The organism is Variovorax sp. GW531-E2, assembly GCF_059423125.1.
The window spans coordinates 1-43,899 of the sequence record NZ_JBWKXQ010000060.1; the positions used below are offsets into that span (position 1 = coordinate 1).

The window sequence follows — 43,899 nt, forward strand, 5'->3', positions numbered from 1 at the left end:
CCCCCGGTGGTAGTCTCCCTCCCCGATGAACCTCCGCACCAAGATCGTCGCGCTGGCCGTTGCGCCCCTGCTGGTCGCGCTGGTGCTCGTGGCCCTGGCCGTGCGTCACCAGGAGCACGACCTGGCCCAGCGCGAGCGGGCGCTCATCGAGCGCAGCTACATGGCCCAGCGCCGCAGCGAGCTGCGCAGCTACGTCGACCTGGCCGTGAGCAACCTGCTGCCGCTGTACGAGTCGGGCCTGGACGACGAGGCCACGCGCACCGAAGCCCTGCGCCGCCTGGCCACGCTCAACTACGGCGACGACGGCTACTTCTTCGTCTACGACATGGACGGCAACTCGCTCATGCACTCGCGCCAGCCCGAGCTGGTCGGCCAGAACCTGTGGAACCTGCGCGATTCGCATGGCCGCTTCACCATCCAGGAGCTGATCCAGGGCGCGCGCGACAAGGGCGGCGCCTACGTCGAGTACGAATGGCGCAAGCCCTCCAGCGCGCAGATGGCGCCCAAGCTCGGCTACGTCACCGCGCTGCCGCGCTGGAACTGGATGGTCGGCACCGGCCTGTACCTGGACGACATCCAGTCGACCATGGACACGCTCGACCGGCAGATGAACGCCAACGTCACCGCCACGCTGCTGTGGATCGCCGGCATCGCCGCGCTGTGCCTGGGCGTGGTGAGCGCGGCCGGGCTGCTGCTCAACCTCAGCGAGCACCGCACGGCCGAAGCCAAGCTGCGCCTGCTCGCGCGCCGCGTGGTGCAGTCACAGGAAGAAGAGCGCGGCCACCTCGCGCGCGAACTGCACGACGGCACCAGCCAGACGTTGGTGTCGGCCAAGCTGCTCATCGAATCGGCGGTGGAGCAGCTCGACCGCGCGCACCAGTCGCCGCCGCCCGCGCTCGGCAAGGCGCTGCAGCGACTGAACGATTCGCTCACCGAGGTGCGCCGCATCTCGCACCGGCTGCGTCCCGCGCTGCTCGATACCCTGGGCCTGCCCGCCGCGCTGGAGCGCCTGGGCGCCGAGTTCGGTGAAGAAGGCGGCGTCGACGCATCCATCATGGTCGAGGGCGAACCCTTCGAGCTGTCGCAAGAAGCCAAGACCGCGCTCTTTCGCGTCACGCAGGAAGCGTTGACCAATGTGCGCAAACACGCGCGTGCGCAACAGGTGCACATTGCGCTGGGTTTCGACGAAGAGGCCGTGCGCCTGGAGATCAGCGACGACGGCGTCGGCTTCAACGTCGAGGCCATGCAGCTCGACCCGCAGCGCGGCATCGGCCTGCGCAACATGCGCGAGCGCATGGAGTCCATCGAAGGCCGGCTGCGCATGCGCTCGGGCCGCGGCCACACGTCCATCGTGGCCGAAGTGCCCGTGCGGCGCGCAAAGCCAGAATAGCGGCCATGAAAGAAGACCCCGCCGCTGCTGCCGCTCCCGTTGTCGTGCGACTGTTCCTGGTCGACGACCACCCGCTGGTGCGCGACGGCCTGCGCGCGCGCCTGGGCGCCATGCCCGGCCTGGAGATCGTGGGCGAGGCTGGCAGTGGGGCCGAGGCGCTGGCACTCATCGGCCCTGCGCAGCCGCACCTCGTGCTCATGGACGTGGGCATGAAGGACATGAACGGCATCGAGCTGGCGGCGCTGCTGCTGCAACAACAGCCGCAGCACCAGCAGCCCGCGCCGCACATCGTGATGCTCAGCATGTACGACAACCCCGAGTACGTGCAGAAGGCCCTGCAGGTCGGCGCGCGCGGCTACGTGCTGAAAGACGCGCCGGCCGCGGAGATCGTGGCGGCCATCGAGGCCGTGTCGGCGGGCGGCACCTTCTTGAGCCCGGCCGTGTCGAAGAAACTCTTTCGCAACCAGACCCCGCGCCCGCTGCTCACGCCGCGCGAGAGCGAAATCTTGAGCGCGCTCGGCCGCGGTGAATCGAGCAAGCAGATCGCACGCGACCTCGGCCTGAGCGTGCGCACCGTGGAGGCGCACCGCCAGAGCATCAAGCGGCGCCTGGGCATCGAAGGGCAGGCGGAGCTCATCAAGTACGCGGTGGAACACGCGCGGGAGTTCGGCGGGCAGGGTTGAGGCGCTGCTGTCGATGCGGGGCTTGGGCCCTGCTTTCAGGGCCTGACTGTCAGGGCTTTGTGAATCGCCGCTGCCGCAGCGCGATTACTTGCGCGAACCGCGCATTCCTCGGCGAAATTTCTCTCTGTGCCGGGCAGGACTTCTCTACAGTGAATGCCCCTGTGATGAAACGACCCGCCATGTGGGCGAGGAGGGCAGCACACACCGCACCACGGACCACTGACTGATTGAGTGAATGAATGAACCGCTTCGCCTCACGGCGGGCCATCGATGCAGATCGATCGATGCAAACGTGAGGCACAAAAGGCGACGGCCACGGTGCGCGAACACCATGACCGTCTAACCAAGTGACGTGCATACACCTTGGAAGGAGCACAACAAATGGCTAAACGAATTATGGCCCGCGCTACCGCGCCGGCCTCTCCCCACGCGACCACCCCCAACGCAGCAGACCTGTTGGAATGCAAGCTGGAACAACTGAACTCACTGCTGTGGTGCTGCCACGGCGCCGGCGATGGGTGGTTCGAAGAGGCGGGGGCAGGGCATCGGGACAACCTGCTGTGGATCGCGTCGGATTTGGCGCGGGATGCGGCGGCGTTGTTTCAGGAGAGTGGGGGAGGGTGAGAGTTTGGCGCCGGTATTGGATATCGGGGTGGCTGCTTCAGACTGATTGCTGCCGCTCGGGGCGATATGCATCGAGGGCGGCTTTGCGACCCGGCACGGACTTCCGCCTCGCAAATCTGCCCGGGCCGTCTGACTGAAGTAGACACGAACCAGCCGGTGCGCTCGTGTCAATAAACGGAGGTTCCAAACGCTCTGTGGCTTGGGCGACTGCTCGCATGCGTTGTGTCTTCAGTCTCGCCAACGCGACGCAACAAGGCACATACGGTCGGTTGCCCAGGAGGCTCTACAGCATGGTTGTCGATGTCAGTTCGCAGCGTCTCGTCGAGCGTTGGCGTGTCGCCCCTGGCCAGTCGAACTTCGATCGACCACACAATGGCGTCACGAAGGATTTTCGGCATGCTGCGCCCACTGAGGTAAGTCCGAAGCAGCGACTCGGCGGTGAACTGGGAAGGTGTCATGGGCCCCTCCGTTGAAGAAGTTGAAGCCGCCACACTACCGCGCAGGAGATTTTTCGACCGTGCGCTGGCGCACAGACCGAAAACAAAAGGCGCGCCATGATCTGGTTGACGGCCATCCGGCGCTGGTAGAGGAAGCTTAAGCACCCGCCCATCAAGAGCGGCGCCTCGATGCCGGCGGGCCGTCACCTCGCTGGATTTCATGGCAAAGGCCAAGCACTTGGGCCTGCGGAGCGATCAACTCCCGTTGTCTTACGGCCGCGAAGCGCCAAGCGTGTGATAGTGCACAGCCGCCCCCAAGAAAGATTCTCGCAATGTCCGATGCTCCCTACTTTCATGATGCCTCTGGCTCCGTCCGCTTCTGGGTGGACCTGGAGGGCAACCGGTTCGTGAGTGCCAGCGTCGGGAGCCAAGCGCTGCGCTATCACTTTCACACACCCGAGAGCGCCGATCCGCTTGAAACCTTCGGCCACCATGTCGAAGAGATAGAAGCCGCGGTGCGGCGGCGTCTCTCACAGGGAGCCATGGAGCCGGTGATGCTGCGGGAGAACGACCTTCATGCTCCTGCCGTGTGAATGGCAGGAAGGCCGCCCGTCATGAGATCAACCGCGCGTAGTTGCGCTGGTTGGCCCGATAGCAATCGCACGCCGCATTTTCCAGTCCTTGGCGATCCGTGATCGTGATGGCGCCGCGGCGGTATTCGATCAGCCGACGCTCGTGCAGTGCCGTCGCTGCATTGGTGATGCCGACCCTGCGCACCCCCAGCATGCGACCCAGTACTTCATGAGTCAGTGCCAGGTGTGCGGAGTGCGCGCAATCCTGCGTGGTCAGTAGCCAGCGCGCCAGGCGCTCCTCGATCAGATGGAAGCGGTTGCACAGGCCCGAGCGACCCAGTTCCATCAGCAGCACACAGACGTAGCGGTTGAGAACACGCCTGAGCATCGTGTTGTGCTCCAGCTCCTGAGCAAAGGACTGCGCTGTCAGGCGCCAGGCCAGACCGCCGCCTTGAACGAACGCTCGCAACGGTGCGCTCTGAACACCCAGCGACAGTTCGTAGCCCAAGGCGCCCTCGTTGCCCACCAAGCCTGTTTGCAGGCCGTCGTGGCCGTCCGCCGTGGAAACCAGCGAAACAAAGGCGCTCGTGGGGAAGTGGATGTGGTGGATGGCATCGCCCGGCTCATAGAGCGTCTGGGCCGCGGCCAGTGGCACGCTCTCGCATTTTTCGAGCAGACGCGCCCTGACCATCGGCGGCAGCACTTCGAGCAGACGGTTGTGAATGGGGCGGGTCGGATGGGATGTCACAGAGCCCCTGTTGAGAGGAGCCAGCGCGAAAATGCGTGACCCGCCGCATTGTTGCCGATGCGATGGCTCACGTCTGTGCGGCGGCGCACCGAGCGTGACCATCGGCACGGCGAATCAGCTTGCCACTTGGCGAGGCAGCAGCCGATCCGTTTCGCGCTTCACGACCTCATAGCATTCACACACCTGCTGTTCCAGGCCCGGGCGGTCGAGCACCGTGATGTGACCTCGGGCGTACTTGATCAGGTTCAGACGCTGCAATTTGCCTGCCGCCTCCGTCACGCCTTCGCGTCGCACGCCGAGCATGTTGGCGATCAGCTCTTGCGTCATGACCAGTTCATTGCCGGGCAATCTGTCCAGGCTCAACAACAGCCAGCGGCACAGCTGCTGCTCGAGCGAATGATGCCGGTTGCACACCGCCGTTTGCGACATCTGGGTGATGAGCGACTGGGTGTAGCGCAGCAAGAGGTGAAGCAACGGGCCCCCCTTGTCCGTCAGCTCCTGAACGTGGGTGGCACTCAGCCTGAAGGCGTTGCCAGCACTTTGCACCACGGCACGATTGGGGGTGCTACCTCCGCCCATCAGGAGCGACACGCCCACCATGCCTTCGAAGCCGACGACCGCGATCTCCGCCGACTGCCCGTTCTCCAGCACGTACAGCAGGGAGACGATGCAATCGACGGGGAAGAAAACGTGTCGCTGCACCACCCCCGACTCGTAGAGCACCTCCCCGAGACGCAGCGGCACCAATTCGAGGAACGGCTCCATTCGGGCCATCACCTCGAGAGGGATGGCATCCAGCAGTTCGTTGTGTGCATCGGCCCGACGCAACGAAGAAGAACGAGGAGGCAATGCCATGGGCGAGATCTGCTTCCAAATTTTCATGATTCTGCGACTGAAATCCGGCGTCTGTGCGCTGGCGTACCAATCGCCGGGACATTTTTTTTGGGGGGGCTTGGTGCGCCAGCGAACAGTCAGGGACTCACTTTCTGGCTAGCGTGGGCCCCCAGAACCTCGCCTTGGAGAGCAACCCCATGTACGCGATGAGCCCCGCGGAAATCGACACCGAGAACCTGGCGCGCACTTGCTTGTACGGCCGTCAATTGCCGCTGCCGCCCAACACAGACCCAGGAAATCCAATGCGCATACATCTGCTCCGCCGCCTTTGCCGCGCGCGACCGCCTGTGCCGACCGATGATCTGGAGGAGACTCGAATGCGCGGAGTGCTGCGCAGCGCGGGGTTGAACGAGGCCGAACCTCCGTCCCCCGCTGTACCCACGTGGGCGAGTCGTCTGTTCAGGCCGGGCCACCGTGATGCGCGTGACGCCCAAAAGGCATGCTGCATCGGAACAAGCGCATTGAGCCCGTAGCATGGCCAAGCTTCTCGTGCACACAGCGACGGTGACTCTCAGCTTGCCCTTCGACATTGACGCGGACGCCGAAGTCGCAGCCCTTCGCGGCGCAGGAATCCCCGTTGATGCGCTCGGCAACGCAGAGTCTGGCTACCTGTTCGTGAGGCTCGCCAACAACCGCTGCGACAACATCTTCCGGTGGTTTCCCAACAAGAAGTTCTCAAAACCCTGAGAGGCTGCATTGATCTCTACGTCGGCGGCGAATGGCAGCAGGGATTTTCGGGGGTAGATTTTTCTGACGCGGGAGGCTACCCCTTGCTTACGGCCGGCGATCTTGATTGGGGGGCCACATGGGCTCATGCGAGTGCGATGCGCCATTGAACTCAAAGCAGACGTCCGTCGCTTCGCGGTCGATTTCTACAATCGCTGCGAAGCGGACTTTCTCGACTGCTGGTTGTAGGACGGCATAGGGCCCACTGCGGTCTTCCGACATTGTCCAAAGCTGCCGGTCGTCGCGCCACTAAGAGACATCTCCTTCCACGCATTGTCTAGCCAGGCACGCTGAATAAAACCCAACCATGTCCGCCGCTGTAGTCCCTCGCCCCCAGTGCACCGCTTGCCTGCGCCCGCTCAGCGCCTGCATTTGCCGCTGGGTCGCGCCCACTGCCCACACGGTGGAGGTACTAGTGCTGCAGCACCCGTTGGAGGTACACCAGGCCAAAGGCAGTGCCCGCCTGCTGCACCTCAGCTTGGCGCACTGCCGCTTGGTGGTGGGTGAGGCATTTGCCGTACCCGTCTGGCCGGAGGACGGCAAGCACACGCTGCTGCTGTACCCGGACAGTCTGCAAGATACCGCCCCGGACCTGCGAGTCCCACCCCCGCTACCGCCCGAGTGGCCGCAAGCCCCGTCGCGCCTGCGCCTGGTCGTGCTGGACGGCACCTGGCGCAAAAGCCGAAAGATGCTCTATCAAAGCCCGCCACTGCAACAGTTGCCCCGCTTGGCCCTGCACAACCTGCCGCCTTCGCACTACCGTATCCGCAAAGCCCATGGGCCCGACCAACTGTCCACGCTGGAGGCGACCTGCTCCGCCTTGTGCCAACTGGAAGGCGGTGCGGCGCGGTTCCAGCCCTTGTTGAATGCCTTCGACGGGTTTGTCGAGTACTTGGAGCAGGCTGGCGGGCAGCGAAACGCGCAAACCGACAAGTCCTGCCCTCGATCAAGGGATACAGGGTTCGTTTAAGCGACCAGGTGAATGGCCGGTTTTGGCCGATAGTACCTATTCGTCTCGCAGGCGCCAACGACGGCAACCGCTGCATTGCCGACATTGCGGAACTACGAAACGGATCTGAGCGATCTTGCTTTGATACCCTGTAAGTTGTACCTGCCCGAAGCTTCTCGTGATGCCCGACCTCCCTTTCAGCCCCGCCGCCGACCGCAACAAACAACCCATCCTCGATGCCCTGACCCGCATCCTCGGTGAGCGCGGCACCGCCTTGGAAATCGCCTCCGGCACAGGCCAACACGCCGCCTGGTTCGCCGCTGCCATGCCCTCATGGACCTGGCAGCCCACCGACGCAGACGCCCGCTCGCTCCCCGCGATCGCCAGTCGCGTCGAGCAAACCGCGCTGCCCAATCTGCGTCCACCGCTGCTGCTCGACGTGATGGCGCCGCAGTGGCCGGCGCAAGGCCCCGCGTTCGCTCAAGAAGGCAAAGAAGAAGAAAAGTTCGACGCCATCTACTGCGCCAACATGCTGCACATCGCGCCCTGGCCCACCTGCGCCGCGCTCATGGCCGGTGCCGCGCGGCATCTGCGTGCCGGCACCGGCGTGCTGATCACCTACGGGCCTTACTTCGAAGACGAAGCACAGCACGGCCCCACGGCGCCGAGCAATCTGGCGTTCGACGAAGACCTGCGCGCGCGCAATCCCGCGTGGGGCATTCGTCGTCTCGACGACGTGGTGGCAGAGGCGCGTCGCGTCGGCCTTGCATTGCGCGAGCGGCACGCGATGCCTGCGAACAACCTGCTGCTGGTCTTCGGCTTCAGCTGATGACGAGGAAGGGCGAGGGCGTTGTCGCCCGCCAAGGGGCTCTGCATTGCGATCCGGCCCACTCGCGCTAGAGTCGGGCCACGTCCACAAGACCGGCCTGCGCCCATGCTCGACACACCATTGCCGACGCCTCCTCATTCCCCCGCATCGCTGTCGCTGCTGCAGCAGCGACTCCTGTTCCGACTGATCCCCGCCGTCACCGCCTGCCTCCTGGCCGTCGGCTGCGCGAGCCCGCCGTCGACGCGTGCGCCCAGTGGTTCGGTTCCGAGCAGCAACATCCCGCCGTTGACGTCGGAGCAGTCGAATAGCATCACGATCCATGCGCTGGGACTGGTCGGCACGCCGTACCGCTATGGCGGCAATTCGCCCGAGGGCGGGTTCGATTGCAGCGGGCTCATCGGCTACGTGTACCGCCACAGCGTGGGGCAGGTGCCGCCGCGCACGGTGTCGCGCATGGCGGGCTTCGGCCGGCCGGTGCCGATGTCGGAGCTTCGCTCGGGCGACCTGGTGTTGTTCGGCTCGGCGTCGCCCACGCATGCGGGCATCTATGTGGGCGACGGGCGCTTCGTGCACGCGCCGTCCACGGGCGGCGAGGTGCGGCTCGACCGGCTCGACGGCGTGTACTGGTCGCGCCAGCCGACGCAGGCGCGACGGCCGGGCTGATCCGGCGAAACCGGCTCGCGCGTTACGCGCGCGGCGATTGCACGTGCTCGGCTCGCACGCCGATGCCCACGGCGCGCGCCGGCAGGGTGCGCAGCCACGGCCAGCGCCCCAGCAGGCGCAGGGCCCAGGGCATGGGGCGAGGCGCGGTCGATGCAGCCGCCTTGCGGCTGAGCACGGGCATCAGCACGCGGTCCTGCACGAGGCGCTGCGCGGCCTGGGTGACGCGCACGGGCCATTCGCGGCGGCGCTGCAGCTGGGGCAGCAGGTTGTCGATTTCCTTGTCGGTGGCGCTGCCGGCCAGCGAGGCGGCCAGCAGGTTGGCGGCGGCCACGGCGTCCTGCACGGCGAGGTTGATGCCGACGCCGCCCACGGGCGACATGGCGTGTGCGGCGTCGCCGATGCACAGCAGGCCGGGGCAGGACCACGATTCGAGCCGGTCGACGGTCACTTCGAGCAGCTTCACGGCCTCCCAGTCGGGCAGGGCCTCGGGCAGGCGGGTGGCGAAGAAGGGCGCGATGCGCGCGATCTCGGCATGGAAGGCGGCAATGCCGCGCGACTGCAGTTCGGCGCTGCCGCCCTTGCGGATGACGAAGGCGCACTGCCAGTAGTCGCCGCGGTTGAGCGTCACCAGGAGGTGGCCCGCCGCGATGTGGCCGCCGGTGGCTTCGGGGTCGCCGGCCAGCTTGGGAATGCGCATCCACAGCACGTCGATGGGCGCGCCGTAGCTGATGTGCGGCAGCGCCGCCGCGTCGCGCAGGGTGGAGTGGCGGCCGTCGGCGGCCACGATGAGGGAGGCGTGCAGCTCGATGTCCTTCGGGCCGCCGCTGTCGGGGCTGCGGGCGCCGACGCGCACTTTCACGCCGTTGACGCGGCCCTTGTCCTGCAGCAGGCCGACGGCCTCGGCGTCGGTCCACAGCTCGAAGCCGGGGTAGCGCCGCGCCTCGTCGCACATGAAATCCAGAAACTCCCACTGCGGCATGAGCACCAGGAAGCGGGCGTGCGTGGGCAGCCGCCTGAAGTCGGCAATGGTCACGCCGCGGCCCTCGTAGGTGCCGCGCAGTTCTTCGATGCGGTTGTGCGGGCGCTGCAAGAAGGCGTCGAGCAGGCCGAGTTCGTGCAGCACTTCGAGGGTCGAGGGGTGCACGGTGTCGCCCCGGAAGTCGCGCAAAAAGTCGAGATGTTTCTCGAGCACGACGACGGGCACGCCCGCGCGCGCAAGCAACAGGCCCAGCACCATGCCGGCCGGGCCGCCGCCGGCGATGCAGCAGCGGGGCGACGTGGTGGGAGCGGGCGCAGAGGTGGTGTGGGTGTCCATGGCTCCGATCGATCCGGTCGCGCCATGGGTGGCGTGGCCTGTGGGGTGCGCGGTGCGCGCACCCTCGGTGCACGCACTGCGCGGCCGGACCGCCGGGGCCCGGACCTCAGGGCTGCGTGAAGCTCACGCGCTGGGCGATGAGCACGCCGTCGACCACGCGGTCGCCGACGACGGTCACGCGCTTGCCGTTGCCCAGGTCTGCGGCGGTGCCGTTTTCGAAGATGGTACCGGAGCCGCTGGCATCCACACGCTGGCCGCGCACGATGAAGTCGGCGGCCGACATGTAGTTGGCGATGGGGCCGATCACGGTGAACGACACGGGCCCGCCGGTGCCGGGCACGTGGCGGATGCGCAGTTTCTTGACCACGAGCACCTGGCCCGAGAGGAAACCGTCGACCTCGACCTTCACGCCGTTGCCGATGGAGCCGCTGGGCCCGCCGGTGATCTGGGCGTTGCGCGCGTCGATCTTGTTGCCCAGCACGCGGAAGTCGCCCAGCGCGGCGAAGTCGGTGACCACGCCGGCCAGCTGCAGCGCGATGCCGTCGGCCGAGGGAATGGCGTACCAGCCCTGCACCTGGGTGGCGGTGAAGCGGCCGGCGGCCGGCGCCGCCGTGCCGCGCACGCGGACGATGGCGCCGTTGGCCAGGCTTGCGGCATCGATGCCGGGGCCGAAGGCCGCGCTGGCGAAGTCGATGGTCAGCAGGCCGAGGGTGAACTGCTGGCCGCCGCGGTCGAGGTTCTGCACGGTGCCGGTCACCAGCGGGGCAGTGGTGGCGGGCGCCACCAGCACGCGCGTGGCGCGCAGGATGCCCGGGGCGGCGGGCAGGCCCCACACCTGCACCACGGCGGTGTCCACGAGGTCGGCGGCGCCCTTGGCGTCGCCCCAGACGGTGGCGTTGTCGGTGGTCACGCGGGTGCCCATGACGGTGAAGCTGCCGTCCTTCAGGTCGATGGCCGACACGGCGCCGCGCAGCTCGGCGGCCGAGACGACGGTGGCGGCGATGCCGCTGGTGAAGTTGGCGTCGACCTTGCCGGCGATGCGCGCGCTCATGCCGATCTGCAGCTCGGTGGTGTCCTCGAGGCTGAAGGTGGCGCTGTCGGTGTTGTAGCGCAGGCCGTTGAGGATCACGCTGCCCAGGCCGTCGGCCGCGCCGATGCCGGCGGCGTCCGCGGTCACGCCGGTGCCGCCGGAGCCCACGCCCGAGCCGTCGCCGTTGGTGTTGCCGGCGGTGCTGTCGCCGCCGCCGGTGCTTCCGGTGCTGCCATTGCCCGTGCCGCTGCCGGAGCCGGCGTCACCCGAGCCACCGTCGCCGCCCCCACCGCCGTTGCCGGTGACCGTGGTGCCGGCGGTGCCGAAGCCCGGCGTGCCGCCGCCTCCACCGCCACCGCCTCCCCCGCAGGACAGAAGCAGGGCCATGGCGCCGGCCATCAGCAGGCCGCGCACGAGTCGCAAGGAGAGGGGAGGCGTGTTCATCGGGGGGACTCGTTGTGCTGGGGCGCGCCGGGGGCGGGCGCGCCTTCTTCGTCTTCGTAATACGTGTAGATGCCGACGCGGATGCGCGCCTTCGCGGTGGCCTTGGCCTCGGGGGGCACGCGGTCGACGGCTTCGGTCATCTCGCGGGCCAGCTCGTGGTGCAGGCCGGCCCAGCGTTCGCGCACGAGGCGTTCGATGGCCGTGCAGTCGGCCAGCGTGAGCCCGCGCGCGTACACGGCGCGCTCGAGCATGCGGGGCGTCTCGCCCAGGGTGTTGGAGACGGCGGCCAGCAGGTGGTCGCGGCCGTTGTCGCCCAGGAAGGCGAGCATCGACTGCAGGTCTTCCACCGGCACGAAGCCGTCGGCCGTGAGTTCGGCGCTGCCGTCGCTCTCGGCCACCATCTGCAGGCGCACCAGCTCGTCGAGGATGGTGCGGTGGTGCACGTTGCCCCGGCTGGCCAGGCGGGCCACGCGCTCGAACGACGGCCCGTCACCCTCGGTGACGACGGGCAGGCGGCGCAGGGAGTCGTCGTCGGTGGTCATCTGTAACCACAACGTAAAAGTCTTGGCAGCCGCTGACAGCTCGGTGTGGGGCAGCGGATCGACGGTGGCGCGGACCTTGGCGGTGACGACCTTGCGGTTCAGCCCGGTGGTGACCGAAATCTGGCTGAGGTTGGGTTTGGTCACGCCCTGGGCGCGCCAGGTGCGCTGGGCTTCCTCGATGAGCAGGTCGCGCAGCAGGGCTTCGAGGTGCGGGTGCTTGACGCCCATGCCCAGCGCCAGCCGGACCACGGGCCTGAGGATGCGAGCGCAGGCGGCAAGGGCCCAGTCCAGCCGGTGTTCCATGAATGCGGGAGCGTTGTTCCTGGTGAAGGTCGTCAAGGCAAGAGAGGCGGGACCGGCGCCCGGGCTTGCCACAGGGCCCTATTGTCGTTCGTCCGGCGGACCCCCTCGGCCGGCCGGGGTCAGGTCGCGGCGCAGGTGCCGCCGCTGGACCGGGTGACGGTGGTGCGTCCCGTGGCGCTGATGCTCACGGCGCGCGACTGGTCGGCGCTCGGGGTGGCGCGGCAGATGGTGATGCTGCTCCGGCCGGCGCCCAGGCCGGTGGCCTGGAACACGATGGCGCTGGCGCCATCGGCCTCGCGCAGCCGGTAGCCGCTGGCGGCCGCGGGCTCGACGCGCAGCACCTGCGTGTCGCTGCGCACGATCCAGCCGGCTTCCCACTGCCCGTTGGTGCTGCAGCTGGTGCCGTTGGCCGAGGCGCACAGGGTGACGGGGGCGTTGCGCTTGATGGCCTCGCTGCGCGCCAGCTGGCTGCCGGCGACCAGCGCGGTGCTGTAGCTGCTCAGCCGGGTGGACAGCCGGATGCCGTCGAACGAGGGCACGGCAATGGCGATCAGCACCACCAGCACGGCCAGCGTGACCATCAGCTCGATGAGCGTGAAGCCGCGCGGCCGGTTGCGGGCCTGCCTGGGGTGGTGGTTGCGCATGCGCGGGTGCACGGCTTTACTTCTGGATGAACCAGTAGACCCGGCCCTTGGGCTGCTTGAAGGCGGCCTTAGGGGCGGTGCCCTTGGGGCTGAGGAAGGAATTGGGACTGGCGCCGATCACGACGTCGCGGATGCTGCCGTTGTCGAGTTCGACCCGGCCCACGACTGGCGTGGGCGCGAGGCCGCCGCCCACCACGTTCTGGAAGCGTCCGAGGGGGCTCTGGGCCGCGGCGTTGACGTACGAGACGTTGTAGACCCGTGCGGTGCCCAGGTCGGCCTTGCACGTCAGCGTGTTGGGGACGGTGGGCGTGTGGGTGTTGAAGGTGGTGACGCCGTAGGCGGTCACCGAGCCGGTCACGACCTGCTCGCCGGCAGCGAGGGCGAGGTACCAACCCTTCTTGGTCGCAAGGTCCGCGGACGTCGGGTCGTCGGTCGTGGTGATGGCCTGCAGCGAGGCATGGCACAGCAGCTCGTTGCTGGTGCCGGTGCCGCAGCGGGTGAGGACGGCCTCGCTGCTCAGCCAGTTGTCGTCGGTGGGCTTGTCCACCAGCATGTAGAAGCGATTGGCCACGCTGAGGGCCGAGGTGTAGCGGCGCAGCGGCTTCTCGCGGTCGCCCGAACCCAGCAGCACGACGTAGGAGCCGGTGTCCTCCAGCACGTCGGGGCCGAACATGAACTTGCGGTTGGGCGTGCAGGTGGTCACGGTGTCGCAGCCGAGCGAGGCGATCTTCTTTAATTCCCAGGCGGACGGTGCTGCGGTGCCGATCTTGATGCGGTAGACGTTGCCGCCCAGGTCGGCGGCGTAGGCGATCTTGGCGACGCCGAGCGCGTCGGTGACCACCGTCACTTCGCCGACCACCGGGCGTTCCGTGGTGAACACCTTGCGTTGCGCGCCGGTATCGGCGTCGAGCACATAGATCCGGTTGCCCTTCACGCCGCTGCCGCAGGCCTGGGTGGCGCTGTTGGTGTCGGCGTCCTCACACTTGTCGTAGCCGCCGCCGAAGATCAGCAGTGGCGAGTTGCCCGACGCGTAGCCGCTGGCCTTCAGCACCTTCGGTGCCGACCAGGTCTGGCCGATGCCTTCGAAGTCGCTGTCGCAGTCGGTGTCATTGGACTGGTTGGGGCAGCCGCGGCGCCATTTCAGGGAGGGCGCAGCCGGGTCGGACACGTTGAAAGCGTACATCTGCCGGCCACCGCGGCGCATGCTGGCAAACAGCCAGGCCGTGTTGCCCTGGCGGTAGGCGGACACCGCGCCGTCCATGCCGTAGGCCTTTGGGGCCACAGTGGTGCCGGTGGGCACGGGCATGCCGGGGAAATCGATGCGGACGTTGTTGTCGTACAGCCGCTTCAAGCTGCCATAGAACTCGGGCGGAACAAAAGACCACAGCTCGGCGCCCGCGGCAGCCGTGCCGATGGCTCTGCTGCGGTTGCCGTTGATGGCTCGCAGCGCGCCGTCGTTGCCGCCGTAGAACACCACCACCTGGGGCGCCGTGGCGGTTCCGTAGTCGATGGCGACCGGCCGTGAATGAACCACGTCGCCATGCACGGAGGGACGCATGCCGCCGGTGGTGACCAGCGTGCCATCGGCCCGGGCCCTGTCATCGCCCTTGTTGTCGAGGCCGCGCACCCAGTCGATCAGCTTGTCGCGGTCGGCATCCACGGCGACGCCCAGGTCGCCCTTGGTGATGGCGCTGTTGCCGGTGGAGAAGTTCGTGAGTGTGCTGCAGCCGGTTGCGGCGCAGGTCTTCATGTTGCGGCTGGCCACGGTCAGGCTGCGCAGCATGTAGCCCTGCGCACCTTTTTCCACCACATCGCCGTCGGGGCTGTCGGACAGCTTGTTCTGACCCAAGCAGCCGCCCGAGGGACGGTCCGCGGGCAGGAGGAAATCCCAGTAACTGCCCCCGCTCCCCTTCGCGGGTGTCCAGAAGCTCTGGGCGCAGGGGTCCACGAAACCGGTGTTGTTGTTGATCGCGTTGCCGTCGACGGCATCCTGCAGGAGAAGTTGGCCGCCGCTGTCCAGTCCCAGCTTGTATTGCTTGAGGTTGCCGTACCAGCGCGGGCGCGCGCTGCGATCGGGGCGGAACATGCCGACGAACACCTGGTTCAGGTAGGTGCCCTGCGTGTTCACGCTCACGGGCAGGCTCACCGAGGAAAAGACGCTGTTGACCGCCTGGATCTTGCTGAAGATCTTGGCGAGCGCATCGATGAGCGCAGTATTGAGATTGGTGCTGCCGGACAGGTCGAAGTACTCACCGTCGGACCTGTCGGCCATGCTCCGGAGCAACGCCGTCCAGCCCGGGCCTTGGCCGCCGGTCGCACGGACGGCCTCGATGGTGTAGACCTTCACGCGCATGCTGTCCCTCAGGAAGCGTGCCCATTCGTCGGCGGGGTTGTCTTGCGAGCCGCTGACGCCCAGCACGATGGGGGTCGTGTCGCCGCCCGCTTGGCGCAGGGCCTCGGTCGAGATCTGGATGTCGTTGGTGTTGTCCTGCGCCGCGCCGTTGCTGATGTAGATGATGAAGGTGCCGGTGCAGTTCTCGGTGCTCGGCGGGATGTAGCGGGCGCCGTTGAACGAACTGAGCGCGTTGCCCGCCAGCGCATAGATCTGGTTGGACGCGGCGGTCCCGCGTGTATTGCCCAGATAGTCGGTCTTGAGCTTGTTGTTCCCGGCGATCGGCGCGCCGCCGGACAGGTAGCGGTAGACCTCCGCCATCGTCTTGCCGGCCTTGCCGCCGTTGGACTTGTCGGCGGTCTTGTCCAGGCTGGCGAGCATGCTGGTGTACGTGATCTTGGTGTCGCCGTCCAGCGTGCGCACGGCGGCGCGCACGTAGCCGCCGTCCGAGTTGGAGTTGCCGCCACCGGTCTCCGTGAACATCATCAGGCCGATCTTGAACTGGTTGGGGTCAAGGCTCCTGAAGGCCGTCTTGAGCGCGTCGAGTTCGGCTTCGAAAGGCTGGTTCCAGTTGGCCGTGTTGTCCAGCACGAACAGCACGTTGGGCATCTGCCCGGCCGCCTGGTTGTATTCCACGAAGAGATCGATGTCCTCCGCCTGCGCAGCCTGCATCGGCAACGCAAGCAGCACGGCGGCCCACAGCGTGGTGAGTAGTTTCCTTGTCATGGCGGGGACCCGTTCATCGTCGTGGTTCAAGAGGCGGCCGGCGCGGGTTCGGCTGGCGCGACCGGCGGCGGCGCGCACAGCGCTTCGAACTGCGCCTTGTTGAGCAGCGCCCGCACGCCCTGGCGCACGGAGGTGGTGGTGCCAGTGGCGCCGGGGGTGGCGTCGGTCACGGTGGTGCTGATGTCCCACACGGCGTTGTACTGGTCGGGCAGGGCCGCGAGCCCCGAGCCGCTGCTGGACGCGCCGCCCGTGATGCCGCCCGGGCCCGTGCTGCCGCCGCCGCCGCTGTCGACGGCCTTGGTGGCGCGCACGCACACGGGCGGGGCGACGGTGACCGTGTAGTCGTTCACGCCGTCGTTGTTGATGTCGACCATGCTCACGGTGCCCTGCGGCGGCGCGAGCGACGGGGTGCCGTCGCTGCCGGGCACCAGCAGGCTGGCCGCGACCTCCTCGATCGCGCGGTTGGCGGCGGCCACGGCTTCGTTGCGGGTCTGCAGGTTGCCCACGGCCTTGAGGTTGGCGCCGCTGAGGTTGAAGGCGGCGGTGACCACGAGCGTGATCAGCAGCAGCATGATCATCCCGATGATCAGCGCGGCGCCGCGCTGGGTCTGGGTGGAGCGGCCGGCGTGCACGCGTGGCTTCATGGCGTTTCCCTCCGGCCGGTGACGTTGGTCAGGCGCACGGTGGTCGCGAACGCGTGCCGCTTGTAGTGGTCGTTGAACGGCGCGAGCGTCGCGGCGCCCATCTGGTACCTGCGCGTGTCAGTGTGGCCCGGCGAGATGGTGGTGGCGCGCGCGAGCACATACAGCTTCACGGCCACCGCGTTGACCAGCTGGTCGGCGGTGCAGGTCGCGCCGCAGTGCACGAAGGCGCCGTCGGGGCTGCCGTCGCCGCGGTTGGACGGGGTGGACTTGTTCGCCGGATCGGCCCAGGCGATGGCCTGGGTGTAGTTGACGGCGGCGCCGGTCTTGCTCAGCGTGTCCAGGCCGAGCTCGACGCGAAAGCCCTCGACGCCTTCGATCAGCGCCGTGGGCGGTTGCTGCGCGAGCGTGCCGCCCACCAGGTCGAAGCGCGAGCGTGCCAGCGTGGGAATGCCGTCGCCCACGGCCTCGGCGTAGTCGCGCACGTAGTAGATGTCGGCCACCAGCTTGCGCTTGGGCGAGGCGCTGGTGCAGTCCTTGAGGAACATCTGGTCGAAGGCGCCGGTCGAGAGGTCGAACGACGAGGGCTTTTGCGTACCGCAGAGCGACGACTGGAAGTACATCGCGCCGGCCACGTCGGCGTCGCAATGGGGCGTGCCGGGCAGGCAGGTTTCGGCATGGCGCACCACTAGGATGTCGGTGCCGGTCTTGTGGTGCGTCAGCAGGTCGGTGCAGGTGGCCGGCACGCTGCTGTAGACCTGCACGGGCAGGTCGAGCAGCTGGCGCTTGTAGTCCTCGGTCCAGTTCGCCGCCGAGTAGGCCAGGCACGGGTCGGGCACGTTGCCGGTGGGCACGTGCGTGGGCGCGGCGCTGACCGTGAGGTCGTCGAACTCGGGCATGTAGTTTTCCCAGAAGCCCGCGTGCGAGATCTCGTTCTCGAGCACGAAGATGCTCAGGCGCCCGGTTTCGATCTGGCGGTTGACGCGTTCCATCTCGCGCTGGGAGCCGCTCACGTTGAGGAACAGCGTGAGCAGCGCGGCCATCACGATGAGCATGATGGTGATGGCCACCATCAGCTCGATCAGCGTCAGCCCGCGCTGGGCGCGGCGTGCGGTGGGGCGCGGGTTCATGAGAGCGATCCGATGCGCACGAGCGTGGTCACGGTGCGGCGGCACAGGTCGTTGATGCACTTGGAGCCGGTGCCGCCGTCGTAGAGGTCCTTGCCGCAGGCCACGCCGGCCGGCGGCGCCGAGATCGGCCCCAGGCCCTGCCAGGCGACCGTCACGAGGTACTCGTTGTTGCCCATGTCTTCCACGCAGCCGCGCCCGCCGATCACGGTGCCCAGCTTGTCGTTGCCCGAGAACTCGGCGGCGCCCTGCAGCGCGTTGCACCACTCCTTGGCGTCGATCTGCTGGCGCGTGCCGGTGCCGGTGGGGCAGGCATCGGTGCCACCCAGCGGTGCGCTGGTGGCGTAGCTGGCCGCCACGCGGCGGTTGATGGCGATGCGGTTGGCCATGTCGTTGAGCAGGATCAGCGCCTGCGAGCGCTGGTACGACTCCATCTCGGAGGCCTGCAGCCGGGCCTGCAGCCCCACGAGGCCGAACAGGCCGAAGGCCAGCACGAGCAGGGTGACAAGCACCTCGATCAGCGTGGCGCCGCGCTGGCGCCGCAGGGCGGGGCTCACCATTTGTTGGACGGCGTCTTCACGCCTTCGCTGGTGAGCCCGAGGTTGCCGTCGCCCACTTGGCTGCCGATTGCGGTGAAGGTGATCGCGAAGGTGGGCGGGCCGGATTCCTGCAGCGCGACGTCGTAGCTGTAGTTGCTGCTGACTTCGGCGGGCAGGCTGTAGCCGCTGGCAGTCAGTGCCGTCTTGTCGGCGTAGCCGCGGTTGGCAATGAGGAACTGCTGCTGCCGGTTGGCGATGTCCATCATCTGCGCCTGGGCCGCCGAGCGCTTCGATCGCACGATGTACTGCTGGTAGCTGGGCAGCGCGATCGACGCCAGGATGGCCACGATGGCCACCGTGATCATGACCTCGATCAATGTGAAGCCGCCGCTTGTGCGTGCCTGCGAATGCTGGGTCATCGTGGACTCGTCAGAGATGTTTCACATTGTTAGTGAATGTGAATTTATCACATCTAATGTGAGCGCAACGGATTTGCGGTGCTTCCGGCGGCCGTCCGGCGGAGGCGATCCGGGCGCGGATAGGGGTTATCCATTAGGCAATTCCACCCGCCCGGCCCGCGCAGTCCGACGGATGCGGCCCGGCGGCGGGCGGGGAACACTCGCCCGGTTCATATCGAGGAGACATCCGCATGCCCAACATTCGCCGCCATCTGGTGTGGCTGGCCGTGGCCGTGCTCGGCGCTTTTGCGCTGGGCACCGTGGCCCTGAGCCGGGGAGAGAGCATCAACGCCCTGTGGGTCGTGACCGCCGCGCTCTGCACCTACCTGATCGCCTACCGCTACTACAGCCTGTTCATCGCCGACAAGGTGCTGGGGCTGGACGCCAACCGCAAGACGCCCGCGCACCGCCACAACGACGGCCTGGACTACGTGCCGACCGACAAGAACGTGCTGTTCGGCCACCACTTCGCGGCCATCGCGGGCGCCGGCCCGCTGGTGGGCCCGGTGCTCGCCGCGCAGATGGGCTACCTGCCAGGTTTGCTGTGGGTGCTGGCGGGCGTGGTGTTCGCGGGGGCGGTGCAGGACTTCATCATCCTGTTCATCTCCACGCGCCGCGACGGCCGTTCGCTGGGCGACCTGGTCAAGCAGGAGATGGGCGTGGTGCCCGGCATGATCGCGCTGTTCGGCACCTTCATGATCATGATCATCATCCTGGCGGTGCTGGCCCTCATCGTGGTGAAGGCGCTGGCCGAATCGCCGTGGGGCAGCTTCACGGTGGCCGCGACGATTCCGGTGGCGCTGTTCATGGGCGTGTACCTGCGCTACATCCGCCCGGGCCGCATCGGCGAGGTGTCGGTGATCGGCTTCGTGCTGCTCATGGCGGCCATCTTCGGCGGCCAGTGGGTCAGCCAGCACCCGGTGTGGGGCCCGGCCTTCACCTTCGATGGCAAGGCGCTCACCTGGATGCTCGTGGGCTACGGCTTCGTGGCCGCCAGCCTGCCGGTGTGGCTGCTGCTGGCGCCGCGCGACTACCTGTCGACCTTCCTGAAGATCGGCACGATCATCGCGCTGGCCATCGGCATCGTGGTCGTGATGCCCACGCTGCAGATGCCCGCCATCACGCAGTTTGCACAAGGCAACGGCCCGGTGTGGTCGGGCAGCCTGTTCCCGTTCCTGTTCATCACCATCGCCTGCGGCGCCGTCTCGGGCTTCCACGCGCTCATTTCTTCGGGCACCACGCCCAAGATGCTGGACAACGAACGCCACGCGCGCTTCATCGGCTACGGCGGCATGCTGGCCGAATCGTTCGTCGCCGTGATGGCGCTGGTGGCGGCCTCGTGCATCGAGCCGGGCATCTACTTCGCGATGAACAGCCCGGGCGCGCTGGTCGGCACCACGGTGCAACAGGCCGCGGCAACGATCTCCGGCTGGGGCTTCGTGGTCACGCCCGAGATGCTGCTGCAGACGGCCAAGGACGTGGGCGAGACCACCATCCTCGGGCGCACCGGCGGCGCGCCGACGCTGGCCGTGGGCATGGCCCACATCCTTCACCAGGTGATCGGCGGGCAGGCCATGATGGCCTTCTGGTACCACTTCGCGATCCTGTTCGAGGCGCTGTTCATCCTCACGGCAGTGGACGCCGGCACGCGCGCCGGCCGCTTCATGCTGCAGGACCTGCTGGGCAGCTTCGTGCCCGCGCTCAAGCGCACCGACTCGCTGCCGGCCAACCTGATCGCCACCGCGCTGTGCGTGGCGGCCTGGGGCTACTTCCTGTACCAGGGCGTGGTCGATCCGCTGGGCGGCATCAACACGCTGTGGCCGCTGTTCGGCATCTCCAACCAGATGCTGGCCGCGGTGGCGTTGATGCTGGGCGTGGTCGTGCTGTTCCGCATGAAGCGCGAGCGCTACGCCTGGGTGGCGGCGGCGCCGGCCGTGTGGCTGCTGGCCTGCACGCTGACGGCGGGCTGGCAGAAGATCTTCTCGAGCGATCCGAAGATCGGCTTCCTGTCGCACGCGGCCAAGTACGCCGACGGCCTGGCCAACGGCGTGCTGATCGCGCCGGCCAAGACGCCCGAAGCCATGTCGCGCATCGTCTTCAACGATCGGCTCGACGCGGCGCTGTGCGCGCTGTTCATCTTCGTGGTGCTGAGCGTGCTGGTCTACAGCATCAAGGCCTGCCTGGCAGCCCGCGCCGCCAACCGGCCGACCACGCAGGAGACGCCGTTCGAGGCGATGGGCGCGGCCTCGTCCGCCGCCCACTGACCGGACGCAAGCACGCCATGGGCCTCGCCATGCCGGAAGCCGGGCGCTACATCGCCCGCTCGATCAAGCAGTCGCTGCGGCTCATGGTCGGGCTGCCCGACTACGACGTCTACCTGACGCACATGGCGGCCACCCACCCGGACCGGGCGCCGATGAGCTACGAGGAATTCTTCCGCGAGCGGCTCGAGGCGCGCTACGGCGCGGGCAAGGGCCGCTGCTGCTAGCGGCAGCCGGTTGACAACGAAAAGGGTGCACACGGTGCGCCCTTTTTTCATGTCACGAGGCGTCGAGGATCTGCGCCATCCGCAGCGCCGCCGGCGAGAGCGGCCGGTTCTTCAGCGCCAGCCGGTACAGCGGCCGCGACAGCACCGCCCCCGGCAGCTTCAGCTCGCGCAGCGTGCCCAGCGCGAGCATGTCGGCCACCACCACGCGCGGCAGCATCGAGATGCCGACCCCGCTGGCCACGGTGCGCGCAATGGCTTCGTTGCTCGCCATTTCCATCCACGGCGGCGCATCGATGCCGTGCGCCGCGCACAGCGCCTCGGTGGCCTGGCGCGTGCCCGAGCCCGGTTCGCGCAGGATCCAGTTCTGCCGACCCAGCAGCGCGGCCGTCACGCCGCGCCGGGGCAGGGCGGCATCGGGCGGCGCGACGATGGCGAGCGGGTCGGTGGTCCATTCGCGCACCTCCACGCGCTCCTCGTCCACGCGGCCCTCGACCAGCGCGAGGTCGATGCGGCATTCGAGCAGCTGCTCGCACACCCACTGCGTGTTGCCGACCGTGACGCGCGGCACCACCGCCGGAAAGGCCGCGCAGAAGGCCGCGATCTGCGGCGGCAGCCAGTAGCTCGCCACCGTGGTGCTGGCGCCCAGCGTGAGGCTGCCGCGCTGCACGCCGACGCGCGCACGCACGTCGTCCAGTGCCGCGCGCTCCATCGCGAAGATGCCGCGCGCATGTGTGAGCAGCGACGCGCCGGCCTCCGTGAGCCGAAAGCCCTTGCCCGCGCCGCGCTCGATGAGCGTCAGGTCGAGCTGGTGCTCCAGCTCGCGGATGCCCTTGGACACCGCCGGCTGGCTGATCCACAGGCCCTCGGCCGCGCGCGAGAAGCTGCCCGCTTCGGCCACGGCGACGAACAGGCGCACCAGATGCAGGTTCAGGGTCATAACTTAACTTCATGCATCGGTGAAGTTTATGTCTTTGACTCATGGGGTGTCGATTCCTAAAGTCGGGTCCATGTCCTCCCTTGCCGCCTCCTTGCCCGGTTTCTCCTTCGTTCGCCGCTGCGGCCCCGGCGTGCTGCTGTCTGCACTGCTGGCCGCTGCCGCCGCGCTGCTGGCCGAATGGCCGCCGATGGTGCACCTGGGCCTGAGCGCGCTCACGCTGGCCATCGCGCTGGGCATGGTGGCGGGCAACACGGTGTTCCCCGCGGTGTCGCAGCGCACCGGCGCGGGCGTGGACTTCGCGCGCAGCGCCTTGCTGCGCGCGGGCATCGTGCTCTACGGCTTTCGCATCTCGCTGAGCGACATCGGCGCCGTCGGCTGGCCCGGCGTGCTGATCGCGATGGCGATGGTGGCGCTGACCTTCGGCCTCGCCGTGCGCATCGGCACGCGCTGGCTGGGGCTCGACCGCGAGACCGCCGCGCTGATCGGCGCGGGCAGCGCCATCTGCGGCGCCGCCGCCGTGATGGCGACGCAGCCCGTGGTGCGCGGCGAAGAGCACAAGGTGTCGATCGCCGTCGCCACGGTGGTGGTGTTCGGCACGCTGTCGATGGTGGCGTACCCACTGGTCTATCCGTACCTCGGGCTCACGGAACATGCCTTCGGTCTCTTCGCGGGTTCCACCATCCACGAGGTGGCGCAGGTGGTCGCGGTGGGCGAGGCCGTCAGCCCGGGCGCGGCCAACGCGGCGGTGGTCGAGAAGATGCTGCGCGTGATGATGCTGGCGCCGTTCCTCATGGGCCTGTCGTTCCGCGTGGCGGCCTCGACGCCGGGCGCGGCGAGCCTGGGCGCGTGCTGGCGCCAGGTGCGCGTGCCATGGTTCGCCGTGCTGTTCATCGCCGTGAGCGCCGTGCATTCGCTGGACGTGCTGCCGCACGCACTCGTCGCCGGGCTCGTGCAGCTCGACACGCTGCTGCTCGCCACCGCCATGGCCGCGATGGGCCTGCGCACCAGCGCCGCCAGCCTGCGCAAGGCCGGGGCGCAACCGCTCAAGCTGGGGGCGCTGCTGTTCGTGTTCCTGACGGCCGGCGGCTATGCGGTGAACGCGGCCGTGCTGGCGATGTTCTGAACGAATTTCGCGCAGGGCTCAGGCGGCGCCTGAGGCGTCCTGCGTGAATTCCAGTTTCTCCTGCGCGCGCCTTCGCGGGACCATCGGTGCCACGCAATTCGTGGAGAAAAAACCGATGTCATCCGAACTCAACCAGATCGCCAGTTGGTCGCTGCGCTGGCGCATTGTCCTGTCAGGCGTGCTGTGCCTCGTCGCCGCCATCGCGGCGGCCAAGCCCTTCGACGCGAACGTCGACCTGCAGACCGAGCAGCGCTACCAGCTCGCCCTCGAAGCGCAGGCCGCACGCGACTACCGCACGATGCTCGAGCAACTGCGCCAGGCCGCCACCGAAGGCCATCCCGAGGCGCAGGAGATGCTGGGCATGGTGCTGCTGACGGGGCCCACGCTGTACGGATCGGCCGTGAAGGCCGACCGCTGCGAGGCGCGCACGTGGATGCTGCGCGCCGCCGGGCAGGGCAGCGAAACGGCCAGGGTGCAGCTGGCGTTTCTCAACAGGCTGCGCAGCGCGCCGTCCGGAAAGATCGCCTGCGGTTGATGGCGGGGGCTGTGCGGCCATACTCGGCGCTCCTTCACGAGCGCGCCGTTGCATGCCCACTCCTTATCCCGCGGACCGACTGATGCGCACCGTGTCCTGGCTCCTGTTCGCGCTCGTGTTTGCGCTGGCCGGGTGCACGGCAACAGGCAACAAGCCCGACGCGACCGTCACCCGGACCGCCGACGGCTACGAGGTCACGCTCTACGCCACCCGGGGCTTGATGGTGCATGACCCTGTGTCGCTGATCTTCCACCGCAGCTACGAACTCGAATCCCGCATCCGGGTGCCGTCGATCGAGGGGCGCGTCGACGCAGCCGATGCCTCGGTGTACGAGGTGAGCGAGTTCGACAAGGCGGCCGAGAAGAAGGCGCCTTCCACGCACCCTGTCGACCTCCGGCTGCGGGAGCACTACGAGAAGGAGCGCAGGCCGCGCCTCACGGGCGCGCTCGTTTTCTCGGGCCACACGCTGACGGTCGACGTGCAGGCGGTGGGGCAGAACGGTTCGTCCCCGTATCCGTTCAACGGCACCTACCGCCTGAAGACACGACAGTAGCGGCGACGGCCGCCTGCGTCTCAGGTCGCCCAGATGCGCGGCGTGGCCGCCGGCAGTTGCCACAGCTCGCCGCGCCACGCCTGCCAGACCTGCCGCAGCAGCTGCATCGCGGGCTCGACCACCGGCGCGAGCACGCGCAGCACCACCACTTCCGCATGCGGGCTGGTCGCGCCCGCGCTCTCGTGCAGTTCGTGCGCTTCGAGCAGCCCGCGCGCCTGCGCCAGCAGGGCTTCGCGCCGTGCCTTGGCCATCGGCGAGCCGGCCACGACGAACAGCGAGGCGAGGCAGCGGTGGCCGCCCAGGCCCAGCGGGCTTTGCAGCAGGCGGTGGTCGCTGGCGTCGATGCGCCCGCGCTCCAGCCACACGCCGGGCGCCTCGATGTGCTGCAGGTAGGTGCCGCGTTCGAAGGGCTGGTTGGCGTTCGGCAGGCCGAGTGCGCACACGTCCCAGCCGATCATCTCGGCGCCCGGTGCGACCTCGAGGGTGAGCCGGTTCTCGGCCTGGCAGCCGCTGTAGCAGATGGCCTCGAGCGGCAGCCATTCGAGCCGCGCGCCCGGTGCGAGGCGGATGCGCGTGCGCTGCAGCGCGGTCTCGCCTTCGGAGCGGTAGAAGCGCGAGGCGCCGGGCGTGGTGATCAGGCCGTGGCTGCCGTCGGCGGCTTCGATGTCGATGTCGAGCGTGTCGCCGCCCACGAGGCCGCCCGGCGGATGCACCAGCACGTTGTGGCACACGGCATCGCCCTCGGGGTAAAGGCTCTGCAGGATGCGCAGCGGGCCGTCGTGGCGGAAACGGGCGACGCTGCGGTCGGCTTCTTTTTGGTAGGCGAGGTGGAGACGGGCGTGCCAGGGCATGCGGGGAGTCTAGTGCGCCGGCTCAGGTCTTCCAGGCGCCGTCGTGCGCGGCAGCCGCTTCATCGATGAGCGCAGGCCCGATGCACTCGATCGGATGCGGCGAGGCGCGGAACACGTCGCGGCACGACAGCTCCGCGTCGCGCTGGTCCTGCCGTTCGCCACGGAACACGCGCAGCCGTTGCGCGTCGATGCCGAACACCACGCGGCCGATGTTCGACCAGAAGATCGCGCCCGCGCACATCACGCAGGGCTCGCCCGAGGCATAAAGCGTGGCGCCCGCCAGTTCTTCGCGCGTGAGGCCGCGACCGGCCAGCGCGCGCAGCGCGTTCACTTCGGCGTGCGCGGTGCAGTCGCCGGTTTCGGCGTTGCTGTTCGCGGCCTCGGCCAGCACTTCGCCGGCGGCCGAGACGATGACCGAGCCGAAGGGCCGGTTGCCGCGCCGGCGCGCGGCGTGCGACCACACGATGGCCTTGCGCAGGTAGCGGCCGTCGCGCTCGTCGAGCGTGGTTTCGTCGGGGAGGGCGGGAATGGCGTTGTCAGGAAGGTTCATGCCTTGGGTGCGGGAAGAAGGCGCTCGCTGCGCGCGGGCAGCATCGCGCCGTTGAAGAGGGCGTCGGCCGAGGGCCGCGTCTTCAGGCCGAAGGTGTCGGCCACCTCGTCGACCTGCTGTTCGAGCGTGAGCTTGCGGATGTCGCCCAGCCCGTGGCCGCGCGTGTCCGCCGCGCCCACGTACTGCGCCGTGAGGCCCCAGCGTTCGAGTTCGACCTTCTCGTCCAGGATCGGTTCGCGCTGGCGCATGGCCGCGATGCTGGGCACGGGGTTGGCAAAGGTCTCGACGATGGCGCGGTTGGTGGCGCGCAAGAAAGCCGCCACCACCTTCGGGTTCTGCGCGATGAGGTTGCTGCTCGCCAGGACCGCATTGCCGTACAGGTTGACGCCCGCATCCGAATACTTGAGCACCGAGAGCTCGTCTGCCTTCATGCGCGCGAAGAGCGAGACGGCCGAGTCGTGGAAGTAGGTGGCGGCATCGACGTCGCCGCGCACCATCACGTTGTCGCGCGCGCTGAAGTCGGTGGTCTGCCACTGGAAGGCATCGCCGCGCATGCCCTGCCGGCGCGCCACCATCGGCCAGGCGCGGCGCGTGGACTCGACGGCGGCGGCCGCCACCTTCTTGCCGGTGAGGCTCTTGAAGTCGCTGGTCACGCCGCGGTCCTTGCGCCCGATGATCACGAACGGTGCACGGTTGTAGTACTGGTACACGGCCTGCACCACGGGCGTGCCCGGGTTCTGTGCATTGAACTCGACCAGCGAGCTGATGTCGCCCAGGCCCAGTTGGTACACGCCGCTCGCGATGCGCGTGATCGACGCGACCGAGCCGGCGCCGGTGTCGATCGTCACGTCCAGCCCTTCGTCGCGGTAGTAGCCCTTGGCCTGCGCCAGGAAGAAGGGCGCGGTCTGGCCGTTGATGCGGAAGTCGAGCGTGAACTTGAGCGGTGTGAGCTTGCCGCCCTGCGCGAACACGGCAGGGGCGGCGAGGGTGGCGGCAGCGGCGGCAAGGAAGGATCGGCGTTGCATGGTGGGGCCTCGGAGTCGGTGGTCTTGACGGATGCCTCCCACCGCGGGCGGGAGGCGCCTCAAGAGCAATTTCCGGGCGGGCGCACGGGGATGGTGCGTGCGCTGCTGAACGCTTCTACTCTTGCCGGCTGTCTTGCATGAGGCATGCCAGGGTGCGGCGCTCGGGCATCGCGGCGCGGGGCTTGGACGCGCGACAAGGGCGCGCCACAATCCGGGCGCGCTAATTGCGAGTCGATCGGCGCAGAGTAGAAGCGTTCAGCCTCGCGCATGCCTTTCATCAGGCATGCCGACGAAGCAGGAAATTGCTCTTTCACGTTCGTCCCCCCACGCAACAACGAAGGAGTTCGCCCATGCTCGTCACCCGACAACCCGTCTTCCGCAAGTTCTGGCATGCCGTCATGCCGCTCACCGAACTGGCCCACGGCCCCAAGCCCTTCCGGCTGCTGGGCGAAGACATCGTTCTGTTCCTCGACGCCGACGGCCAGCCGGCTGCCCTGCGCGACCGCTGCTGCCACCGCACCGCGAAGCTTTCGAAGGGCTGGTGCGTGGACGGCGAAGGCAAGGCCTGCGGGCAGGGCGCGATCCAGTGCGGCTACCACGGCTGGACCTACGACCGCAGCGGCCAGGTGGTGCGCATTCCGCAGTACGAGCCCGACCGCACGATCTCGCCCGAGTACAAGACCACGGCCTACCCCTGCACCGCGCGCTACGGCTACGCCTGGGTGGCGCTGGAGGAGCCCATTGCCGACATCCCGGCCATTCCCGAGTTCGACGATCCGGGCTACCGCACCATCTTCCAGTTCTACGAAGAGTGGCAGACCAGCCCGATGCGCGCGCTCGAAAATTCCTTCGACAACTCGCACTTCAGCTTCGTGCACCGCGCCACCTTCGGTGTGGCCGCAAGCCCGAAGCCGAGCAAGTACGAGCTGGTGGAAAACGAGTCGGGCTTTTACGCCGAGACGGTGATCGAAGCGACCAACCCGGTGAAGTTCCACGCGATCAGCGGCGTGACCGATGCGATCACCACGCGCCACATGCGCAACGCCTACTTCCTGCCGTTCGCGCGCCGGCTCGACATCGAGTACCCGAGCGGCATCCGCCACATCATCATCAACTGCTTCACGCCCATCGACGACGGGCGCATGCAGCTGTGCCAGTGGCTGTTCCGCAACGACACCGAGGCCGACTGCGCGGCGCAGATGCTGATCGACTTCGACGAGGAGATCACGCGCGAGGACAAGGACATCCTCGAATCGACCGACCCCGATGCGCTGGTCGACACGCGGCGGCGCGGCGTGGAGTATTCGATGGAGTCCGACCGGCCGGGCATGCTGATCCGCAAGCACCTGATGCAGCTGCTGGCCAGGCACGGCGAGGCGGAGGTGCACCGGGGCCTGACGATCCCGATCGCGAAAGCCGCCTGAACGGGCGGCGTTCAGGCCTTCACGAAGGCGCCGTGCAACCCCAGCGGCAGCGCGTAAGGCAGCGTCGCCTGCGCCACCGGCCCGGCGGCGAGGTGATCGGCGGCGAAACACGACAACACCGTCCGTTGCCGGCCGAAGTCCAGCGCCGTGCCCAGCACCCAGCCCGGCTTGGCGCCGTCGGGCACGAAGACGTGCTCTTCCACGATGGCCTGCGCGCCGTAGCTGAAGCGCTGGCTGCGTCCGCTCTCGATGTCGGTGCGCGCGACGGCGCCGAAGCCGGGCACGTCGGCGCGCGTCTGCGTGGCGTGCACGACCTGGCGGTGGCGCAGGCCGACACGGCGCGGGTCGATGCGCGGGAACTCGGCTTCCAGCGGCAGTTCCCGCTGCGTGGCCTGGCCCGTTCCCAGGTCGAGCGTGGCGACGGTCAGGCGCGGTTCGTTGCGGCGCACACGGCGTGCGCGCATCACCTCGCGGTTGCTGGTGAACACCGACTCGGCGTTCTGCGTGCGCACGTAGTCGATGTGGATGCGCGTACCGCGCGGTGTGTCTTCTTCCCACGCATTGCCGACGTGGAACAGGAAGCCGGCCGGCAGCTCCAGCAGCTGGCGCTTGTCCCAGTCCTGCTTGTCGACCACCAGCGCGCGCATGCCGAGTTCGGGCCGCCAGACGTGGGCGTCGAGAAAGCTCGCGCCGGCCTCCTTGCGCTTGCTGTCGTACACCAGCGGCGGCATGAGGAACACGAGGTGCCGCGCGGTCATGGCGAAGTCGTGGACCATGGGCAGCTCGGGTACCGGCACCACGGCCGCGCGGCGCAGCGCGCCGCCGGGCGCGATCTCGTACAGCGCCAGCAGGCTCTGGCCGGAACTCACGCCGAAGTTCCACACGGTGCCGTCCGGGTCGACCTTGGGGTGGGCCGAGAAGGGCATGCCCGCGAGGTCGGCGCGCCAGGTCTTCACGCCCAGCGTGTCGAGGGTGCGTGCATCGATGCGCGTGGCCGAGCCGCCTTCCCACAGCGCCAGCACCTCGCCCTGCATCGGCAGCACGCTGGTGTTGGCGACGTTGATGGCGTCGGCCGAGGTGGGCGGCTCCACGCCCGGCGGCATGGTGCCGAAGGCTTCGGTGAGGTGGCGGCCGGCCTTCACCTCGGCCACGCGCTTGGGCGTGGCGACGTAGCGGCCCTGGTGGCGCACGTCGGCGCCTTCGATCACGAAGCGATGCACCATGCCGTCGCCGTCGAACCAGTGGTGGTAGCGCTCGCCGCCCAGGTCGTGGCCGGCCGGGCCGATGCGAAACAGCGTGCCGGCGACGGCGTCGGGAAAGCGCCCGCGCACGGTGGCGCGCGTCAGCGGCAGGTCGCCCGGGGGCGTGGCGAAGCCGATCTTCCAGGGGGCGTCGGCGGCTTCGAACTGGGCTTGCCAGTCGTCGGTGGTGCCGGCCGCGCGTGCGAGCGGGGCGAGCAGGGGCAGGGCGCCGGCCGTGGCCAGCAGGCGCAGGAGTTCGCGTCGTTCCATGGCCGTGTCTCCTCAGCGCAGGTGGATGACGGCCTGCGCGTCGGCGTCGATGCGCAGCGCCGCGGCCTCGAAGTCGGGCGCGCCGCGGTTGCCCTTGGCGTCGTTCGAGAAGCCGTAGCGTTCGATCGGCATGCCCACCAGGTTGGTGTCGAGCTTGCCGTTGCCGTTCTCGTCGGCGAACACGCGCAGCGCGTAGCGGCCCGGCGCCAGGTCGGTGAAGACGAAGCGGGCCTTGCCTTCGCGCATCGGCGCGGTCTGCGAGGCGAGGGCCTTGCTCTCGGCGTAGCTGGCGGCGTCGCTGTACAGCGCGACGTAGAGCGTGGCGCCGGCGGCCGGGCCGTCGGCGATGCGCAGGTTCAGGTCGGCGGCCAGGGCGCCGAGCGGGGCGAGCGCGGCAGCGGCGATCAGGCCGCGCGCGGCGGGGCGGGAGAGGAAAGCGGGAAGGTGCATGGCAGGCCTCGTGGTGGGTGGAGGGCCCGACGATCCCGCAGTCGCCGGGCGGTGCCCAGCGTCATGCGACGGAATGCGTGATTGCGCGCGCGAAATGCGCGCAGAGGGAGTGAACGCCGCGACCCGAGAGAGTCGCGGCGCCGTGTCAGACCTTGTCCTGCCCGTCCTTCGCGGCCGGCGCGGCGTCTTCGACCGCGTGCCCCGTGCCCACATGGCCCGAGTCCGCAAAGAGGCTCCAGGCCGCCATGAACAGCGCCGCGATCACCGGCCCGATCACGAAGCCGTTGATGCCGAAGATCGCCATGCCGCCGATGGTGGACATCAGCACGATGTAGTCGGGCATCTGTGTGTCCTTGCCCACCAGCACGGGGCGCAGGATGTTGTCGACCAGGCCGATCACGAACACGCCGATGAAGATCAGCACGCCGCCCTGCCAGAAGTGCCCGGTGGCCAGGTAGTAGATGGCCACCGGCCCCCAGATGAGCGCCGCGCCCACGGCCGGCAGCAGCGACAGGAAGGCCATCAGCACCGCCCACAGCAGCGCGCCCTGCACGCCCAGGAACCAGAAGGCCAGCCCGCCGATGGTGCCCTGCGCAATGGCCACGGCCACGTTGCCCTTCACGGTGGCGCGGATCACGGTGGTGAACTTGTTCAGCAGGTAGTGCGTGTGCGGCTTGGCCAGCGGCAGCGCGTCGCGCATGGTCTTCGAGAGCGACGTGCCGTCGCGCACCAGGAAGTACAGCAGGTACAGCATCACGAAGAAGCTCACCACGAAGTCGAAGGTGTTCTGCCCGATGGCCAGCGCCTGGCTGGCGATGAGCTGGCTGGCCTGGCCCGCGATGGCCGAGACGCGCGCCTGCCAGGCCGCCATGTCGCCCAGGTTGAAGCGCTCCACGATGTTCAGCAGCCACTGCGGCGTGGCGTTCAGGATCTGCTGGAAGTAGGCCGCGAAGTTGATCTGGCCCGAGCGGATGCTCTGCGTGATCAGCGCGATCTCCTGCACCAGCGACACGCCCACCATCGCCAGCGGCAGGATCACGATGAAGAGGCAGATCGCCAGCGTGGACATCGCGGCCACGTTGCGCCGGCCCGGCATCTTCTTGAGCAGCCACTTGAAGAGCGGCGTGAACAGAATCGCCAGCGCGACCCCCCAGAGCACCGCGCCGAAGAACGGCATCAGCACCCACAGAAAGGCGACGGTGACGGCGGCAAGCAGGGCGAGGAAGACGCCGCGCTGGAGTTGGGGAGAGTTCATAAGTGTCTCGGACTGTAGCCGAGCCGGAACCCGCCGCCGTGTCAGCCGGCGCGCCCTTGTGCGGCGCAACAGGGTTGCCAAGGAAAAACGCCGCAGGCGCAGGGCCGGCGGCGGGTGTCAGCTATGCAATCGATAGCTGATGGCGGCACAAATGCACAGCTTCAACGCCTGGCGGCGCGCGGCAGCGCCACCGGCGCGAGCGTGGCGCGCAGCCGGCTCGGCGCGTCGGGCTCGGCGGTGGCATCGACCTCCAGCGCCCGTTCGACATTGCCGATGTGGTCGAGCATGAGCTGGCGCGCCTGCTCGATGTTGCCGGCCTCGAGCGCCGCGACGATCGCGCCGTGCTCCGCGCACGACTGCCCGGCCTCGTGCTTCGACTGGTAGAGCGTGGCCGCCAGCGTGGTGCGCGCCGTGAGGTCGCGCAGCACGTCGACCAGCAGCTGGTGGCCCATCTGCTCGGCCAGGCAGACATGGAAGTCGGCCAGCAGGAAGGCGCGCGTGGCGGCGTCGGCGCCTTCGATGGCGCGCTGCTCGTCGGCGATGTGGTCGCGCAGCTTGCGGATCACCTGGCCCAGCGGCCGGCCCTCGCTGGCGGCCAGGATGCCGGCTTCGACGATGCGGCGTGCCGAAAAAGCGTCGCGCGCTTCTTCGGCCGAGGGCTCCACCACGTACCAGCCGCGGCGCGACTGCACCTCGACGAAACCGCGCGCCTGCAGCTGCATCAGCGCCTCGCGCACCATGGTGCGGCTGACCGAGAAGTTCTCGGCCAGCGCCTGCTCGCCGAGCCGGTCGCCGGGCGCGAGCTTCTGCGCGAGGATGGCCTCGACGACGCGTTCGGCGATGGCGGTGGGGCTGACGTCGGCGGGCATTTTTTTCAGTGGGCGGTGGAAGCGGCGGTGCCGGTGTTTACCACGGGCGCCTCGGCCAGCGGCTCGTCGTCGGGCGAATAGGTGCCGTCGAGCACGGCATGGGCACGTTCGCGGTCGATGTCGCCTTCCCACGCGGCGATCGCCACGGTGGCCACGCAGTTGCCGATCAGGTTGCCCAGCGCGCGGGCGATGCCCATGAACCAGTCGACCGACAGCACCAGCACCAGGCCGATGGCAGGAATCGCCGGAATCGCATGCAGCGTGGCGGCCAGCACCACGATGGCCGAGCCCGGCACGCCGTGCGCGCCCTTGGAAGTGACCAGCGCGATCGCCAGGATGGTCAGCAGGTCGGCCATCGAGATCGGCGTGTTGGTCGCCTGCGCAATGAACACGGCCGCCAGCGTGATGTAGATCGAGAACGCGTCGAGGTTGAACGAGTAGCCCGTGGGAATCACCAGGCCCACCGTCGAATCGCGGATGCCCATGCGGCGCAGCTTGGCCATGATCTGCGGCAGCACGCTGTCCGACGAGGTGGTGGCGAACACGATGGCGAGTTCTTCGCGCAGGTAGCGCAGCAGCTTCCAGAGGCTGAAGCCCGACATGCGCATCACCAGCCCCAGCACCACGAACACGAAGACCAGCACCGCGCCATAGAAGAGGGCGACCAGCATGCCCAGCTGCTTGAGCGAGCCGATGCCGTACTTGCCGACCGTGAAGGCAATGGCGCCCAGCACGCCCAGCGGCGCCAGCTTGATGATGATCCCCATGATCTTGAACAGCACCAGCGAGAGCGCGTCGACCACGGCTGCCACCGGCGCGCCGCGGTCGCCCAGCAGCGAGAGCGCGCAGCCGAACAGCACCGCGAACAGCAGCACCTGCAGCACGTCGCCCGTGGCGAAGGCGGCCACCACCGTGGTGGGAATGAGCTTCATCAGGAACTCGACCGTGCCGCCGCTGGTGAGCTTGTCGGCGTTGGAGGCGTAGGCGCTCATGGCGCTGGCGTCCAGCGCCTTGGGGTCGACGTTCATGCCCACGCCCGGCTCGAACACGAAGGCCAGCACCAGGCCCATCGCCAGCGCGATGGTGGTCAGCACCTCGAAGTAGATCAGCGCCTTCACGCCGACCCGGCCCACGCGCTTGAGGTCGCCCGCGCCGGCGATGCCGTGCACCACCACGCAGAACACCAGCACGGGAATGATCATCTTGATCAGCTTGATGAAGCCGTCACCCAGCGGCTTGAGCTTGGCGGCGAACTCGGGGGCAAAGAGGCCGACGAGCACGCCGATCACCAGTGCGATGACCACCTGTCCGAAGAGCGATTTGGCAAAGCGAGGCATGGAAATCTCCTGTCGTTGTCGTGTCGAGGTTTTGCATGCAAGGATCGCTTTTTCTTGCATACAAGAACTGTAGGCAAGAAGATTGCAGGGGGTTCAGAGGGTATTCCCGGGGCGTTCCGGTCGACGGGGTACCCCCGCCGCGCGCCCGGGCGGTGAGGCCTGTGCGGGGCGGCTACTCGATGAAAAGCAGCGCCGGGCACTCGAGCGACGCCCGCACGGCCTGCACGAATTCGGCCGCCAGCTGGCCGTCGACCACGCGGTGGTCGAAGGACGAGGACAGGTTCATCATGCGGCGCGCCACCACCGCCCCGCCCAGCATCACCGGGCGCTGCACGATGCGGTTGACGCCGACGATCGCCACCTCGGGCGCATTGATGATCGGCGTGGAGGCGATGCCGCCCAGCGCGCCCAGGCTGGTGACGGTGAGGGTCGAGCCGCTCAGCTCGTCGCGCGTGGCCCGGCCCGCGCGCGCGGCGTCGGCCAGCCGGGCGATCTCGGTCGCGCTCGACCAGAGGTCGCGTGCCTCCGCATGGCGCAGCACCGGCACCATGAGGCCGGCCGCGGTCTGGGTCGCGATGCCGACGTGCACCGCGCCGTGGCGCGTGAGCACGCCCGCCTCGTCGTCGAAGCGGGCGTTGATCTGCGGGAAGCGCGGCACCGCCAGCACGACCGCACGCACCAGCAGCGGCAGCAGCGTCAGGTGCGCACGCTCGCCGCCCCAGCGTTCGTTGATCCGCGCGCGCAGCAGCTCCAGTTCGGTCACGTCGACCTCCTCGACGTAGGTGAAGTGCGGGATGCGGCGCATCGCGTCCTGCATGCGCTGCGCGATGCGGCGGCGCACGCCGGTCACGGGCACGGCCTCCTCGTCGTGGCGCTCGGCGTAGCGCGCGGCATCCGGCGCCGGCGGACCGGACCGGCGCAGCAGCCAGACGTCGAGGTCCTCGTGCAGGATGCGGCCGTCCGCGCTGCTGCCCGGCACCTGCCGCAGATCGATGCCGAGGACCGTCGCCCGGTGGCGCACCGCGGGTGAGGCGAGCGGCTTGCCGCCCGAGGGGCGCGCGCGTTCGGCCGGTGCCGGTGCAGGCGCCGCTGCAGGCGCCGTCGCCGATACCGCCGACACGGCCGGCACCGCCTCCTGCGCCTCGCCGCCGCCCGCCACATCGATCCGGATCAGCTCCGCGCCCACCGCGATCTGCTGCCCCACCTCGCCGCCGAGCGCGACCACCCGGCCCGCGACCGGCGAGGGAATCTCGACGGTGGCCTTGTCGGTCATCACGTCGGCCAGCACCTGGTCTTCGGCCACCGTGTCGCCGGGCTGCACGCGCCACGCCACCAGCTCCACCTCGGCAATGCCTTCGCCCAGGTCCGGCACCTTGATCGTGAGCGTGCCCATTCAGTTCTCCATGGCGCGGCGCAAGGCCGCACCGACGCGCGCCGGGCCGGGGAAGTAGGCCCACTCCTGCGCATGCGGGTAGGGCGTGTCCCAGCCGGCCACGCGCCCGATCGGCGCTTCCAGGTGGTGGAAGCAATGCTCCTGCACCAGCGCCGTCAGCTCGGCGCCGAAGCCGCTGGTGCGCGTGGCCTCGTGCACGATCACGCAGCGGCCGGTCTTCTTCACCGAGGCGACCAGCGTCTGCAGGTCCAGCGGCCACAGGCTGCGCAGGTCGATGATCTCGGCGTCGATGCCGGTCTCGCGCGCGGCCGCTTCGCAGACGAAGACCATGGTGCCGTAGCTGATCACCGTCAGGTCGGCGCCGGGGCGGAACACCGTGGCCGACTCCAGCGGCACCGTGTAGTAGCCCTCGGGCACCTCGCCCAGCGGATGCGCCGACCAGGGCACCAGCGGCCGGTCGTGGTGGCCGTCGAAGGGGCCGTTGTACAGCCGCTTGGGCTCCAGGAAGATGACCGGGTCGTCGTTCTCGATCGAGGCGATCAAGAGGCCCTTGGCATCGCGCGGATTGGAAGGCATCACCGTGCGCAGCCCGCACACGTGCGTGAACAGCGCCTCCGGGCTCTGGCTGTGCGTCTGGCCGCCGTAGATGCCGCCGCCGCAGGGCATGCGGATGGTGATCGGCGCGGTGAAGTCGCCCGCCGAGCGGTAGCGCAGGCGCGCCGCCTCGGACACGATCTGGTCGTAGGCCGGATAGACGTAGTCGGCGAACTGCACCTCCACCACCGGGCGCAGGCCGTAGGCGCCCATGCCGATGGCCGAGCCGACGATGCCGCCCTCGTTGATCGGCGCATCGAACACGCGCGAGCGGCCGTACTTGGCCTGCAGGCCTTCGGTGCAGCGGAACACGCCGCCGAAGTAGCCCACGTCCTGGCCATAGACGATCAAGTTGTCGTCGCGCTCGAGCATCACGTCCATGGCGGAGCGCAGGGCCTGGATCATCGTCATCGAGGCCATGGCCGTCACCCCTCGGACGCCAGCTGTTCGCGCTGGCGCTTCAGGTGCTCGGGCATGTCCTTGTAGACGTCCTCGAACAGGGCGGCGTCGCCCGCGACGTGGCCGTCGGCCATGGAGCCGAAGCGCTCGGCCTCCTTCACCGCGGTGTTCACCTGCGCCTGCATGTCGGCCTGCGTCTGCGCGTGCTCCTGCTGCGACCAGGCGCCGATCGCCGTCAGGTGCTGCGCCAGGCGCGCGATCGGGTCGCCCAGCGGGAAATGCGCCCAGTCGTCGGCCGGGCGGTAGCGCGACGGATCGTCCGAGGTCGAATGCGCGCCGGCGCGGTAGGTGACCCACTCGATCAGCGTTGGCCCCAGGTTACTGCGGGCGCGCTCGGCCGCCCAGCGCGAGGCCGCCAGCACCGCGAGGAAGTCGTTGCCGTCGACGCGCAGCGAGGCGATGCCGCAGCCCACGCCGCGCGCCGCGAAGGTGGTGGCCTCGCCGCCGGCGATGGCCTGGAAGGTCGAGATCGCCCACTGGTTGTTGACCACGTTGAGGATCACCGGCGCGCGGTAGACATGCGCGAAGGTCAGCGCCGTGTGGAAGTCGGACTCGGCGGTGGCGCCGTCGCCGATCCAGCCCGAGGCGATGCGCGTGTCGCCCTTGATCGCCGAGGCCATGCCCCAGCCCACCGCCTGGATGAACTGCGTGGCCAGGTTGCCCGAGATCGAGAAGAAGCCGGCCCGCTTCATCGAATAGCACACCGGCAGCTGCCGCCCCTTGAGCGGGTCGCGCTCGTTGGACATCAGCTCGCAGGTCAGCTCCAGCAGCGTCACGTCGTCGCGCGCCAGCAGCAGGCCCTGCTGGCGGTAGGTGGGAAAGCACATGTCGCCCTGCTGCAGCACCAGCGCATGGCCGGTGGCGATGGCCTCTTCGCCCAGGCACTGCATGTAGAAGGAGATCTTCTTCTGCCGCTGCGCGATCAGCATGCGGGCGTCGAAGGCGCGTGTCTTCATCATCGCGCGCAGGCCGCGGCGCAGCAGCTCGGGGTCGGCCGGCGGCGCCCACGGGCCGACGGCGCGGCCGTCGTCGTCGAGCACGCGCACCAGCGTGTAGGCCAGGTCGCTGGTGTCGGCGGGCGATGCGTCGACCGGGGGTTTTCGCACCTCGCCGGCACGCGACAGGTGCAGGTAGGAGAAATCGGTCTCGTGCCCCGGCCGCCCGGTGGGCTCCGGTACATGCAGACGAAGAGATGTGCCTTGGCTCATCGCGTTGTCTCCGCGCTCGATGGCATCGCGCGCCACCACAGCCTAGCGAATTTCGGGCGCGGGCGCAGCCGGTCAAGTGCGTGTTTCGCAGGCGACCGGGGCGCAGGGGCGGGGAGGGGCGCGCGGCCCGCGCCGGCACCCGTGTCTTCCCCCTTGCCTTTCCCGGCGCGCCTCTGCACTGTCCGTCCACCCTGTGGCCCGCGGCGCATGAACGACCTGGAACCTCCACCTCCTCTTTCCGAACCCGGCCGCAGTGCGCCGCGGGCGAAGGCCGCCGATGCGGCCGGGTGGCGCCGCTGGCTGCCGGGACTGCGCACGCTGCGCGGATACGAACTGGCCTGGCTGCGGCACGACATCGTGGCCGGGCTGGTGCTGACCACGATGCTGGTGCCCGTCGGCATCGCCTACGCACAGGCGTCGGGCGTCCCCGGCATCCACGGCCTCTACGCGACCATCGTCGCGCTGCTCGCGTACGCCGTGTTCGGCCCCAGCCGGATCCTGGTGCTGGGCCCGGATTCCTCGCTGGCGGCCCTCATCCTGGCCGTCGTCCTTCCGCTGTCGGGCGGCGACCCGCAGCGCGCCATCGCCCTGGCGGGCCTGATGGCGATCGTGTCGGGCGCGGTGTGCATCCTCGCGGGCGTCGCGCGCCTGGGCTTCGTCACCGAGCTTCTTTCCAAGCCGATTCGCTACGGCTACATGAACGGCATCGCGTTGACCGTGCTGATCAGCCAACTGCCCAGGCTCCTGGGTTTTTCGGTCGAGGGCGACGCACCGCTGGCGACCCTGAAGGCCATCGCCGTGTCGGTGATGGAGGGCAAGACCCACGCGATCACGCTCACGGTCGGCGCGGGCACCCTGGCGGTCATCCTGCTGCTCAAGGGCCGCCGGCGTGTGCCGGGCATCCTGATCGCCGTGGTGGGCGCGACCGTGGCCGTCGGCGTGCTGGGCCTGGCGACGCGCGAGGGGGTGCCGGTGCTCGGCGCCCTCCCGCAGGGCCTGCCGGCGTTCGGCATCCCATGGATCACGGCTGCGGACATCGGCCCCGTGCTGATCGGCGGCTGCGCCGTCGCGCTCGTCTCGTTCGCCGACACCAGCGTGCTCTCCCGTGTCTATGCGGCGCGTACCCGCACCCACGTCGACCCGAACCAGGAGATGGTGGCGCTGGGCGCCGCCAACCTGGCGGCCGGATTTTTCCAGGGCTTTGCCGTTAGCAGCAGTTCGTCGCGCACCCCCGTGGCCGAGGCCGCGGGCGCCAGGACCCAGCTGACCGGCGTCGTCGGTGCGCTGGCCGTTGCCCTGCTGCTGGTGGCTGCGCCCGACCTGCTGAAAAACCTGCCCACCAGCGCACTGGCCGCGGTCGTGATCGCATCGGCCATCGGCCTGATCGAGGTTGCCGACCTGCGGCGGATCTACCGCATCCAGCGCTGGGAGTTCTGGCTGTCGATCGCCTGCACGGTCGGCGTGGTCGTGCTGGGCGCCGTCGAGGGCATCGGCCTGGCCATCGTGATCGCGGTCATCGAATTCCTGTGGGATGCCTGGCGCCCCTATTCCGCGGTGCTGGGGCGCGCTGATGGCGTCAAGGGCTACCACGACATCACGCGCTATCCCGACGCGCGCCTCATTCCGGGCCTGGTCTTGTTTCGCTGGGATGCGCCGCTGTTCTTCGCCAATGCCGAGCTGTTCCGCGACCGGGTGGGCGAGGCCATGGCGTCGTCGCCCGCGCCGGTGCGCTGGCTGGTCGTCGCGGCGGAGCCCGTCACCAGCGTGGACGTGACCTCCGCCGACATGCTGGCCGAGCTGGTCGACAGCTTGCGCGACGCCGGCATCCAGCTGTGCTTTGCCGAGATGAAGGACCCCGTCAAGGACAAGCTGAAGCGCTTCGGGCTCTTCGCGCGGCTGGGCGAAGCCGCGTTCTTTCCGACCGTCGGTGCCGCCGTCAGCGGGTACCTCAAGACCCATCCGGTGGACTGGGTCGACTGGGAAGACGAAGGGCGCTGAGCCCTTGCGGCCCGCGGCATGGGCCTCCCATGGATGGGGGAGGCGACGTTTCGAGGCGGCTCCTAGCATCCGCGCACCCACAACGAGGAGCCTCCCGATGAAGATCGCCTTTACTTCCTGCTTCAGTGCCCAGACCTTCAAGGAACAACCTGTCTGGACCCAGGTGGGCGCGTCCGGCGCCACGCACCTGGTGCTGTTGGGCGACTCGGCCTACTACGACGCGGACGGCTCCAGCATGGGCGCGGTCAAGGCCATGGGCGCGAACGACTTCGCGATCCACGCCTTCGGCCGGCTGCGCGACCAGCTGAACCAGAAGGAGTTCGCCAAGCTCGTGCGCAAGACCGACCTGCAGATCCATCCGATCTGGGACGACCACGACTTTCTGTGGAACGGCGCCTGCGGCGCGCAGATCGAGGGACAGCCTTCCTACCGGCACCTGCTGGACCCGACCCGCGCGGCGTTCCAGGAATACCGCAAGGCGCTGGATTCGCACGATCCGAAGACTTTTCCCAAGGCCGGCGATCCCTGGGCTTCGGGCGTTCCCGAACCCGGCTACCGGCCCCTCATGCTGAGCAATGTCGGCGACGCGGATGGCCCGGTGATGCTGCACCTCACCGACGGCCGCAGCTACAAGACCAAGGGCGGCGAGGACGCCGTGCTCGGCAAGAAGCAGATGAGCAAGCTGAAGAAGGCCATCGAAGACTCGGACGAGAAGACCGTGCACCTGATCGCCAGCGGCCTCACCTTCGAAGCCCGCCACGGCGAGACCTGGATGGATTGCGCGGCCGAGCACGCTGCGATCCTCAAGCTCGCGGAGAAGCGCCGCATCCTCATCCTCAGCGGCGACGTGCACGAGAACCGCTTCGCCGTGCCGTGGCCGGCAGGCCCCTGGAGCCTGTTCGAAGCCACGTCCTCCGGCGCCGCGCTGCGCACGGCCGTCACCGTCGGCGCGCTGCAATGCAACTGGGGGCTGGTCGACATCACGAAGGACCAGGTGAACATCGAGCTGTCGCAGCTGAACATGGACACGCGCCGCCGCGTCATCGACCGCAAGAAGTGGAAGATGCTGTAGGCGTGGCGGTGAGCGGGTTCACGGGCCGCTCCTGCGGCTTGCGAAGCAGGATCACGAGTCCGGAGATCAGGAAGTACACCGCGCCCACCGTCGCATAGCCTGCGAGCGTCTGCAGGACCGGGGCATCGGTGCCTTGCCGTGCGATGAAGAGGCCGCCGGCCAGCGCAGACTGCGCGCCGCTCAGCATCATCACCCACTGCCCCCGATGGCTCTTTCGGCGGCGAATGGCCGTCGCCAGCTGCAGAAGGCCCGACACGATGGCCCAGACGCCGAAGATGGCCAGGTCGATCTGGAGCCCGAGCATCAGCGAGGCCACAACGGCTGCGGTGACCAGCGCGCTGATCCATGTGTTCAGCATCTGGCTGGGGTTGGCCCGGGGGCCGCCCGTCATCCGGGCGTCCACCAGGTTCGCCAGCGCGTCCCACGCCGGATAGACGACCAGCAGGATCGTCGTCAGCACCGGCGACTGCCTGGCGACGCTGAAGGCCAGCGCGACCCACACGAAGGAAAAGGCTGCGCGGGTGAAGTAGAGCTTGCGCAGCCAGGCGGCTGATTGGAGAGGGGGTTGGATGATGTCGGACATGAAGGGGTGTGGGTAGGAGGAGGGGGCGCGCCTCGCACGAGGCGGGTGCAACGATTCTTCTGCGTTCCCCCGGGCCCCGGTATCGGTCGAATGACCGACACGCGCCGAACCGACGGCTGTGCGATGCTGTGCGCTCGCCCCCGCGATCCCATGCCCGAAGACACCACCCTCACCGCTTTCGACGCGGCCCGCGCGCTCGCCTTCATCGGCGACCTGAGCATGGGCCAGCCCATCGACCATTCGCTGCGCACCGCCTGGCTGGCCGGCATGATCGCGACACAGGCCGGCTGCCACGCCGCGCAGGTCGAGGTCGCGCAACACGTGGCGTTGCTGCGCTGGTCGGGCTGCACGGCGAACGCGCAGGAGTTCGCGGACTTCCTGGAAGACGATGTGCTGGGTCGGCGAGCCCTTCTGGCCTCCGCGCAACCGCGCCTGCGCCAGCCCCACCAGGCGTCCATTCCCGGGGCCGTCGTGGCGATGGCCCAGATCCACTGCGAGATTGCCGGCGACATCGCGAACATGCTCGGCCTGGGGTCCGAGGCCGAAGCCGCACTGCGCGCCGTCTTCGAGGCCTACGACGGCAGCGGCGTCCCCGGCCTGCTGCAGGGCGAGGGCGTGCCGCTGGCGACCTACGTCGTGGCCCTGGCGAGCGATCTGGAAATCTTCAGCCGCCTCTACGGTCTCGACGAAGCCCTCACGCTCGCGCGGGGGCGCGCCGACAGCCTCTACCCCGGCTTCCTGGTCGACGCCTGCGCACCGCACGCTGCGGCGTGGATGAAGCGGCTGGATGCTTCGCCTGCGCCGTGGACCGATGCCGCCGATCCGCCAGTGGTGATGCGCCGGCGCGTCGGGCTGGAACTCGTCGGCGACGTGAGCGACCTCAAGCTGCCATGGATGACGGGCTACTCGCGGCGCGTGGCCCGCCTGGCGCGCGACTGCGGCGCCCGGCTGGGCATGAGCGAAGCGATGTGCCATCGCATCCACCGGGCCGGCCTGATCCACGGCATCGGGCGGGCCGCGGTGCCCAATGCCATCTGGAATGCGCCCGAGCCGCTGCCGGCCGCGTCGATGGAGCGCCTGCGGCTCGTGCCGTACTGGACGTCCCGCGCCGCAGGGCAGATCGACGGTCTCGCGGCCGAAGCAGAGATCGCCTCGTTCGCTTTCGAGCGGCGCGATGGCTCCGGCTACTTCCGTGGCCGCTCCGGCGCGTCGATGCCGCTCGAAGGACAGGTCGTCGCGGCGGCCGAGCAGTGGGTGTCGCACCGCACCCGCCGCCCGTGGCGACCCGAACTGACCGACGCGCAGGCGCGCGATCGCATGCAGGCGGACGTCGAGGCCGGTCGCTTCGACGCGGAGGTCGTCGGCGCACTGCTTGCCTGCGCGTTGTCGGGCATGCCTGCGAAGCCCGCGATGCCTGCGCAGGACGATGCGTCGCTGTCCCAGCGCGAGCTGGACGTCCTGCGCTGCATCAGCCAGGGCGACAACACGAAGCAGGTCGCGCGTGCGCTGGGCATCAGTGCGAGCACGGTGCGCACGCACGTCGAACGCGTGTTCCGCAAGCTCGGTTGCTCGACCCGCGCGGCCGCCACGCTGAAGGCCTCTGCCAGAGGCCTGCTGTAGCGGGCCGCGCCCGCCGCCCCATCGACTAAGCGGCCAGCGGCTCCGCCCGTACGGCCCGCGCAGGCGCCACGGTCTCGAGCTGCCCGCGCAGCATCTCCCACCGCACGCGCGCCGACACGATGCTTTCTTCCTTCACGTGCCCGAAGCCGCGGATCTGTTCCGGCAGGCGCGCCAGCGACAGGGCGGTGTCGAAGTCGATGCGCTCGAAGCGCGCGAGCAGGTCTTCGACCATCGCGCGGTAGTCGGCCACCAGCTGGCGCTCCATGCGGCGCTCGGCGGTGCGGCCGAACGGATCGAGCGCCGTGCCGCGCAGGCCGCGCAGCTTCGCGAGCACGCGGAAGGCGCCGAGCATCCACGGGCCGAAGCTGGTCTTCAGCGCGCGGCCTTCGGCATCGCGCCGGCCCAGCACCGGCGGCGCCAGGTGAAAGCGCAGCACCGGCTTGCCTTCGAACTGCTCGCCGAGCTTCTCCATGAAGCGCGGATCGGCGTACAGGCGCGCCACCTCGTACTCGTCCTTGTAGGCCATGAGCTTGAAGAGGCCCGAGGCGACGGCCTTGGCCAGCACGGTGCTGCCGCGCGTGCGTTGCTCGGCGTCGCGCACGCGTTCGACGAGGTCCGCGTAGCTGCGTGCGTAGGCCGCGTTCTGGTACGCCGTGAGGAACGCGGTGCGGTCGGCCACCAGCGCTTCGAAGCTCTGGGGCTTCTGTAGGGACACCACCTGCGCCGGCGCAGCCTGGCGCGTGACGGCCGCGAGGTCGAGCGCCGCCTTGCGACCCCAGCGGAATGCGGCCTGGTTGGCCTTCACGGCCACGCCGTTGATCTCGATGGCCTTGTCGAGCGCCTGCGCCGACAGCGGCACGAACCCCTTCTGGAACGCGAAGCCCAGCAGGAACAGGTTGGCCGCGATGGCGTCGCCCATGAGGCGCGTGGCCAGTTGCGTGGCGTCGATGAAGTCGGCGCGGCCTTCCACCGATTCCTCGATCAGCGCACGCACCTGCGTCGCTGGAAACTCCCAGTCGGGCTGCTGCGCGAAGTGCCCGGTCGGCTGCTCGAAGGTGTTGACCAGCGCGTAGGTGCGGCCCGGCCGCATGCGCGCGATGGCGTCGGGCGCGCCGGCCGTGAGCATGTCGCAGCCCAGGATCAGGTCGGCCTCGCCGGTGGGAATGCGCTGCGCCTTCAGCTGCGCCGCGTCGCGCGCAATGCGCACGTGCGACGTGACCGAGCCGTTCTTCTGCGACATGCCCGTCATGTCGAGCACGCTCACGCCCTTGCCCTCGAGGTGCGCCGCCATGCCGATCAGCGCGCCGATGGTGATCACGCCCGTGCCGCCGATGCCGGTGATGAGGATGTTGTGCATGCCTTCGAGCGCGAGCGGCGCCGGGGCGGGC

42 protein-coding genes are annotated in these 43,899 nt (G+C 68.9%); 17 read left to right on the top strand and 25 right to left on the bottom strand.

All coding sequences use genetic code 11. The annotated features are described in order from the left end of the window. The first annotated feature begins 25 nt into the window (after positions 1-25). The 4 genes from AC07XP_RS25935 to AC07XP_RS25950 all read left to right on the top strand — a co-directional run bounded on the left by AC07XP_RS25935 (position 26) and on the right by AC07XP_RS25950 (position 3,727). Positions 26-1,390: a cache domain-containing protein gene (locus tag AC07XP_RS25935; RefSeq protein WP_062472165.1), complete on the top strand. Its 1,365-nt coding sequence runs from the start codon at positions 26-28 to the stop codon at positions 1,388-1,390. 5 nt (positions 1,391-1,395) lie between these two features. After that, on the top strand, positions 1,396-2,073 hold the full coding sequence (locus tag AC07XP_RS25940; protein ID WP_495266295.1) for a response regulator: 678 nt from the start codon (positions 1,396-1,398) through the stop codon (positions 2,071-2,073). Between the two features lie 381 nt (positions 2,074-2,454). Beyond that, positions 2,455-2,697, top strand: coding sequence for a hypothetical protein (locus tag AC07XP_RS25945; RefSeq protein WP_070061615.1), 243 nt, complete (start codon positions 2,455-2,457; stop codon positions 2,695-2,697). Between the two features lie 769 nt (positions 2,698-3,466). Continuing rightward, entirely contained in the window at positions 3,467-3,727 is a 261-nt protein-coding gene (locus AC07XP_RS25950; protein WP_369631807.1) for a DUF1488 family protein, read from the top strand. Positions 3,728-3,746: 19 nt separating this feature from the next. On the opposite strand, the gene AC07XP_RS25955 is transcribed toward AC07XP_RS25950, so the two are convergent. Together AC07XP_RS25955 and AC07XP_RS25960 are read right to left on the bottom strand one after the other, a co-directional pair. Continuing rightward, on the bottom strand, positions 3,747-4,454 hold the full coding sequence (locus AC07XP_RS25955) for a Crp/Fnr family transcriptional regulator (protein WP_062472158.1): 708 nt from the start codon (positions 4,452-4,454) through the stop codon (positions 3,747-3,749). Positions 4,455-4,568: 114 nt separating this feature from the next. Further along, complete coding sequence (locus AC07XP_RS25960; protein ID WP_495266296.1) at positions 4,569-5,309, bottom strand: Crp/Fnr family transcriptional regulator; 741 nt, start codon at positions 5,307-5,309, stop codon at positions 4,569-4,571. Positions 5,310-5,822: 513 nt separating this feature from the next. On the opposite strand from AC07XP_RS25960, the gene AC07XP_RS25965 reads away from it, so the two are divergent. The 4 genes from AC07XP_RS25965 to AC07XP_RS25980 all read left to right on the top strand — a co-directional run bounded on the left by AC07XP_RS25965 (position 5,823) and on the right by AC07XP_RS25980 (position 8,515). Continuing rightward, positions 5,823-6,035 (top strand): hypothetical protein, encoded by a 213-nt coding sequence (locus tag AC07XP_RS25965; RefSeq protein WP_062472154.1) that lies wholly within the window; start codon positions 5,823-5,825, stop codon positions 6,033-6,035. 346 nt (positions 6,036-6,381) lie between these two features. Next, positions 6,382-7,044: a tRNA-uridine aminocarboxypropyltransferase gene (locus tag AC07XP_RS25970; protein ID WP_495266297.1), complete on the top strand. Its 663-nt coding sequence runs from the start codon at positions 6,382-6,384 to the stop codon at positions 7,042-7,044. A 160-nt stretch (positions 7,045-7,204) separates the two neighbouring features. Continuing rightward, positions 7,205-7,852 (top strand): DUF938 domain-containing protein, encoded by a 648-nt coding sequence (locus AC07XP_RS25975; RefSeq protein ID WP_495266298.1) that lies wholly within the window; start codon positions 7,205-7,207, stop codon positions 7,850-7,852. Positions 7,853-7,957: 105 nt separating this feature from the next. Continuing rightward, on the top strand, positions 7,958-8,515 hold the full coding sequence (locus tag AC07XP_RS25980) for a C40 family peptidase (RefSeq protein ID WP_495266299.1): 558 nt from the start codon (positions 7,958-7,960) through the stop codon (positions 8,513-8,515). Between the two features lie 22 nt (positions 8,516-8,537). Here the strand turns inward: AC07XP_RS25980 and AC07XP_RS25985 are convergent, their stop codons facing one another. The 9 genes from AC07XP_RS25985 to AC07XP_RS26025 all read right to left on the bottom strand — a co-directional run bounded on the left by AC07XP_RS25985 (position 8,538) and on the right by AC07XP_RS26025 (position 18,637). Beyond that, positions 8,538-9,830: an FAD-dependent oxidoreductase gene (locus AC07XP_RS25985; RefSeq protein WP_495266300.1), complete on the bottom strand. Its 1,293-nt coding sequence runs from the start codon at positions 9,828-9,830 to the stop codon at positions 8,538-8,540. 106 nt (positions 9,831-9,936) lie between these two features. Further along, positions 9,937-11,304 carry a DUF5666 domain-containing protein gene (locus AC07XP_RS25990; protein WP_495266301.1) on the bottom strand — a complete coding sequence of 456 codons (1,368 nt, stop codon included), beginning with the start codon at positions 11,302-11,304 and terminating at the stop codon, positions 9,937-9,939. Then, positions 11,301-12,149: a DUF6502 family protein gene (locus AC07XP_RS25995; RefSeq protein ID WP_495266302.1), complete on the bottom strand. Its 849-nt coding sequence runs from the start codon at positions 12,147-12,149 to the stop codon at positions 11,301-11,303. Before AC07XP_RS25995 ends, AC07XP_RS25990 begins: the two co-directional genes overlap by 4 nt. A gap of 119 nt (positions 12,150-12,268) precedes the next feature. Beyond that, entirely contained in the window at positions 12,269-12,805 is a 537-nt protein-coding gene (locus tag AC07XP_RS26000; RefSeq protein WP_253252313.1) for a GspH/FimT family pseudopilin, read from the bottom strand. A 4-nt stretch (positions 12,806-12,809) separates the two neighbouring features. After that, on the bottom strand, positions 12,810-15,911 hold the full coding sequence (locus AC07XP_RS26005; protein WP_495266303.1) for a pilus assembly protein: 3,102 nt from the start codon (positions 15,909-15,911) through the stop codon (positions 12,810-12,812). Between the two features lie 26 nt (positions 15,912-15,937). After that, a complete protein-coding gene (locus AC07XP_RS26010; RefSeq protein ID WP_495266304.1) occupies positions 15,938-16,555 on the bottom strand; it encodes a pilus assembly PilX family protein in 618 nt (205 codons plus the stop codon). Next, the gene (locus AC07XP_RS26015) at positions 16,552-17,682 is read right to left on the bottom strand and encodes a PilW family protein (protein WP_495266305.1); all 1,131 of its coding nucleotides are present in this window, start codon (positions 17,680-17,682) and stop codon (positions 16,552-16,554) included. The genes AC07XP_RS26010 and AC07XP_RS26015 overlap by 4 nt, the downstream gene beginning before the upstream one ends. Beyond that, positions 17,679-18,239, bottom strand: coding sequence for a type IV pilus modification protein PilV (gene pilV, locus AC07XP_RS26020; protein WP_354343249.1), 561 nt, complete (start codon positions 18,237-18,239; stop codon positions 17,679-17,681). Before pilV ends, AC07XP_RS26015 begins: the two co-directional genes overlap by 4 nt. After that, positions 18,233-18,637, bottom strand: a complete 405-nt coding sequence (locus AC07XP_RS26025; RefSeq protein ID WP_495266306.1) for a type IV pilin protein — start codon at positions 18,635-18,637, stop codon at positions 18,233-18,235. The genes pilV and AC07XP_RS26025 overlap by 7 nt, the downstream gene beginning before the upstream one ends. 230 nt (positions 18,638-18,867) lie before the next feature. On the opposite strand from AC07XP_RS26025, the gene AC07XP_RS26030 reads away from it, so the two are divergent. Next, positions 18,868-20,940: a carbon starvation CstA family protein gene (locus AC07XP_RS26030; protein ID WP_095744137.1), complete on the top strand. Its 2,073-nt coding sequence runs from the start codon at positions 18,868-18,870 to the stop codon at positions 20,938-20,940. 17 nt (positions 20,941-20,957) lie between these two features. After that, positions 20,958-21,164 (top strand): YbdD/YjiX family protein, encoded by a 207-nt coding sequence (locus AC07XP_RS26035; RefSeq protein WP_062472123.1) that lies wholly within the window; start codon positions 20,958-20,960, stop codon positions 21,162-21,164. A gap of 52 nt (positions 21,165-21,216) precedes the next feature. On the opposite strand, the gene AC07XP_RS26040 is transcribed toward AC07XP_RS26035, so the two are convergent. Next, on the bottom strand, positions 21,217-22,101 hold the full coding sequence (locus AC07XP_RS26040; protein ID WP_369631816.1) for a LysR substrate-binding domain-containing protein: 885 nt from the start codon (positions 22,099-22,101) through the stop codon (positions 21,217-21,219). 70 nt (positions 22,102-22,171) lie between these two features. Between AC07XP_RS26040 and AC07XP_RS26045 the strand changes: the two genes are divergently transcribed. The 3 genes from AC07XP_RS26045 (at position 22,172) to AC07XP_RS26055 (ending at position 24,312) form a co-directional block, all read left to right on the top strand. After that, a complete protein-coding gene (locus tag AC07XP_RS26045) occupies positions 22,172-23,224 on the top strand; it encodes a YeiH family protein (protein ID WP_495266307.1) in 1,053 nt (350 codons plus the stop codon). Between the two features lie 115 nt (positions 23,225-23,339). Beyond that, on the top strand, positions 23,340-23,759 hold the full coding sequence (locus AC07XP_RS26050; protein ID WP_062472119.1) for an SEL1-like repeat protein: 420 nt from the start codon (positions 23,340-23,342) through the stop codon (positions 23,757-23,759). Between the two features lie 52 nt (positions 23,760-23,811). Next, positions 23,812-24,312: a hypothetical protein gene (locus AC07XP_RS26055; RefSeq protein WP_495266308.1), complete on the top strand. Its 501-nt coding sequence runs from the start codon at positions 23,812-23,814 to the stop codon at positions 24,310-24,312. A 20-nt stretch (positions 24,313-24,332) separates the two neighbouring features. On the opposite strand, the gene AC07XP_RS26060 is transcribed toward AC07XP_RS26055, so the two are convergent. Genes AC07XP_RS26060 through AC07XP_RS26070 form a run of 3 tightly spaced genes read right to left on the bottom strand, consistent with a single transcriptional unit; the run spans position 24,333 to position 26,738 of the window. Continuing rightward, positions 24,333-25,163, bottom strand: a complete 831-nt coding sequence (locus AC07XP_RS26060) for an urease accessory protein UreD (protein WP_495266309.1) — start codon at positions 25,161-25,163, stop codon at positions 24,333-24,335. Positions 25,164-25,185: 22 nt separating this feature from the next. Continuing rightward, a complete protein-coding gene (locus AC07XP_RS26065) occupies positions 25,186-25,713 on the bottom strand; it encodes a nucleoside deaminase (RefSeq protein WP_390345864.1) in 528 nt (175 codons plus the stop codon). Then, the gene (locus tag AC07XP_RS26070) at positions 25,710-26,738 is read right to left on the bottom strand and encodes an ABC transporter substrate-binding protein (protein WP_495266310.1); all 1,029 of its coding nucleotides are present in this window, start codon (positions 26,736-26,738) and stop codon (positions 25,710-25,712) included. Before AC07XP_RS26070 ends, AC07XP_RS26065 begins: the two co-directional genes overlap by 4 nt. A 350-nt stretch (positions 26,739-27,088) precedes the next feature. Here AC07XP_RS26070 and AC07XP_RS26075 point away from each other — a divergent pair, with 350 nt between their 5' ends. Continuing rightward, complete coding sequence (locus AC07XP_RS26075; protein WP_495266311.1) at positions 27,089-28,162, top strand: aromatic ring-hydroxylating dioxygenase subunit alpha; 1,074 nt, start codon at positions 27,089-27,091, stop codon at positions 28,160-28,162. Positions 28,163-28,173: 11 nt separating this feature from the next. Here the strand turns inward: AC07XP_RS26075 and AC07XP_RS26080 are convergent, their stop codons facing one another. The 8 genes from AC07XP_RS26080 to AC07XP_RS26115 form a co-directional block, all read right to left on the bottom strand. Then, positions 28,174-29,673, bottom strand: coding sequence for a carotenoid oxygenase family protein (locus AC07XP_RS26080; protein ID WP_495266312.1), 1,500 nt, complete (start codon positions 29,671-29,673; stop codon positions 28,174-28,176). A 12-nt stretch (positions 29,674-29,685) separates the two neighbouring features. Further along, positions 29,686-30,123 (bottom strand): DUF2141 domain-containing protein, encoded by a 438-nt coding sequence (locus AC07XP_RS26085; protein WP_495266313.1) that lies wholly within the window; start codon positions 30,121-30,123, stop codon positions 29,686-29,688. Positions 30,124-30,268: 145 nt separating this feature from the next. Further along, positions 30,269-31,378, bottom strand: coding sequence for an AI-2E family transporter (locus tag AC07XP_RS26090; protein WP_495266314.1), 1,110 nt, complete (start codon positions 31,376-31,378; stop codon positions 30,269-30,271). Between the two features lie 161 nt (positions 31,379-31,539). After that, the gene (locus AC07XP_RS26095; RefSeq protein WP_062472095.1) at positions 31,540-32,247 is read right to left on the bottom strand and encodes a GntR family transcriptional regulator; all 708 of its coding nucleotides are present in this window, start codon (positions 32,245-32,247) and stop codon (positions 31,540-31,542) included. Between the two features lie 5 nt (positions 32,248-32,252). Continuing rightward, on the bottom strand, positions 32,253-33,584 hold the full coding sequence (locus AC07XP_RS26100) for a C4-dicarboxylate transporter DctA (protein WP_062472092.1): 1,332 nt from the start codon (positions 33,582-33,584) through the stop codon (positions 32,253-32,255). A gap of 172 nt (positions 33,585-33,756) precedes the next feature. Further along, the gene (locus AC07XP_RS26105; RefSeq protein WP_495266315.1) at positions 33,757-34,977 is read right to left on the bottom strand and encodes a dihydrolipoamide acetyltransferase family protein; all 1,221 of its coding nucleotides are present in this window, start codon (positions 34,975-34,977) and stop codon (positions 33,757-33,759) included. Then, complete coding sequence (locus AC07XP_RS26110) at positions 34,978-35,991, bottom strand: alpha-ketoacid dehydrogenase subunit beta (RefSeq protein WP_495266316.1); 1,014 nt, start codon at positions 35,989-35,991, stop codon at positions 34,978-34,980. 5 nt (positions 35,992-35,996) lie between these two features. After that, positions 35,997-37,238, bottom strand: coding sequence for a 3-methyl-2-oxobutanoate dehydrogenase (2-methylpropanoyl-transferring) subunit alpha (locus AC07XP_RS26115; RefSeq protein ID WP_062472232.1), 1,242 nt, complete (start codon positions 37,236-37,238; stop codon positions 35,997-35,999). Between the two features lie 207 nt (positions 37,239-37,445). On the opposite strand from AC07XP_RS26115, the gene AC07XP_RS26120 reads away from it, so the two are divergent. Both AC07XP_RS26120 and AC07XP_RS26125 read left to right on the top strand, forming a co-directional pair. Beyond that, on the top strand, positions 37,446-39,236 hold the full coding sequence (locus AC07XP_RS26120) for a SulP family inorganic anion transporter (protein ID WP_495266317.1): 1,791 nt from the start codon (positions 37,446-37,448) through the stop codon (positions 39,234-39,236). A 97-nt stretch (positions 39,237-39,333) separates the two neighbouring features. Next, the gene (locus AC07XP_RS26125; RefSeq protein WP_495266318.1) at positions 39,334-40,308 is read left to right on the top strand and encodes a metallophosphoesterase family protein; all 975 of its coding nucleotides are present in this window, start codon (positions 39,334-39,336) and stop codon (positions 40,306-40,308) included. Here AC07XP_RS26125 and AC07XP_RS26130 read toward each other — a convergent pair. Further along, positions 40,277-40,891, bottom strand: a complete 615-nt coding sequence (locus tag AC07XP_RS26130) for a DUF308 domain-containing protein (RefSeq protein WP_495266319.1) — start codon at positions 40,889-40,891, stop codon at positions 40,277-40,279. The genes AC07XP_RS26125 and AC07XP_RS26130 overlap by 32 nt on opposite strands. A 150-nt stretch (positions 40,892-41,041) precedes the next feature. Here AC07XP_RS26130 and AC07XP_RS26135 point away from each other — a divergent pair, with 150 nt between their 5' ends. After that, on the top strand, positions 41,042-42,511 hold the full coding sequence (locus AC07XP_RS26135) for an HD domain-containing phosphohydrolase (protein ID WP_495266320.1): 1,470 nt from the start codon (positions 41,042-41,044) through the stop codon (positions 42,509-42,511). Between the two features lie 25 nt (positions 42,512-42,536). On the opposite strand, the gene AC07XP_RS26140 is transcribed toward AC07XP_RS26135, so the two are convergent. Then, the coding region (locus AC07XP_RS26140; RefSeq protein ID WP_495266321.1) for a DUF6537 domain-containing protein at positions 42,537-43,899 on the bottom strand (1,363 nt) is incomplete at its 5' end.

Coding starts and splice junctions, on each gene's coding strand:
- AC07XP_RS25935 (WP_062472165.1), top strand. CDS start 26: ATGAACCTCCGCACCAAGATCGTCGCGCTGGCCGTTGCGCCCCTGCTG.
- AC07XP_RS26135 (WP_495266320.1), top strand. CDS start 41,042: ATGCCCGAAGACACCACCCTCACCGCTTTCGACGCGGCCCGCGCGCTC.
- AC07XP_RS26040 (WP_369631816.1), bottom strand. CDS start 22,101: ATGACCCTGAACCTGCATCTGGTGCGCCTGTTCGTCGCCGTGGCCGAA.
- AC07XP_RS26085 (WP_495266313.1), bottom strand. CDS start 30,123: ATGCACCTTCCCGCTTTCCTCTCCCGCCCCGCCGCGCGCGGCCTGATC.
- AC07XP_RS25985 (WP_495266300.1), bottom strand. CDS start 9,830: ATGGACACCCACACCACCTCTGCGCCCGCTCCCACCACGTCGCCCCGC.
- AC07XP_RS25990 (WP_495266301.1), bottom strand. CDS start 11,304: ATGAACACGCCTCCCCTCTCCTTGCGACTCGTGCGCGGCCTGCTGATG.
- AC07XP_RS25950 (WP_369631807.1), top strand. CDS start 3,467: ATGTCCGATGCTCCCTACTTTCATGATGCCTCTGGCTCCGTCCGCTTC.
- AC07XP_RS26130 (WP_495266319.1), bottom strand. CDS start 40,891: ATGTCCGACATCATCCAACCCCCTCTCCAATCAGCCGCCTGGCTGCGC.
- pilV (WP_354343249.1), bottom strand. CDS start 18,239: ATGGTGAGCCCCGCCCTGCGGCGCCAGCGCGGCGCCACGCTGATCGAG.
- AC07XP_RS26030 (WP_095744137.1), top strand. CDS start 18,868: ATGCCCAACATTCGCCGCCATCTGGTGTGGCTGGCCGTGGCCGTGCTC.
- AC07XP_RS25960 (WP_495266296.1), bottom strand. CDS start 5,309: ATGGCATTGCCTCCTCGTTCTTCTTCGTTGCGTCGGGCCGATGCACAC.
- AC07XP_RS26065 (WP_390345864.1), bottom strand. CDS start 25,713: ATGAACCTTCCTGACAACGCCATTCCCGCCCTCCCCGACGAAACCACG.
- AC07XP_RS25980 (WP_495266299.1), top strand. CDS start 7,958: ATGCTCGACACACCATTGCCGACGCCTCCTCATTCCCCCGCATCGCTG.
- AC07XP_RS26015 (WP_495266305.1), bottom strand. CDS start 17,682: ATGAACCCGCGCCCCACCGCACGCCGCGCCCAGCGCGGGCTGACGCTG.
- AC07XP_RS25995 (WP_495266302.1), bottom strand. CDS start 12,149: ATGGAACACCGGCTGGACTGGGCCCTTGCCGCCTGCGCTCGCATCCTC.
- AC07XP_RS26025 (WP_495266306.1), bottom strand. CDS start 18,637: ATGACCCAGCATTCGCAGGCACGCACAAGCGGCGGCTTCACATTGATC.
- AC07XP_RS26105 (WP_495266315.1), bottom strand. CDS start 34,977: ATGGGCACGCTCACGATCAAGGTGCCGGACCTGGGCGAAGGCATTGCC.
- AC07XP_RS26080 (WP_495266312.1), bottom strand. CDS start 29,673: ATGGAACGACGCGAACTCCTGCGCCTGCTGGCCACGGCCGGCGCCCTG.
- AC07XP_RS26090 (WP_495266314.1), bottom strand. CDS start 31,378: ATGAACTCTCCCCAACTCCAGCGCGGCGTCTTCCTCGCCCTGCTTGCC.
- AC07XP_RS26100 (WP_062472092.1), bottom strand. CDS start 33,584: ATGCCTCGCTTTGCCAAATCGCTCTTCGGACAGGTGGTCATCGCACTG.
- AC07XP_RS25970 (WP_495266297.1), top strand. CDS start 6,382: ATGTCCGCCGCTGTAGTCCCTCGCCCCCAGTGCACCGCTTGCCTGCGC.
- AC07XP_RS26055 (WP_495266308.1), top strand. CDS start 23,812: ATGCCCACTCCTTATCCCGCGGACCGACTGATGCGCACCGTGTCCTGG.
- AC07XP_RS25945 (WP_070061615.1), top strand. CDS start 2,455: ATGGCTAAACGAATTATGGCCCGCGCTACCGCGCCGGCCTCTCCCCAC.
- AC07XP_RS26010 (WP_495266304.1), bottom strand. CDS start 16,555: ATGAAGCCACGCGTGCACGCCGGCCGCTCCACCCAGACCCAGCGCGGC.
- AC07XP_RS25940 (WP_495266295.1), top strand. CDS start 1,396: ATGAAAGAAGACCCCGCCGCTGCTGCCGCTCCCGTTGTCGTGCGACTG.
- AC07XP_RS26095 (WP_062472095.1), bottom strand. CDS start 32,247: ATGCCCGCCGACGTCAGCCCCACCGCCATCGCCGAACGCGTCGTCGAG.
- AC07XP_RS26115 (WP_062472232.1), bottom strand. CDS start 37,238: ATGAGCCAAGGCACATCTCTTCGTCTGCATGTACCGGAGCCCACCGGG.
- AC07XP_RS26005 (WP_495266303.1), bottom strand. CDS start 15,911: ATGACAAGGAAACTACTCACCACGCTGTGGGCCGCCGTGCTGCTTGCG.
- AC07XP_RS26035 (WP_062472123.1), top strand. CDS start 20,958: ATGGGCCTCGCCATGCCGGAAGCCGGGCGCTACATCGCCCGCTCGATC.
- AC07XP_RS26120 (WP_495266317.1), top strand. CDS start 37,446: ATGAACGACCTGGAACCTCCACCTCCTCTTTCCGAACCCGGCCGCAGT.
- AC07XP_RS26060 (WP_495266309.1), bottom strand. CDS start 25,163: ATGCCCTGGCACGCCCGTCTCCACCTCGCCTACCAAAAAGAAGCCGAC.
- AC07XP_RS26045 (WP_495266307.1), top strand. CDS start 22,172: ATGTCCTCCCTTGCCGCCTCCTTGCCCGGTTTCTCCTTCGTTCGCCGC.
- AC07XP_RS26075 (WP_495266311.1), top strand. CDS start 27,089: ATGCTCGTCACCCGACAACCCGTCTTCCGCAAGTTCTGGCATGCCGTC.
- AC07XP_RS25965 (WP_062472154.1), top strand. CDS start 5,823: ATGGCCAAGCTTCTCGTGCACACAGCGACGGTGACTCTCAGCTTGCCC.
- AC07XP_RS26125 (WP_495266318.1), top strand. CDS start 39,334: ATGAAGATCGCCTTTACTTCCTGCTTCAGTGCCCAGACCTTCAAGGAA.
- AC07XP_RS26050 (WP_062472119.1), top strand. CDS start 23,340: ATGTCATCCGAACTCAACCAGATCGCCAGTTGGTCGCTGCGCTGGCGC.
- AC07XP_RS26070 (WP_495266310.1), bottom strand. CDS start 26,738: ATGCAACGCCGATCCTTCCTTGCCGCCGCTGCCGCCACCCTCGCCGCC.
- AC07XP_RS25975 (WP_495266298.1), top strand. CDS start 7,205: ATGCCCGACCTCCCTTTCAGCCCCGCCGCCGACCGCAACAAACAACCC.
- AC07XP_RS26110 (WP_495266316.1), bottom strand. CDS start 35,991: ATGGCCTCGATGACGATGATCCAGGCCCTGCGCTCCGCCATGGACGTG.